Raw genomic sequence first — 56925 nt, 5'->3', positions numbered from 1 at the left:
AGGTACTGGCGGCGGCGCGTGCGCGCGACGTCGCCGTGCATGACGGCGGCTGCTATGGCGCCACCCAGGGGCCGCGCCTGGAAACCATCGCCGAGATCGCGCGCATGCGCCGCGACGGTTGCGACCTGGTCGGCATGACCGGCATGCCCGAGGCCGGGCTGGCGCGCGAACTGGGGCTGGAATATGCCTGCCTGGCGATCGTCGCCAACTGGGCGGCCGGCTGCGGCGACGCGGCCGAGATCACGATGGAGGAAGTGCTGGCGAACGTCGCCGCGGCGTCGGCGGGCCTGCCCGAGCTGGTGGGCGAATTGGCGCGGGGGTGATTGTCATTCCGGCGCGGGCTTTGCATACTCCGCCGGTACGCCTCATTCAGCGTGCATCAATCCATTCATCGAACAAGGTCTCGCATCACCATGCCGAACGGTACCGTCAAGTGGTTCAACGACGCCAAGGGATTTGGCTTCATCTCACCGGAGGACGGCAGCGCCGACGTCTTCGCGCACTTCTCCGCGATCAATTCCAAGGGCTTCCGCAGCCTGCAGGAAGGTCAGCGCGTCAGCTATGACGTGACCCAGGGCCCGAAGGGCGCCCAGGCTTCCAACATCACGCCGGCCGAGTGATCCATTCGACCAGGCAGAGAGAAAGACCCCGCCGCGGCGGGGTTTTTCTTTGTTGCCGCCATCCCTGGCGGCAACCCTTCGGGCCATCGACAAGCGATGTCGAAAATCGCTCCCGGCAGCAGCCCCGTAAGCGGGTAGGACGATGAACAAGCCAATGGACGTCGCCATCGTCGGTTACGGCACCGCCGGACAGGCGCTGGCGGTGCTGCTGACGCGCGATGGGCACCGCGTGCAGGTATTCGAGCAGGCCGCGCAACCGGGGCCGGTGGGGGCCGGCTTCCTGCTGCAGCCCAGCGGCCTGCAGGTGCTGTGGCAGATGGGGTTGCTGCCGCAGGTGTTGGCGCATGGCGCGGCAGTGCGCCGGCTGTACGGCGACACGCCGTGCGGCCGTGCGGTGATGGACATGCGCTACGCCGGGCTGGATGCACGCCTGCATGGCATTGGCATGCAGCGTGGTGCGTTGTTCGCGCTGCTCGACGCGGCGTGGCAGGCGCGCGATGCGCTGCACGTGGACAGCCGCATCGTCGCCATCGACGACGGCCTGCGGCGCGTGCGGGACCGGCATGGCCGCTGGCACGGGCCGTTCGACCTGGTGGTCGCCACCGATGGTTCCGCCTCCGGCCTGCGCGCGCAGGTGCGCGGTACGCGGCTTGACCGCCCGTACCCGTGGGGCGCGCTGTGGTGCCTGTTGCCGCATGGCGACTGGGCGTTCGGCGACGAACTGCGCCAGCGCTACGTCGCCGCGCGCAAGATGATCGGCCTGCTGCCGGTGGGCACCCGCCCCGGCGACGACGAACCGCGGCTGAGTTTCTTCTGGAGCCTGCCGCGCGACGGATTCGATGCGTGGGAACAGGCCGGGTTGGCGCCGTGGCTGCACGAAATCGAGCAGATGTGGCCGGAAGCGCGCCAACGCCTGCAGGGTGTCGGCATGCAGGCGCAACTGGCGCGCGCCAGCTACCGCGATGCGGTGCTGGACCGCTGGTATCGCGGCCGGCTGGTGCTGGCCGGCGACGCGGCCCATTCGATGAGCCCGCAGCTGGGGCAGGGGGTGAACATGGCCCTGCTCGACGCGATGGCACTGCGCGATGCGCTGCGCGGTGAGGCGGCCATCGATGCGGCGCTGGCGCGGTACCAGGCGCAGCGGCAGGCACACGTGCGGCTGTACCAGTTCTGGAGCCGCTGGCTGACGCCGGTATTCCAGTCCGAGCGCGACTGGATCGCCCGCGCGCGCGACCTGCTGTTCAAGCCGATGGGGCGCATGCCCGGCGGGCGCGGGCACATGCTGCGCGTGCTCAGCGGCACCCAGCACGGCCTGTTCGGCAAATTGCCGCTGGCAGCGGAATTCATCGAGGCGCTTGCCGGGCGTCCGTAGATGCGGGGCATGCCCCGCATCCACGTTCGGATCGTCGTTCGGGAAGGCCGCGCAATCACCGGCGCGATTGCGCGGCGGCACGCCTACCGCTTGGCTTCGTCGGCCCTGGCGCGGGCATCCTCGGCCGCGTCATGGGCATGGTCGGCCGCCTTCTGCGCCGCATCGGCGGCCGCGGCGCTGGCATCGGCCGCGGCATCGTTGGCGGCGGCCTTGGCGTCGTCCATCGCGTTGGCGGTGGCATCGGCGGCCTTGTCCATCGCCTGCTCGGATTTGTCCAGGGCTTCCTGGGTAGCGTCGGCAGCGCGATTGGCGGCGTCGCGGGTCGCGGCGGCTGCGGCATCGCCGGTTTCGCGGGCGGCTTCGGCGGCGTGGTCGGCCGCGGCGGCCGCATCGTCGCGGGCCTGTTCCATGTCGGGCTTGTTGCAGCCGGCCAACGCCAGCACCAGGCCGCCAACCAGCAACGGGGCAATGATCTTCATCGTGTTCTCCAGTTCAGGGGGACAACGCATGCAGGTTAGGGGGCGGTGGATTCAGATCATGTCAATAAGCCGGGTCAGGCACCGGAATGCTTCGGCAGACGGGCTGCCGGAGGATTGCAGCCACGAAGAAGCGGCAGGACAGCCGTTTTCCATGGCGAAGCCGCGCGAAGGGTGACGTACAAGCATGAAAAAAGCCGCTGGCGAACCAGCGGCTTTCCGAACTTGCGTCGAAGCAGAAGTTATTACTTCTTGGCTTCTTCGGCGGCGTCCTTGGCCTTGTCGGCCACGTCTTCGGCAGCCTGGGCAGCGTCGGCGGCGGCGTCGGCAGCAGCGTCGGTGGTGGCGGCAGCGGCGTCGGCAGCGGCTTCGCCGGCGGCGTCAGCAGCGGTGGCGGCGGTGTCGGCAGCAGCCTGGGCAGCGTCGGCGGTTTCGGCAGCGGCCTGGTCGGCGGCAACCTGGGCGTCGGTGGCGGCTTCGTTGGCGGCGGCAGCGGCGTCCTGGGCAGCTTCCTGCTTCGAGCAGGCGGCCAGGGCCAGGCCCAGGGTCATCGCGATCAGCAGCTTGTTGATGCTCATTTGTGAATCCTCGTCGTGGAATTTGGCTAACGCGCCATTGCGCGCCGGAAACATGATGGCGAGCAGATTTCGAGTGTCAAGCAACATCGCATTCATTTTTGTAAAAACGACATTAAGCCCAATCAAATCAATTCGATGGCGATGGCCGTCGCTTCGCCACCGCCGATGCAAAGGGAGGCGATGCCACGCTTGAGGCCGCGCGTGCGCAAGGCGTTTGCCAGCGTAACCACCAGCCGCGCACCGGAGGCGCCGATCGGATGGCCCAGTGCGCAGGCGCCGCCGTTGACGTTGACCTTCCCGTGCGGGATGCCCAGTTCGCGGATCGGCGCCATCGCCACCACGGCGAAGGCTTCATTGATTTCGAACAGGTCCACGTCGCCGGCCTGCCAGCCGGCCTTGTCCAGCACCCGCTCGATGGCGCCGATCGGGGCGGTGGTGAACCACTCCGGCTCCTGCGAGAAGGTGGCATGGGCGACGATGCGCGCCAGCGGCTGCACGCCGCGCCTGGCAGCCTCGTCGGCGGACAGCAGCACCACCGCGGCGGCGCCATCGGAAATGCTCGAAGAGCTGGCGGCGGTGACGCTGCCGTCCTTCTTGAACGCCGGCTTCAGCGTGGGGATCTTGGCGACGTCGGACTTGCCGGGCTGTTCGTCCTGCGCGTATTCGACCTCGCCCTTGCGGGTGGCGACCTTGACCGGGACGATCTCGCCGTCGAACGCGCCATCGGCCTGCGCGGCCTGAGCGCGCTTGACCGATTCGATGGCGTAGGCGTCCTGCTCCTCGCGGGTGAAGCCGAATTTGGCCACGGCGGCCTCGGCGAACACGCCCATCGACTGGCCGTCGTAGGGGTTGGTCAGGCCATCCCACGCCATGTGGTCCACCGCCTGGAAGCTGCCGTAGCGGTTGCCGGTACGCGAGTTGGGGATCATGTGCGGCGCATTGGACATGGATTCCATGCCGCCGGCGACGACAATGGCGGCCGAGCCGGCCTTGATCAGGTCGTGGCCGAGCATGATGGCCTTCATGCCGGAGCCGCACACCTTGTTGAGGGTGGTGCAGCCGGCGCTGGTCGGCAGGCCGGCGGCCAGCGCGGCCTGGCGGGCGGGCGCCTGGCCGAGGTTGGCCGGCAGCACGCAGCCCATGATGACTTCGGAAACGTCGGCGGCGGGGATGCCGGACTGCGCCACGGCCGCGCGGATGGCCGTGGCGCCGAGGGTGGGGGTGGGAACGCCGTTGAACTGGCCTAGGAAGGAGCCGATGGCGGTGCGTTTGGCGGCGGCGATGACGATGTCGGACATGATGCGGTCTCGGTTGTATCTTGTGGCGATTATCGAAAGCCGGCTGTGGCGTGCCCATTGGACCAACGGCACATCCCGGCGGACGGTAGCGTGTCCATGCAGTATAGAAGGTCGCCATCGCATGGCCCGTCCATCGCCATTCCGGCCGATGGCGGGCCCGGAATGCCGGGGGAAGGCAATGATCAGAGCATCGCGGGTTCGCACCCTGTTGGCCGCTTCGCTGTCGCTGGCCTTGGCCGCGTGTGGTGGCGGGGGCGGCAGCAAGTCCACGCCGCCGCCCGCCGCGCCGCCGCCGGCGACCCCGCCGCCCTCCGGTTCCACCACACCGCAGCCGGCGATGGACGCGCACCTGGCGCTGACCAACGCCAAGGCCGCGCAGGCGGCCGGCTTCACCGGCGCCGGCATCCGCATCGGCGTGGTCGATTCGGGGGTGATGCGCAACCACCCCGCGCTGGCCGGGCGGGTGCTGGCCAACTACAACTACATCGACCCGCGCAGCAACAACCTGGCCGTCGACGACGTGGTCGGCCACGGCACCACGGTGGCGCAGCTGGCGGCCGGTGCGGCGACCGGCACCTGGCCCGGCGGCATCGCTCCCGGCGCGCAGATCGTCTCGGCGCGCATCATCAACGACGAGCGGCCCGAGGACGACGGCTCCGGGCAGGGCAACGAGGTCACCGGCGCGCTCGGGCTGGCCCCGATCCACGACGACCTGATCCGCGCCGGCGTGCGCATCATGAACAACTCCTGGGGCGGCCTGTACTGGACGCGGGCGACGGCGACCGCGCCGATCGCCGCCGAATACCGGCCCTTCATCATCGACAACGACGGGCTGGTGGTGTTCGCCACCGGCAACGAATCGCGCGCCAATCCCAGCGACATGGCGGCATTGCCGAGCCAGCCGGGGCCGAACGGCACGCTGCCGGCGGCCGACCTGGAGCGCGGCTGGCTGGCGGTGGCGGCGCTGGACACCGCCAACCCCTCGCAGCTGGCGGACTACTCCAACGCCTGCGGCGTGGCGAAGGCCTACTGCCTGGTGGCGCCGGGGACGTCGGCCTTCCTCGGCCATGACGCCACCGCGTCCAACCTGTCCTATTACTACGGCAGCGGCACCTCCTATGCTGCGCCGCTGGTATCCGGCGCGGCGGCGCTGGTGTGGCAGGCCTTCCCCTATTTCGACAACGACCTGGTGCGGCAGACCCTGCTGGGCACGGCCACCGACCTGGGCGCGTCCGGTGTCGACGCGGTGTTCGGCTACGGCCTGCTCAACGTCGGCAAGGCGGTGAAGGGGCCGGCGAAATTCGATTGGGGCGACGTCACCGTCAACGTCAACCAGGGCGGGCTGGATTCGACCTGGAGCAATTCGATCAGCGGCGCGGGTGGCTTGATGAAGGAGGGTGCCGGCGCGCTGTCGCTGTCGGGTATCAATACCTATGCCGGCGCCACCCGCATCGAGCGCGGCACGCTGGCGCTGCGCGATGGCGGCTCGATCCGCTCGGACGTCACCATCGTGGGGCAGGCCGATCCCGCGCAGGCGGCGTTGCAGTTCATGGGCGCCGGCACCCGGGTGACGGGCAATGTCGACAACGGCGGCAGCATCGTGCTGCTGAGCAGCGGCGGCAGCGGCACCATCGACGGCGATTACGTGCAGCGCAGCGGCGCGCAGCTGCTGATCGCGCTGGGGGTCGATGCGCTGCAGGTCACCGGCACGGCGACGCTGCAAGGCGGCGGGGTGCTGATCAACGGCATGCTGGCCGGCTACGTGGCACAGGATGGCAAACGGCAGGAACTGATCCATGCCGCGGGTGGCGTCAGCGGCCAGTTCGACGTGGCCGCCAGTGCCAGCGCCGACGCCGGCATCGCCCTGCTGCAGGTCGACTACGACTACGACGCGCACAACGCCTGGCTGGAACTGCAGCAGGTCAGCGTCACCGGCGCGGCGCAGGCGGCCGGGCTCGGCACGCGGGCACTGTCGTCGGCGCAGCGGGTGGAACGCGCGTTCGAACTGCTCGACGGCGATGCGGACCTGCAGGCGGGCACGTTCGCCACCGGCGCTGCGGCCCTGCAACAGGGCGGCGGTGGCTTCGCCGGGTTGGCGGCCAGCCTGGACAGCCTGTCCGGCAAGGCGCATGCATTGGCAATGGCGATGACCTTCGACAGCATCGACATGAACCGCCGCGCGCTGTCGGCGCAGTTCGACCAGCACGATGCCATGCCGCTGCCGGGTGCGGCATGGATGCGCACGCTGGGCGCGGGCGGGCAGGGCGGGTATTCGGGCAGCGGTTACAGCATGGGCGGCTGGATGCTGGGCCGCGAGGCGGCATTGGGCGGCGACGGCGTGCTCGGTTTCGCCTTCGGTGAAACCCGGGCCAGCGCAGGCGCGGCGCTCGATCGCAGCCGCGACCGGCAGACGCAGGGCCAGCTGTATGCCGGCTGGCGGCAGGGCCGCGCCTACCTGCTGGGCAATGCCGGGTTCGGCCAGTACCAGCGCGAGCTGGATCGCGGCCTGCTGCTCGGCAACGCGCGGGCCGGCGTGCAGGCGCGCTACGGCGGACGCTTCCTTTCCGGCGGGGTCGAGGCCGGCTACCGCTTCGGTCGTGGCGCGCTGGCGCTGACACCGTACATGGGCGCCGACTACAGCCGCATCGACAACGATGCTTTCGCCGAGCAGGGCGGCTATGGCTTCGGCCTGAGCACCGGCGGCTGGCATGCCAGCCGCACCCGGGCATTGGCTGGCCTGCGCGGTGGCTACCAGTGGCGTGCGTTGGCGCTGGGCGGTTACGCCGAATGGCAGCAGGCGTTGTCCGACCGTGGGGCGGCGCTGGACGCACGCTTCGTCGGCATCGACGCATGGGCGCCGCTGGAGGGCTTGCAACCGGCACGCGCAGGCGGGCTGTTCGGCGTGTCGGCCGATGCGTGGCTGACGGGCAACGTGCGGTTGTCGCTGGGCTACGACCAGCGCTTCGGCTCGGGCGACGACAACCGGCAGGTATCGCTGCGCATGATGCGGGTTTTCTAGGGCGGCGACGGGCGTGGCTGCTTGCAGCTGCAACCTTTCCGTGCGCCCCACAGCCTGTTGCGCTGCGGCATACTAGGGTTTCATCCCTGCAGGTGTGACATGACGCGCGCATTCAATTTCAGTGCCGGCCCCGCGACGTTGCCGGAAGCAGTCCTGCGCCAGGCGCAGCAGGAAATGTTGGAATGGAACGGCGTCGGCGCGTCCATCGTCGAGATCAGCCACCGCAGCGCCGAGTTCATGGCGATGGCGGCCCAGGCCGAGGCCGGGCTGCGCCGCCTGGTCGGCATTCCCGACGATTACGCGGTGCTGTTCCTCGGTGGCGGCGCAACCACCCAGCAGGCGCTGATTCCACTGAATTTCGCGGCCCCCGGCCAGCGTGCGGACTACGTGGTCAGCGGCCACTGGGGCAAGACCGCGATCAAGCAGGCCATGCCCTACGTGGACGTGAACGTCGCCGCCAGCAGCGAGGCGGGCGGTTTCCGCGACATCCCCGCGCGCGCGCAATGGCAGCTGTCGCCGGATGCCGCCTACGTGCACGTCACCGCCAACGAAACCATCCACGGCGTCGAGTACCGCGACGTGCCGGACGTCGGCGACGTGCCGCTGGTGGCCGATTTCAGCTCGTCGATCGCCTCCGAGCGGATCGACGTGGCGCGCTACGGCGTGATCTATGCCGGCGCGCAGAAGAACCTCGGCCCGGTCGGCATCACCGTGGTCATCATCCGCCGCGACCTGCTCGAACGCAGCGGCCAGCCGCGCGCGGACATCTTCGACTACCGCTCGCACGCCGCGCGCGACTCCATGCTCAACACGCCGCCGACGTGGAACTGGTACCTGCTCGGGCTGACCGTGCAATGGATGCTGGAACAGGGCGGCGTGGACGCGTTCGCGAAGCTGAGCCGGGCCAAGTCGACGCTGCTGTACGACGCCATCGACGGCTCGGGTGGTTTCTATCGCAACGAGGTGGCGCCAGCGGTGCGCTCGCGGATGAACGTCCCGTTCTTCCTGCCCGACGCCGAGCTGGACGCGCGCTTCGTCGCCGAGGCCAAGGCCGCAGGGCTGCTGGCATTGAAGGGCCACAAGGCGGTCGGCGGCATCCGCGCGTCGCTGTACAACGCCATGCCGCTGCAGGGCGTGCAGGCGCTGGGCGCGTTCATGCGCGACTTCCAGCAGCGCAATGGTTGAAACACAACGCCTGTAGGAGCGACGTCAGTCGCGACCGGCATTACCGGCAAAGCCAAGGTCGCGACTGACGTCGCTCCTGCACAAAGCAGCAAGGCAATCGAAGGAAGGAACATGGCCGCAAAGCCGAACAAGCCCCCCGCCAAGCGCACCCGCGCCAAGGCTGCCGATGCCGCCGTGGCGCCGCCGGTCCTGTCCGACGTGCGCGCCAAGATCGACGACATCGACCGCACCATCCAGTCGCTGATCGCCGAGCGCGCGCGCTTCGCCCACCAGGTCGGCAAGGCCAAGGGCAAGCTGGCCGCCGCGGTCGACTACTACCGCCCCGAGCGCGAGGCACAGGTGCTGCGCATGGTGGTGGACCGTAACGAGGGCCCGCTCAGCGACGAGCTGCTGGTGCACGTGTTCCGCGAGATCATGTCCGCCTGCCTGGCGCAGCAGGAACCGCTGAAGATCGGCTACCTCGGCCCGGAGGGCACCTTCAGCCAGCAGGCCGTGCTCAAGCATTTCGGCCGCTCCGCGCTGGGCCTGCCGATGGCGACCATCGAGGAGGTGTTCCAGGAAGTGGAGGCCGGCAACGCCGACTTCGGCGTGGTGCCGGTGGAGAACTCCGGGCAGGGCACCATCCAGATCACGCTGGACATGTTCCTGACCTCCAACCTCAAGATCTGCGGCGAGGTCGAGCTGCGTGTGCAGCAGTACCTGATGTCGCGCAGCGGCCGCATCGAGGACATCGAGCGGGTATACGCGCACCCGCAGTCGTTCATGCAGACCTCGGCATGGCTGCGCGCCAACCTGCCCAATGCCGAGAAGATCCCGGTGACCAGCAACGCCGAGGGCGCGCGCCGCGCGCGCAACGCCGACGACGCGGCGGCCATCGGCGGCGAGAGCGCCGGCCACGTCTACGGCCTGAAGAAGGTGGTGACCAAGCCGATCCAGAACGATGCCGACAACACCACCCGCTTCCTCGTGGTCGGCCGCCGCTTCTTCCCGTCCTCCGGCCACGACCGTACCTCGGTGCTGGTATTCATCCACGACAAGCCGGGCGCGCTGTTCGACGTGCTGAGCCCGTTCGCGCGCCACGGTATCAGCATGAACCGCATCGAGTCGCGGCCCTCGCACCAGGCCAAGTGGGAGTACGGCTTCTTCATCGACCTGGCCGGCCACATCGAGGACGAAGCGATGCAGGCCGCGCTGGCCGAACTGGAAGCGCATTCGGCGCAGATCAAGGTGCTGGGCTCGTACCCGGTTGCCGTGCCGTGACTTGTTTGAAAGCCCCTCTCCCGTCGGGGTGAGAGGGGCAGTTTGCGAACCACTGGTTCGCTGCCCCACGAACGCCCTTGCGCCAGCGCAAGGGCCGGGGCGCGAAGCGGGGGTTGGGGAGAGGGCAGGGGCGAAGCCCCTCGCGAATCCGAACTCCCCGAGGCTTCGCCCCCAACCCTCATCCGCCCCTTCGGGGCACCTTCTCCCGGAGGGAGAAGGGAACGATCACGGAGACTCCGCATGACCTCCCAGCCCCACTGGATCGCAAGCAAAGGCCAACCGCTGCAAGGCACGCTCGACATTCCCGGCGACAAGTCGGTTTCGCACCGGGCGGTGATGTTCGCCGCGCTGGCCGATGGTGTCTCGCGCATCGACGGCTTCCTCGAAGGCGAGGACACCCGCGCCACCGCGGCGATCTTCGCGCGGATGGGCGTGCACTTCGAAACCCCGTCGCCATCGCGGCGGATCGTGCATGGCGTCGGCGTCGATGGCCTGAAAGCGCCGCAAGGCGAACTGGATTGCGGTAACGCCGGTACCGGCATGCGCCTGCTGGCCGGCCTGCTGGCCGCACAACCGTTCGACAGCGTGCTGGTGGGTGACGAGTCGCTGTCCAAGCGGCCGATGCGCCGCGTCACCGGCCCGCTGGCACAGATGGGCGCGCGCATCGACACGCAGGCCGACGGCACGCCGCCGCTGCACATCCACGGCGGCGCGCAGTTGCACGGCATCCACTACGAACTGCCGGTCGCCAGCGCGCAGGTGAAATCGGCGGTGCTGCTGGCCGGCCTGTACGCGCAGGGCGAAACCTCGGTGGTCGAACCGCACCCGACCCGCGACTACACCGAGCGCATGCTGCGCGCCTTCGGCGTGGAGATCGACTTCGAACCGGGCAGGGCGCGGCTGCGCGGCGGCCAGCGCCTGCGCGCCACCGACATCGCGGTACCGGCGGATTTCTCCTCGGCCGCGTTCTTCATCGTCGCCGCCAGCATCATCCCCGGCTCGCAATTGCGCCTGCGCTCGGTGGGCCTGAACCCGCGCCGCACCGGCCTGCTGGCTGCGCTGCGGCTGATGGGCGCGGACATCACCGAGGAAAACCACAGCGAGCACGGCGGGGAACCGGTCGCCGACCTGGTCGTGCGCCATGCACGGCTAAAGGGCGCGGAAATCCCGGTGGATGTGGTGCCGGACATGATCGACGAGTTCCCGGCGCTGTTCATCGCCGCCGCCGCGGCCGAAGGCCCGACCGTGGTACGCGGCGCGGCCGAACTGCGGGTCAAGGAATCGGACCGGCTGGCGGCGATGGCCACCGGCCTGCGCACGCTGGGCCTGCGCATCGACGAAACCGACGATGGCGCGACGATCCATCCGGGCGCGCTTGGCAGCGGCACCATCGAAAGCCACGGCGACCACCGCATCGCGATGGCCTTCGCCGTCGCCGGCCAGCTGAGCACCGGGCAGGTGCGGATCAACGACATCGCCAACGTGGCGACCTCGTTCCCCGGTTTCGACCGCTTGGCGACCGGGGCCGGGTTCGCGTTGGCCTGACCGGGACAAACGAACGGGCCGGAGGCAAGGCTGCCCCCGGCCCGTGCGCATGCCGCCGGATTATTGGTTGGCGCGGAAATCCACCGGCACCTGGACCACGCTGGCCACGCTGTGGCCGTCGCGCAGCGCCGGCTCGAACTTCCAGCCGCGCACGCTGTCCAGCACCGCACGGTCGAGGTCGCGGCTGCGCTGGCCGTGGCGCGAGACGATGCTGGCCGCGGTGACCTGGCCCTGCGCATCGATGTCCAGGCGCGCGACCACGCCGCCTTCGACGCCACTGCGCAGCGCCGCCGGCGGGTAGCTGGGCTTGGCGTTGCCGGCCAGCGGCCGCGCATCGCGGTTGCGCAGCGCCGGCACCGGCTTGCGCGCCGCGGTGTTGCCCGCGCTGGTACCGGGCTCGGCCGCCATCGGTGCCTGCGGCGTAATGGCCGGTGCCGCCTGCTCGCCGATGGCGGGTACCGTGGTTTCGCCGGGGCCGGCCGGGCGCAGCCACAGCAGCGTAGCGGCCAGCAAGGCCAATATCAGCGCCGCCCACAGCCACGGGGACGTGGAGGAACGGGGAGTTGCAGGGTCGCCATGCTCCAGCGGCTGCGAGGCGGGCATGTCATGGGTATGGATCGCACTCATCTCGGACTCCTGTCGGTTGGACGACGAACCGAGTCTTGCGCGCATCGGCGCGGCAGTTGTTGCGGCCACGTCAACGGCATGGCCGCTGGTGCCATGCAGTTCAGCTTGTGCCGCGGCCGGGGTTCAGCTTATTGCCCCGGCTTGAAGTCGAACGGAACCTCAAGGCTGCCGACCATCGGCTGGCCATTGCTCTGCGCCGGCTGGAAGCGCCAGCGGCGCACGGCTTCCAGCGCCGCGCGGTCGAGGTCGCGCGAGCCGCTGCGCTGGGTGATCTTCGCGTCCAGCGGGACGCCGCCGGCATCGACCTCGACCCGCACCACCACGGTGCCGCTCTCGCCGCGTCGCAATGCGGCTGGCGGATAGCGCGGTGGTGGGCTTTGCCCGGGCAGCGGCATCGGGCGGTCGGTCGGGGTAGCGGCAACGGGCGCTGGCGCGGCCGGTGCGGCGGCGGGCGCCGCTTCCGGCAGCGGTTGCGGTGGCGGGGTGGTTTCCACCAGTTGCGGTTTTTCTTCGGTGGGCTCGTCGTGCGCGTCGGGCATGTCGCTGGCGCCGGCGCTGGCCGGCAGCGGCGCGGGCAGCGGTGCGGCTTCGGCCACGTCGGTTTGCGGTTGCGCCGGGTCGGCACGGTAGAAGTCGTTGTGGCGCCGGGCGTTGAGCCAGACCACGAGGAACAGCAGCAGGCCGGCGCAGAAGGCGATGCCGGCGATCTTCAGGCTGCTGCGCGGCAACTGGAAGGTGATGTTCTGTTCGGAGCGGGGCATGGACGTGGCCGTGTGGAACGCCCGGATTCTGGCACAGGACGCAGAGCGGCGCGGTTCGGGCGATAATTGCATCCCTCCGTATCCGTTGACAGTGCCGTCCCATGCTCGATCCAGCCCTTCTTCGCCAGCAGCCCGCCGAATTGGCCGAACGCCTGCGCACCACGCGCGGCCATGAACTCGACGTGGCCGCGTTCGAAGCGCTGGAAGCCGACCGCAAGCGCATCCAGGTGCGTACCCAGGAATTGCAGAGCCTGCGCAACAGCCGTTCCAAGGCGATCGGGCAGGCCAAGGCCAAGGGCGAGGACGTGTCGGCGATCATGGCCGAGGTCGCCGGGTTCGCCGACGAGCTGAAGGCCTCGGAAGTGCAGCTGGACGAACTGCGCGAGAGGATCGAAGCCTTGTCGCTGGGCATCCCGAACCTGCCGTCCGAAGACGTGCCGGCCGGCAAGGACGAAAGCGAGAACGTCGAGCAGCTGCGCTGGGGCACGCCGCGCGCGTTCGATTTCGAGGTCAAGGACCACGTCGAGCTCGGCGCCCGCAACGGCTGGCTGGATGGCGAGACCGCGGCCAAGCTGTCCGGCGCGCGTTTCACCGTGCTGCGTGGCCAGCTGGCGCGGCTGCACCGCGCGCTGGGCCAGTTCATGCTCGACCTGCACACCAGCGAGCATGGCTACGAGGAAACCAACGTGCCGGTGCTGGTCAACGCCGATTCGCTGCGTGGCACCGGGCAGTTGCCGAAGTTCGAGGAAGACCTGTTCAAGACCGCGCTGGGCGATGCCACGCGCTACCTGATCCCGACTTCGGAAGTACCGTTGACCAATATCGTGCGCGACGAGATCGTCGAGGCCGAGCGCCTGCCGCTGCGCATGACCGCCCACTCGATGTGCTTCCGCTCCGAGGCCGGCAGCGGCGGCCGCGACGTGCGCGGCATGATCCGCCAGCACCAGTTCGAGAAGGTGGAACTGGTCAGCGTGTGCCGCCCGGAGGACAGCGAGGCCGAGCACCAGCGCATGACCGGCTGCGCCGAAACCGTGTTGCAGAAGCTGGGCCTGCCGTACCGCAAGGTGCTGCTGTGCACCGGCGACATGGGATTTTCCGCGGTCAAGACCTACGACCTGGAAGTGTGGCTGCCCTCGCAGCAGACCTACCGCGAGATTTCCTCGTGCTCGAACTGCGGTGATTTCCAGGCCCGGCGCATGCAGGCGCGCTGGCGCAACCCGGCCACCGGCAAGCCGGAACTGCTGCACACCCTCAATGGCTCGGGCGTGGCGGTGGGCCGGGCGATGATCGCGGTGATGGAGAACTACCAGAACGCCGACGGCTCGATCACCGTGCCGGAGGCGCTGCGCCCGTACATGGGCGGCGCCGAGCGGATCGGCTGAGGCCATCGCCACCTGCGGAAGGACGAAAGGCCCGCGTCATGCGGGCCTTTTGCCGTAGGTCGGGGCTATGCCCCCGACGTGCGGCAGTGCATGCGTCGGGGGCGTAGCCCGACCTGCGGCGTGGTGGCGCTCCTGCCGAGTTTGTCCATACAGGACCGTTTGCAGCCTGATTTGTAAAATCAGGACAAAGGTGGTTGAATCCTTGGATTCGTTCCAGTTCTGGGATCAATCCATGCAGGACCTCAACGACCTCTACTACTTTGCGATGGTGGTGGATCACGGTGGTTTCGCCGCCGCCGAGCGGGCACTGGGCATCCCCAAGTCGCGCCTGAGCCGGCGCATCAGCCAACTGGAAACCGATCTGGGCGTGCGCCTGCTGCAGCGCTCGACCCGCCGTTTCGCCGTCACCGACGTGGGCATGAGCGTGCACCGCCACGCCCAGACCATGCTGGCCGAGGCGCAGGCCGCGCGCGAGGTGGTGGACCGCCTCAGCGCCGAGCCGCGTGGGTTGGTGCGCGCCAGCGTGCCGGTGTCGCTGGCGCAGATGCAGCTGCCCAAGCTGCTGCCGAAATTCCTGGAGCAATACCCGAAGGTGCGGCTGCAATTGAACATCAGCAACCGCCGCGTGGACATCATCAACGAAGGCTACGACGTCGCGCTGCGCGTGCGCTCGCGGCTGGACGACGACGGCAGCCTGGTGATGCGCAGCTTCGGCCAGGTGCAGGAGCTGCTGGTCGCCAGCCCGAAATACCTCGACCGTGCCGGCCGCCCGAAGACCCCCGACGACCTGGCCAACCACGTCACCCTGAGCATCAGCGAGGACGAGGCGCGGCAGCGTTGGGAACTGCATGGCCCGGAGGGCGTGGTCAGCCGCGTGGACCTGCAGCCGCGGGTGGCCGGCTTCGACTTCCCGCTGCTGCAGAGCATGGTCAAGGACGGGTTCGGCATCACCATGCTGCCCGAGACGGTTTGCGCCGAGGCCGTGCGCCACGGCGAACTGGAGGTGGTGCTGCCGGACTGGTCGCTGCCGCAGGGCATCTGCCACGCGGTGTTCGCCTCGCGCCGTGGCCTGCTGCCGGCGGTGCGGGTGTTCATCGACTTCCTCGCCGAACACCTGCCGCCGCAGCTGGAAGCCTCGCGGCTGGATTGCGGCGGCGCCTGCGAGCGCGCCAAGGAGAAGATCCGCGCCTCGACGATGGGCGCATTGGCCATCGAGGCCGGTTGAGCAAGCCGCTTGAACAAACCCACGGGCGGCATGCGAGAATGCGCGCCCGTGGCCGATGCCAGCGCATCGGCGCACCACGGGCAGGTGGCCGAGCGGTTTAAGGCACCGGTCTTGAAAACCGGCGAAGGGTCAAACCTTCCGTGGGTTCGAATCCCACCCTGCCCGCCACTTCCACTGCGAGCGCCGCATCGCGCCACCGCCGGCAAGCATGACCACCGAGCCGCCCACCCGCGACGACGAGAAATGGATGCGCCACGCGCTGGCGCTGGCCGAGCGTGCGCAACGCGAATTCGACGAAATTCCGGTAGGTGCGGTGCTGGTCGGCGCCGATGGCGCGGTGTTGGGCGAAGGCTGGAACCTCAACATCGCCAACCATGACCCCAGCGCGCATGCCGAGATCGTGGCGATGCGCGCGGCCGGCGCGCGGCTGGGCAACCACCGGCTGGTCGGCTGCACCCTGTATGTGACGCTGGAACCCTGCGCGATGTGCGCGATGGCGCTGGTGCACGCGCGCATCGCACGGCTGGTCTATGCCGCCACCGACCCCAAGACCGGTGCCTGCGGCAGCGTGTTCGACCTGCTCGGCGACGCCCGCCACAACCACCGCGTGGACGTCACCGCCGGCGTGCTGGCGCAGGAAGCGAGCACGCGCCTGAGCAACTATTTCCGCGCCAAGCGGGGGCGGCCGTTGTTGCCGCTGGACAGGGACTGACGCCCTGCGTAATGGACGTTGAGCGCCAACGCGTCTACCGGATCGTCAACTCATTCCACATGTGGCATGCCATATCCGCCATCCATGCGCCTGCCTGGATTCCGGTGTAAAGTCCAGCCGGCGTTTCGAACCGCCATGCCGGAGAGCATGACTGCAGTGAATTCGGACCCGCCCTCGCATCGAAGCCGGCACCCTGCCGCGGTTTCAGGGGGAACATCATGGAGGACAAGGTTTGTTCGCACGGAAGCCCATCATTGCCATCGCCGCGGTACTGACGACGCTGCTTGCCGGCTTCGTATTGTCCGGATACCTCACTTTGCTGTTGCTGAGGCTGGACACGGACCTGCTCGGCTGGAACACGTATTACCAATACCTCGCCGTCATCGACCAACCGCAGGTCGCGCCGTTCGCTGGCCGCATCAAGTGGGCCGGCTACCTCGGCTTCGGCATGCCATTGCTGGCGCTGCTGGGTACGGGTTCATGGCTGCTCCTCAAGCCGGACAAGCGTTCGTTGCATGGCGATGCGCGCTTCGCCACTGCCGCCGATCTGTCCAGGCATGGGCTGTTCAAGAAGACCGGCAGCGGCATCGTGGTAGGCCGCCACAAGGGCAGGCTGGTGCGGTTGAACGGCCAGCAGTTCGCGATCCTGGCTGCGCCGACCCGTTCGGGCAAGGGCGTGGGCGTGGTGATTCCGAACCTGCTGGAATACGACGAGTCGCTGGTGGTGCTGGACATAAAACAGGAGAACTTCGACCTGACGAGTGGCTGGCGCGCCAGCCAGGGGCAGGAAATCTACCTGTTCAATCCTTTTGCGGAAGACCGGCGCACGCATCGCTGGAATCCATTGAGTTATGTCTCCGACGACCATGCGTTCCGCATTTCGGATCTCATGGGCATCGCCGTGATGTTGTACCCGGATGGTGCCGACGACCAGAAGTTCTGGGTCAGCCAGGCGCGCAATGCATTCATGGCCTTCACGCTGTACCTGTTCGAAAACCGCGATGACGAACGCAGGGATGGTTTCCCCGGTACACAGGGGGCGCCGACACTGGGTGCCGTCTACCGCTTGTCTTCCGGCGATGGAGGTGATCTGAAGAAATACCTCAAGAGCCTGTCCGAGCGCCCCTTTCTGAGTGGCAATGCGCGCACCGCATTCGCCAACCTGCTGTCGCAGGCGGAGGAGACCTTCGCCTCGATCATGGGTACCTTCAAGGAGCCGCTCAATCCGTGGATCAACCCCGTGCTGGACAAGGCCACCAGCGGCGACGACTTCCTGCTTACCGACGTGCGCAGGAAGAAGATGACCATCTACATCGGCATTCAGCCGAACAAGCTTGCCGAAAGCCGGCTGATCATCAACCTGTTCTTCAGCCAGTTGATCAACCTCAACACGCGCGAGTTGCCGAAGTCCAACCCCGAGCTGAAATACCAGTGCCTGCTGCTGATGGACGAATTCACCTCCATCGGCAAGGTGGACATCATCGCATCGGCGGTGTCCTACATGGCCGGCTACAACGTGCGCCTGCTGCCGATCATCCAGAGCATGGCCCAGCTCGATGCCACCTACGGCAAGGACATCTCGCGCACGATCATCACCAATCACGCGCTGCAGATTCTGTATGCGCCACGTGAGCAACAGGATGCCGCCGACTATTCCGAGATGCTCGGTTACACCACCGTGCGCAGGAAGAACGTGACCAGGGGAAGGGAAAAAACCCATAATTACAGCGATGAGCGGCGCGCGCTGATGCTGCCTCAAGAGTTGAAGGCAATGGGGACGGACAAGGAAGTGTTCCTTTACGAAGGCATTCCACATCCGGTGAAATGCGACAAGATCTGCTACTACAAGGATCGCTACTTCACTTCGCGGCTGTTGCGGAAGGTTGAGATTCCCACCCTTGATGTGTAGATGGGTGGTCAGGCGAAAAGGCCGGCCGTATGTATCACGGATACGCGACCAGGATCACTTTATGCGGAAATGGCATGTGGTTATTCTGTTTGGCACTGATGGATGAAGGACTTGTTCGTCGGGTTTCCGGATAGAGTTCACGGGATATTTCAGCCGCAGGAACAGGGAGGGTTTCGGTCTGGATGACACGCATGCGGGTGATGCGCCGGTTTTCCCCGGTAGCCCCATGCGTTGGCAGACGGGTTTCATGCAGCAGGGAAGCACGGATGGCGTTGCCGCAATGGCCGCCGGTTCATGTCCCCGCCTCGCATGTATCCGGACGGCCAGCAATCCGGATTGAAGCTGCTTCCCGGGTGCAATAAGGACATTCGCATGAAGCATGCTTTCTCGTTGGAAGTATTCGTCGTGGCCGCAGCATTGCTGGTGAGCGGTTGCGCCACGCATCCCGCACCTGATTTCGGTGGTCGTTGGCGGCCGGTCAATCGCTTTGCCAGTGCTCCCGCCGAAATTCCACTTTATTCCAGCTATGTGTACCAGGCGTCGCCAATGGACGGCACGCTGAAGACCATGCTCGAGCGCTGGTCAAGGGATTCCGGCCGGGCGCTGGATTACCGTCTCGCATCGGACTTCACCTTGTACGGTGCGGTCGCCCGGATCGACACCACCAACGCGCAACAGGCCGTTGTCGAACTCACGGCTGCCTATGCACCGCAGGGCATCTCCGTCTCCATCGACGGCAACACGATCATCGTGCAGAACGCCATCTCCGTGGCCGCTCCGGACGCTTCCGTCCCGCAGGGGGGAAGCTGACGCCGCCATGCATGCTGCGTGCGGCGCATGGAATCGACGCGCCGCGCCTTGATGTTCATCTCATCTGGAAGAGCTCATGTTGCGCAAGAAGGACCCCGGCAACACCCAACGGATGGAACAGGCTGTCGGCAAGGCCGTCAGCTACGAGTTGACCCTCGCCGACATGGCACGCCGCAGCGAGCGTCGTGCATGGAAGGTGGCGACCGCATCGTTGCTGATGTCATTGGCATTGGCCGGCGGCTACTACTACATGTTGCCGTTGAAGGAGAAAGTGCCTTTCCTGGTGATGGCCGATGCCTATACCGGCACCGCCACCGTCGCGCGCCTGACCGGAAATTTCCGCGACCAGTCGATCACCGCCAACGAGTCGATCAACCGCAGCAATGTCGCCCAGTACGTGCTGGCGCGTGAATCCTATGACTTCCAGGTCATGGGCCTGCGCGATTGGCGGCTGGTATTCCTGATGTCGGACAAGCCGGTAGGGCTGACCCAGGAGGCGCGCTACGCGAAGAACAATCCGCAGAACCCGATTGTCCTGTATGGCAAGGAAAAGGCGGTCAGGGTCAAGATCCTGAGCATCACCCCGCTGGGCGCGCAACCCGATGGCGGTTTCCGCGGCGCATCGGTGCGGATCCAGCGCAGCCTGCTGGACAAGCGGACCGGCGTGACCACCTATCTGGACAACCAGATTGTCACCATGCGCTTCGAGTATCGCGGCAACCTCGGTTTGACCGAGGACGAGCGCGTACTCAATCCGCTTGGTTTCTGGGTCACCGAATACCGCGTGGACAGTGATTACGCCCGGGGCGTGCCGGTGCCGGATGACAGCGCGTTGCAGGCCCAGGCCGAGCAGGCCGCGGCACAGGCCCGCACGGATGCGCGCGTATCCGATCCCGATGCGGCGACCGTAGTCGATCCGGCCACGGGAGAGTCTTTCATTCCTTCCGGGCAACCCGCGCCGGGCGTGCAGGTACCGCCGCAGCCTGTCCTGCCGGGGCAGGAGGCACCGCCGCCGAACCAGATTTCCACCGGAACTGCTGATGGAGCAAGCAACCGATGAGTAGCCGCATGAACCGGACGGGCGCATGGGCGCTGCTGTCGATGCTGTTGTTTTCCACAGCGGCCGCCGCGCAGGCGGTGGACCAATATGCCTACGAGAAAGACCGCATCTATCCGGTGCGTACCGGCCTGGGCCTGACGACCCAGATCGAGTTGAGCCCGAACGAGAAGATCCTCGACTACAGCACCGGCTTCAGCAGTGGCTGGGAACTGACCCGTCGCGAGAACGTGTTCTACCTCAAGCCGAAGAACGTCGACGTGGACACCAACATGATGGTGCGCACCGAAACGCATTCCTACATTTTCGAGTTGAAGGTGGTGGCCACCGACTGGCGCCAGCTGGAGCAGGCGCGTCGTGCGGGCGTGCAGTACAAGATCGCCTTCACCTATCCCAGTGATGCCGTTTTCGGTATCGCCCAGGAAGCGGTGGAAGAAGAAGCCCGGCCGCTGCTGAGCACCGAGTTGGCCAAGGACCGCCAGTACAACTTCGACTATTCCTACTCGACCCGGCGTGTCAGGAAAATGGGCTGGTTGGTGCCGGTGAATGCCTATGACGATGGCCGTTTCACCTATCTCAGGCTGCCTGCCTCACCCGAATACAAGACCGGCATTTTCCCGGCCGTTTTCGGCCGCGAGAGCGAGTACGGCGAGGATTTCGTGGTGAACACCACGGTCGAAGGCAACACCCTGATCGTGCACGGGACCTACCCCTATCTGGTCATCCGCCACGGCAAGAACGTCGTCGGCCTGCGAAGGAACGTCAAGAAATGAACCAGCAGAACATTCCGGGCAACGATCCGAACCAGCTCCCCGATGGCGCCGGCACAGGTGACCAGGCGCCACCGGTCAACCCGTATTACGGCAAGGTCGGGCATGAAACGACACCGGACCTCGATGCCGGTGCGCCGCACCTGCGCTCGGTCGATGAGCAGCGATTGAACCGCAAGGCGCTGCTCTTCCTGGGCGGCATCCTGGTGCTGGTGCTGGCGATGGGCTTTCTGCTGGTGCGCAAGGGCGGTGGCGATGTCGAGGTGCCAAAACCGCAAAAGACCGAGCGGGTGAGTACACCGGAATTGCCGAATATTGCGCCAGCCGCACTATCGTCGTCACGACAGACGACCGAAGCGATCCCGCTGCTGCCGCCCGCGCCCGTACAGGATACGGAGCTAGTACCGATGACCCAGCTCAGCGCACCGCAACGCCATGAACCATCACTGCTGGAGCGGCGCATTGCCGCCAGCGACGATGCCGCAGTGATCGGCCAGACGCAGGCGCGCCCGGCGGTCGACGAGGTCACCCGTGCCGCACTGCTGGCTCAATTCAATGGTGGCCAGAGCCAGCAGCCGCAACAGATACGCCGCGGCCCCGACGTGGAAAACGTATCCAGCGCCGGCTTCATCCGCAGCCCGGACGCGCTGCTGGTGCGTGGCACATACCTGCGTTGCGTGCTGGAGACCCGGATCGTCACCGACATTGCCGGCTATACCTCCTGCCTGGTCACGGAGCCGGTGTATTCGATCAATGGCCGCAATCTCCTGCTGCCCAAGGGATCGAAGATCTATGGCAGCTATGGCGGCGGCCCGATCGGCGAACGCGTGGAGGTGATATGGGATCGCATCACCACGCCGAATGGCATCGACGTGGCCATGTCCAGCCCGGGCGTGGACCAGCTCGGCGGGGCGGGACATCCCGGCCAGTACAGCGCGCATTGGGGGCAACGCATTGCGTCGGCGTTGATGATCAGCCTGCTTTCCGATGCCTTCAAGTATGCCGCGGCCGAGCATGGACCGGAGTCCACAACCATCACCAGCAGCGGCCTGGCCGTCCAGTCGCCTTATGAAAGCGCCACTGCGCGCACGATGGAGCGGCTGGCCAACGAGGCCCTGAGCCAGCGCCGGTCGCCGACGGTGACCATCAACCAGGGCACGATCGTGAATGTCTACGTCGCCAAGGACGTGGATTTCACCAGCGTGCTGAATCCGCGCCATTGATTGGCGAATGAGCATGGACGCCGAAGCATCTCCGCTCGCACTGGTTTCCAGCGACTTCCTGCGCTACCAGTACGAAGTGCTGGGCATTGCCGAGTACATGGAGTCGCAGGCGGTGACGGAGATCTGCATCAACCGCCCCGGCGAGCTGTATCTGGAAGCGGCCGATGGCTGGCAGCGGGTGGAGGTGCCGGGCCTGAGCTTCGAGCGCGCACGACAGTTCTGCACGGCGGTGGTCAACGAGAGCAATACCGGCCAGCGCATCACCGATGCCGATCCGGTGGTGTCGTTGACATTCCCGACCGGCCAGCGTGCCCAGTTCGTGATCCCTCCGGCCTGCGACGCCGGCAAGGTGTCGATCACCATACGCCTGCCATCCAGGCACACCAGGACCCTGGCGCAGTACCAGCAGGACGGCTTCTTCGACCAGATACTCGAGCAGGACGGTGGCATCGGCGAGCAGGACCGGGAACTGCTGGAGCTGCGCCATGCACGCGACTATGCCGGCTTCTTTCGGCATGCGGTGATGTATCGCAAGAACATCGTGGTCTCCGGCGCCACCGGCAGCGGCAAGACCACCTTCATGAAGTCGCTGGTCAACCACATTCCCGACGACGAGCGGCTGGTCACCATCGAGGATGCGCGCGAGTTGTTCATCACGCAGCCCAACGTGGTGCACCTGCTGTATTCCAAGGGCGGGCAGAGCACCAGCAACGTCACCGCCAAGAGCTGCATGGAAGCCTGCCTGCGAATGAAGCCGGACCGGATCATCCTCGCGGAATTGCGTGGCGACGAAGCGTTCTACTTCATTCGCAATTGCGCCTCGGGTCATCCCGGTTCCATCACCAGTTGCCATGCGGGCAGCCCCGAGCAGACCTGGGACCAGTTGGCGCTGATGGTCAAGGCTTCGGCCGAAGGGGCAGGCCTGGAATTCCCCGTCATCAAGCGGCTGCTGATGATGACCATCGACATCGTGGTGCACATCAAGGCGCACGCCGGCTCGCGCTACATCACCGGCATCGATTTCAACCCGGGGCGTACCCAGGGGCAGGAGCATTGAATGATGGCGTCACGGACAGCCGGTGCGTTGCGGCGGCAACCGGGGAGGGCAGGCTGATGCTACCCGGACTTGAAGCGCTTGCATGCCCGGAAATGGCGGTGCCGATGGAGGTGATGCAACACGTCATCGACGTCGAATCCTCGCGCAATCCTTTCGCCATCGGCGTGGTCGGTGGGGCGCTCGTGCGCCAGCCACGGCGTCTGGACGAAGCACTGGCCACCGTGCGGATGCTCGAGGAGAAGGGCTACAACTTTTCCGTCGGCCTGGCCCAGGTCAATCGTTACAACCTGGCCAAGTACGGTTTGGATTCCTACGAAAAGGCATTCCAGCAATGTCCGAACCTGCAGGCGGGCTCGCGCATCCTGGCCGACTGCTACAAGCGCTCGGGTGGGGATTGGGGAAAGGCGTTCAGCTGCTACTACTCGGGTGATTTCACCACCGGGTTCCGGCACGGCTACGTGCAGAAAATGTACGACTCGATCAGGCGCAGCCAGCCGCTTGCCGTCACGGGGGACGCCGCACCGATTGCAGTGGCCGATCGTGGCGAACGCAGGCAGATCGAGGTCGAACATCACCCGCAGCTGTCCCCGGCTGCACAGGCACGCATCGTCGTGCAGAGCGGTGCCCCGGCATACCTTCCTGACGATCCGGCGCGGGCTTATGTGGTTTACCCCTCTACTGGTGCAATGGTGCGCGATGGTTTGCTTCGTATGGGCGACCACGCGCTGTCGCGCGTGGTGTCGGGGCGGCTGGAACGGGCCGTGCAACCGGTCGCGGCACCGGCTCCCATGTATTCCGTGGAGCAGGCCGGGCCTGGAAATGGCGCAGCACTGCCAGTGCCTGGCGGTCGGGCTGATGATGGCCCGGTGATGCTGCGGCCGTGGAGCGAACGCAACACGCCGATGCCCACGCCGGCCCAGTCGGGCACGGGTACGGTGCAACAGGTTCAACAGGTTCAACAGGTTCCCGCTGGGGATGCGGCCTTCGTTTTCTGACGAAGTCGTGGTGCGGCCAGCTTTCCGGCTGGTCATGTGAGTCCATTGGTTCATCTGCTCAATCAACAAGGAAATCCATTCATGAAGCAATCCAATCTCGATCTCGTCCAGGCCCGGCGCACGCTGAAGAGCATGCTGCTGGCCATTGCCTTTGCCGGCGTCGTGTTTGCCCCGCAGGTACTGGCCCAGGACTTCGGCGGTACCGACACCAAGGTCTGCGGTTTCTTCGACAACATCAGTGGGCTGCTCAACATGGTCTCGATCGCGGTGGTGACCATCGCGGTGATCTTTGCCGGCTACCAGATCGCCTTCGCCCACAAGCGCATCGGTGACGTGGCCCCGATCCTGATCGGCGGCGTGTTGATCGGTGCGGCCGGGCAGATCGCGCGCATGCTGCTTGGCAACGAGGCGGGCTCGTGCAGTGGCTCCGCGGGCGCGGCCGTGTACCAGGCATTGCAGTACTACGGTGCATAAGGACGTCGTGTTCCGGGGCTGTACCCGCCCGGCCATGTTCCTGGGCGTGCCATACGTGCCGTTCTTTTTCGTGGCGGGCGGGTTGCTGCTCCTGAGCATGTACACCAATTTCTGGCTGCTGCTGACCATCCCGGTGGCCATTTTCATCATGCGGATGATGGCCAAGCGCGACGAGATGGTGTTCCGGCTGCTGGGCTTGCGCCTGCAGTTCAAACTGCGTGTCCGGAATGTGCACGAGCATGACGGCATGTGGGTGTTCAGCCCCAACCACTATCGCGACAGGCCACCGCCGGACGCATGACCGGCATCACCGGGCAGACGGTCCTTGCCGCTTGCCCGGTGCCACGCAGCATCCCCGCAGGATTCCAATCGGTAGTCCCATGTTCAGTCCAGACACCTCCATCAGCGAATTCATTCCCCTGTCGTCGCATGTCTCCACCAACGTGGTGAAGACCACGGGCGGCGACTACCTGATGACCTGGCATCTGGAGGGGCTGCCATTCGTGGGCCGCGAGGAATGGGAGCTGGAACACAAGCACAACACCTTCAACCGCCTGCTGCAGACGCTGCGTGCACCGGATTTCGTCAACGTCGCGTTCTGGGTGCACGACATCCGTCGCCGCCGCCGGTTGAAGGGGCGCAGCGAGTTCGCGCAGGGCTTCAACCAGGATGTGTCCGACCAGTACTTCGGCATGCTCTCCTCGCAGAGGATCATGCAGAACGAGCTGTACCTGACCATGATCTACCGCCCCGTGGTAGCCGGGAAACGCTTCGTCGAACGTTCCACCGATATCGACAAGCTGCGCGCGGAGCAGGAACAGGCCGTGGAAAAGCTGCTGGAACTGGCCGGCAATGTCGAGGCGGTGATCCGCGACTACGCGCCTTACCGGCTGGGCATGTATGAAGCGGGCAACGGCGTGGTGTTCTCCGAGACGCTGGAATTCTTCGGCTGGCTGATCAACCGCATCGACGAGCCGGTGCCGGTGTTGCCGGCACCAGTCAAGGACTACCTGCCGGTCAGCCGCCACATGTTCTCGGCCAAGACCGGCGACTTCGTCATCAATACCCCGAACGGCGCCAATCACTTCGGTGCGATCCTCAACATCAAGGAATATGCCGAAGGCACCTGGCCGGGCATTCTCAATGGCCTGAAGTACCTCGATTTCGAGTATGTCATGACCCATTCGTTCAGCCCGATGGGCCGCCAGGACGCGCTCAAGGTCCTCGACCGCACCAAGGGCATGATGATTTCCTCGGGCGACAAGGCGGTCAGCCAGATCATCGAGCTCGACCAGGCGATGGACCAGTTGTCGTCGGGCAACTTCGTGCTGGGCGAATACCACTTCATCATCGGCGTGTATGCCGACAACCAGGCCAGGCTTGCCCAGAACGTGGCCGCCACCCGCGCCGAACTGTCCAATGCCGGCTTTGTCTCGGCCAAGGAGGACCTTGCCATCACCTCCTCGTTCTACTCGCAGCTGCCGGGCAACTGGCGCTACCGCACCCGCCTGGCCAACGTCAGTTCGCTGAACTTCCTCGGCTTGTCGCCACTGCACAACTTTGCCACCGGCAAGCTGCAGAACAACCCGTGGGGCGATTGCGTGACCACATTGCAGACCACCAACGGCCAGCCGTACTACTTCAACTTCCATGCCACCCATCCCTCGGAGAATTCCCTAGGCGAGAAAGCCATCGCCAACACGATGGTCATCGGCAAGTCCGGCACCGGCAAGACCGCGCTGATCAACTTCCTGCTCAGCCAGGTGCAGAAGTACGACCCGGCGCCCACCATCTTCTTCTTCGACAAGGACCGTGGCGCGGAAATCTTCGTGCGCGCCTGTGGCGGCAACTACCTGGCGTTGGAAAACGGCCAGCCGACCGGCTTTAACCCGTTCCAGTGCGAGCGCACCGAAGCCAACGTGCAGTTCCTGGCGGACTTGGTGAAGGTGCTGGCGGGCAAGCGCGAGTACAGCGCACGCGAGGAAGAGGACATCTTCCGTGCCGTCGAGAACATCCTCGATACGCCGCCACGCCTGCGCAGCATGACCAACTTCCAGAAGAGCCTGCCCAACATGGGCGACGATGGCCTGTACGCACGCATGCGGCGCTGGACCGCCGGCAACTCGCTGGGCTGGGTGTTCGACAACCCGGTCGACACCATCGACCTGGAAAGGGCCAACATCATCGGCTTCGACTACACCGACATCATCGACAACCCGGAAGTGCGCGTGCCGGTCATCAATTACCTGCTGCACCGGCTGGAGTCGCTGATCGACGGTCGCCGCCTGATCTACGTGATGGACGAATTCTGGAAGATCCTCGATGGCGAGGGTGGGCTGAAGGAATTCGCCAAGAACAAGCAGAAGACCATCCGCAAGCAGAATGGCCTGGGCATCTTCGCCACGCAAAGTCCGGAAGACGCGCTCAAGAGCGACATTTCGGCTGCCTTGATCGAGCAGACCGCCACCTTGATCCTGCTGCCCAATCCCAATGCCAACAAGGCCGATTACATCGATGGCCTCAAGTTGACCGAGGCCGAGTTCAAGGTGGTGACCGCGCTGGACGAACGCTCGCGCTGCTTCCTGGTCAAGCAGGGGCATGCCTCCAGCGTCTGCCAGCTCAACCTGCGCGGCATGGACGACATCCTGTCGGTGATTTCGGCCTCCACCGACAACATCGAGGTCATGCACCGCGTGCTGCACGAGGTTGCGATGCGCGAGAAGGTACCCGAGGCCGATCTCACGCCTGAACAGTGGTTGGCCGACTTCTACCGGAAACGCAAGGGTTCGGGAAAGCCAGCCAGCAGGGAACAGGCCGCCTGAGTGCGGGATCATTTGCCAGGAGATGGATATGGAAAACAACACCGCTGCCAATCCGCGCCGCCACGCCATGCCGCTGGCCGCCGCGCTGACATTGGGTATCTCGATGGTGATCGCGGCGCCGCCGGCCAGGGCGGCCGGGCCGGTGGTCGAGGTCGGCCCCAACCTGTTGCAGAGCATCCTCAACCAGATCAATACGTTGACCTCGCAGATCGAGGCCGCGGGCGAGTATGCGCAGAATGCCACGCGCTGGATAGCCACTTTGAACGAATGGCGTGACCGCCTGGCCCAGTACCAGCAGATCGTCGCCTCGCCGTTGATGCCCACCAGCGTCAACCTCACGGTGATTCCCGAGGACTGGAACGTGGCCGAGCGCTGTGGCGTGAGTGGGCTCAGCCTGGGCGGGATCATGAGTGCGCTGAACCTGAATCTGGCCGGCGACATCGGCGAGCAGCAGAAGAACATCTGCATGGCCATCCAGTTGCTGGAAAACCGCAAGTACAACGAGACGGTCACTGTGGTGCGCGACACCATGCCGCAGGTGCAGGGCATCCTGGACAAGATCAAGCAAATCCGCCTGGCGTCCCGGAAGGCCGGCACCATGCCCGAATCGTCGAACAACACGCTGCAATCCTTTGCCGCGATGGACAAGAGTTTCAAGGCATGGGAAAGCCAGATCCGGACCTACGACCTGCAGATCGGCACGCTCAGGAACATGCAGCAGATCCTGGCCGGGCGCGCCCTCAAGGGCGAGCGGAACCCGATAGGGACCCTGGTCAAGACCGCCACGCTGAAGGCTGCACTGGAACTGTGATTCTCTCCGCAACGACCCGGCAGGCCCGGGCAACCGGCAGGTGAAGTGATGAGTCTAGGGATGATGGACGGCACGTGGACACAAGGAGCGCTGCAGTGGCTGCACAGCCCGCTGGCGACGTCCTCGGTGGGGGATTTCTTCTTCTTCCGGTTGATCCTGGATTACCTGCACGAGCAGATCAGCGCCTTCGGCGTGGAACTGCTCGCGCGGGTCATGCGCTGGGTGGGGGCCATGGCCCTGACCCTGATGACGTTGTGGGTGCTGATCCAGGGCTTCCGCATTGTCACCGGCCGCAGCCGCGACTCGATGATGGTGCTGGTCACCAACATGGCGCGCGCGGCGCTGATCGTCGGCGTGGCCACGAGCATGGCGATGTTCGGTCGTGACCTGCACGGCTTCCTGATCAACGACGTCAAGAACGAGATATCCCATGTCGTGACCGGCAAGAAGGACCGGCCGGAAGACTTGATCGACAAGAACCTCGGCTACATGCAGGTGGCGCTGTCGGCGGTGGACATGCTGGACGTGGCGGGCGACGAGACACTGGACTCGGCCAAGACCCGGGCGATGTGGTTCATCGGCCTTGGCACCGGTGGGCCTGCGGTGACGGCCGGCTCGATGCTGTTGCTGTACGAGGTGGCTTTGGCCTTGTTCATCGGGTTGGGGCCGTTGTTCATCCTGTGCCTGCTGTTCGAGCAGACCAAGTCGCTGTTCCAGCGTTGGTTGCTTTACGGCATCGGCACGATGTTCTCGATGGCGGTACTGGCGGCGATGGTCTCGATCGCGATGGAAATGGTGGCGCGGGTGGCCGGTGCCTTCTGGGGCAGCGCCCTGTTGGGCAAGCTGTTGGGCTCGAACTTCACCGACGGCATGTCGAGCATGGCCCTGCAGCAGGGCGGCATAGGTCTGATTCTCACCACGCTGATCCTGACCGCCCCACCGATGGCGGCGATGTTCTTCCAAGGGACGTTGGGCGGATTTACGCCGTTCTCGCAGATTGGTGGATCGCCAGGCATGGCAAGGCCTGGGCCGCAGGGGCAGCCGGTGGGGAGTTATGCGCCGCCGGCGCCAAATGCTAATAATGATTATCCCGAAAATAATTCTCGAGGATCAATGCCAAGATTAAGTGGCTTGGATTCCGAAAATTCATCGCCTACTGGTATTCGTGGTAATGCCAGTGCCAGTCCAAAATTTTGAAGGTGATTGGGATGGGTAAGGTGGTTGCAATTTTCGGGATTGTTGCTTCTTTTATTATTCCATTCGAAGCCCGATTGGAAGGGATATGTCCGCCGGGACAGTATCCGATTGGTGATAGTCGTGCTCCTGGTTGCGCCCCCATTCCTGGGTATGGAAACCAAGGGGGGCAGGTTGCTCCGGTTCCAAGTGGCAGATGGTTGACGACGTGGGGGGCGATTGCGGAGTCCCCATCCACCGATCTAATCGGTGTTTCAGTGGGTGAGGGCTCTAAGGAGCAAGCAGAGGAGGTCGCATTGGGGGAGTGTGCCGCAGAAGGTGATCGTAATTGTTCTATATCAATTACGTATCACAACCAATGTGTTGCATTTGCGATTCCGTCATCTGGGAAAGGAGTGGGACACATGGCCGGGGCACCTGCCGAGTCGGAGGCGGTAGATATCTCAATTGCTGGCTGTAGTGACACGGGCGGCGGGCAATGCGTTCGTTTCTATTCGGCTTGCTCTGAGCCTGTCTTTATAAATTATTAAATGGTGTGAAGAGCTCTGTTTTGCACTTTTTACTTTCCCCAATCGGAGGTCGATATTGCACATGAAATTCACCCAATGCCTTGCTTTGCTCCTTCTGACCGCCTGTAACCCGGAGATAGCCATGAATCAGGAACATGCCGCCGCTGAAGCCGATGTTGCCAATGGAGGGCGTGGGCTGGCAAAGCTCAATCCAGCTCCGCGCAAGGCGTATGAATTGACCTTGCAACTGAAGGATGCACCTGGTCCGTTCGCCGTGGTCAGTGGTGTGGCGCAATATGATGTGGTCAATGAAGATCAGTGCGGTCATATCGAGCCTGCTACCGGCACTGCCAGCCGTATCACGAGTCAGGAGGACGTGGTCCTGCACAAGGTATCGGATACCGAATATCGGGGCATGGTCTATCTGGATCTTATGCAGGATGAGGACTACTACGGCCGGGGGATGTGTCGCTGGGAGTTCACGGGTGCCGGGGTGATGCTCAAAGCTACCGGCGCCGAGGGAGAAACTCGGTTCCTGTCGTTCATCGAGGCTGACAGGTTCATGAAGGGAGATGTTCTGACGCGGTATTACGTTCCTCGTCATTACCCGCGCTCTGAAAAGCTGCCTGATTTTGGTGCGAGCGGTACGGAAGATCCGTCCAAGTATCGTCCCGAGCTGCAGGGGGATTTGTTCACGGCCTCACTCTCTGGTAGCGAGGTGCAGCCATGACCGTCAGCAGCAAGGACTATGCAGCACTTTCCGATGATGCTTACAAGGATCGCATCGTCGGCCGTCGGAAACCGGGGGGAGAGGAGCTCGTTGTTCTTGATGGTCACCAATACAAGGTGCTTGAGCACGTCAACAATCACGCCAACGGCTACCAAGGAACGATTTACCAGCGCATTGACACGGATGAAATCATAGTTGCCCATCGTGGTACCGAGCAGATCATCCGTGATGCGGTGCTGACGGATGGTGGCATGGTGCTGGCACGAGTTAATGCACAAGCATCCGATGCGATTGAAATTACTCGGAGGGCCACGATTTACGCTGAAAATTCCGACTTTGGTCATGTGCCGCAGGTCACCGTTACTGGCCATTCGTTGGGTGGCACCCTGGCCCAGATCAGCGCCCATCACTTCAATCTCAAGGGCGAAACCTTCAACGCCTATGGTGCCGCCAGCCTCGGGTATCGGATTCCCGAAGGAGGTTCCACCATGCTCAATCACGTGATGGCGGCCGATTCGGTCAGCGCGGCCTCTTCGCATTTTGGTCAGGTGCGGGTGTATGCCACGCAGGAGGAGATCAGGACTCTCGGCAACTGCGGTTTCAGCAACAGTGCCTTCCGTGCGTTGATCCCGGACAGCACGCTCGTTGCTGCGGCCCACTCGATCGGCTCGCACAAGCTGGGAAATTTTCTCGGCAACGAATCCGTGCTTGGTAAGCCGGAAGCGCAGGCACTTGCCCGTGACAACGAGAAAATGATCGAGGAATACCGCGGCAAGCTGGAAGCGCTGCGCGGGAGTGTCACCACGCTCTCCCGCGGCGGGCCGGGGGCGGTCATGGACCTGTACGACCGCATCCGTGGTCCGTTGGATCCGGGTGAACCGGCGCGCAGGGAAGTGGAGAAGCCGCACGAGCGCAGCGGCATCCTGCGCATGGATGATTCGATTCATCCCGGCCATTCGCTGTTCATTGATGCGCAGCGCGGTGTCCATGCGCAAGACGCCCGCGTGGGTCGTACACCTGACCACACGAGCAACCAGCTTGCCGGTGCTTTGGCGGCGGAGATGCTTGTCGCCGGCGGCAGGCGCATCGACGCGGTGGTGATGAACAACGATGCCAGCCGAACTTTCGCGGTACAGGGAGACGTGCATGATCCGGCGCACCTGCGCGTGTCGGTGGAGACGCTGCAGGCCATGAACACGTCACTCGAACAAAGTACCCGGCACATGGAACATCGGTCCGCCGGACAGCGACTCGTACAGGAACACGAGCAGCAGATCGGGCAGGTCCAGGCCGCTACCCACGGCATGCATGCCTGAGGATGGCATGCTCTCCCGACTCCCTTGGCGATGCGCTGTATCGACTCGTGGGGTTCGGCAGAGGACAGCCACGATATCCGTGATGTGGCTTGGTACCCGGGGCGTATCATGTGGATCCGATATTCCGCACGGCACAATCGCCGACGACCCCGCAGAGGCAATGCATGACGGACCACAGCAACGACCGCTTGATCTGGATCGACCTGGAAATGACCGGGTTGGATACCGACAACGATTCGATCATCGAGATCGCCACCGTGGTGACCGACGCGCAGCTCAACGTGCTGGCCGAGGGCCCGGAGTTCGCCATCGCGCATCCGCTGGCAACGCTGGAGGCGATGGACGAGTGGAACCGCAACCAGCACCGCCACTCGGGGCTGTGGCGGCGCGTGATCGAGAGCGAGGTCACGATGGGGCAGGCCGAGGCGCGCACCATCGCCTTCCTGCAGGATTGGATCAAGGCCGGCGCTTCGCCGATGTGCGGCAACTCCATCTGCCAGGACCGCCGCTTCCTGCACCGGCAGATGCCGCGGCTGGAGCGCTATTTCCACTACCGCAACCTCGACGTCTCCACGATCAAGGAATTGGCCCGGCGCTGGGCGCCGCAGGTGTCGGCGGCGGTGAGCAAGACCTCCAGCCATACCGCGCTGAGCGACGTACACGATTCGATCGCCGAGCTGCGCCACTACCGGCAGTTCATGGGCACGCTGGCCGGGTTGCCGGGCTTGCCGGAGACGGCCTGAGCGCGATGGGTGAGCTGGCGGTGCCATTGCAGGATTGCCCGCAGGACATGGCCGACCTGCAACGCGCGGTGGCCTTGCTGGAGGCGCCGACGCTGACCGCGCGCATGGCCAACCTGGTCGGCTCGCCGCTGGAGTTCACGGTACGCAAGCTGCCGGCCGGGGTTTCCAGACGCATCCAGGGCATGGCCGAGGCCGCGCTCTACAAGGCCGCGCAGGCCGCGCTGTGGAGCATGGACACCCAACAGCCCGGCAAGCCGGCATCGCCGCGGCTGCACAAGCTGGCGGCGGCCGCATCCGGTGCGTTGGGCGGGGCCGGCGGCCTGCCGGCGCTGGCGATCGAACTGCCGCTGTCCACCACCATCATCATGCGCGCGGTGGCCGACATCGCCCGCAGCGAAGGCTTCGACCTGCACGATCACGCCACCCGCCAGGCCTGCCTTGAAGTATTCGCGCTGGGCGGCAGCTCCGGCGCCGACGATGCCAGCGAAACCGGTTATTACCTCGCGCGCGGCTTCACCACCGAACTGGTGCGGCACCTGTCGGCGGAACTGGCCGGTACCACGCTGGGCGGCGGCCACGGCCTGCTGCTGGGGCTGGGGCCGAAGGAAGCGGGCAAGTGGCTGGCGCGGATCGTGGAGAAGGTCGCCGCGCGCTTCGGCGTGGTGGTGTCGGAGAAATTCGTCGCGCAGGCGGTACCGGTGATCGGCGCGGTGGCCGGCGCCACCTTGAACACCTTGTTCATCGGCTATTACCAGGACATGGCGCGCGGGCATTTCATCGTGCGCCGGCTGGAGCGCAAACATGGATTCGAGGCCGTGCGCCTGGCCTACGGTGCGACCAGCGGGCGCATGCCGGCCTGAACTGCCGGGCCGGTGGTAGCGTGGCAGGCCGGAAACACGGGAATCCTGCGATGAGCATTTTCGACCTGCGCGTGGAAACCGAGCGGTTGCTGCTGCGCCCGCCCGCGGCGGAGGACTTCGACGCCTTTGCCGCGTTCTGCGCCGACCCGGTGGCGATGCAGCACCTGGGCGGCATACAGGCGCCATCGGTGGCCTGGCGCAGCCTTGCCGCATTGACCGGCAGCTGGCAGTTGCTGGGCTATTCGATGTTCTCGGTGATCGAGAAGGACAGCGGGCGCTGGGTTGGCCGGGTCGGGCCGTGGCAGCCGCATGGCTGGCCGGGGCCGGAGGTGGGCTGGAGCATCGTCCCGGCCTGCTGGGGGCGTGGCTACGCGCCAGAGGCCGCGCGCGCGGCCATCGACTGGGCATTCGGCGCATTGGATTGGCCGGAGGTGATCCACACCATCGCGCCGGACAACCGCAACTCGCAGGCGGTGGCGCGCAAGCTCGGCTCGCAGGTGCTGCGCACCGCAGTGTTGCCGCCGCCGCACGAGGTCGAAGTCGAGGTCTGGGGACAATCGCGACGGGCCTGGCTGGCCGGGCGCTGAGCCGGCGGTTTTCCGCTGGACGACGGCTGCATGCGTGGCATGGAATGACCGCGCACGGTAGCGGTGGTGCAGGACACGCATGAGCCGGCCACGTCTCCGCGCACGCACCGGCTTTTTGCTGCGGTCGCAGCTTTACCGGGCAGCCCCGGTTCCGGTGTGATGGCGCGATTCCAACCCGTCGTGTCGTGGAGCCGCATTCGAATGTTCGCCCGTGTCCCCAACCCCATCCCGGCCCGCATGAAGGGCCTGAACCGTGCCGAGATCTGCGACGCCAATTTCATCGAGTTCGTGAAGGGGCTGGGGCCGGGGCCAGGCAACGCGCCGCAGGAACAGGCGCCGGTGTTGCCGGGCAGTGCGCTGGATGCGAAGGGGTTCCGCGAGTTGTTCGAGTCGCAGCTGATCAGCCGCCACCTCGACCTGATGGCGCGGGTGCTGCGCGTGCAGAACAAGGTCTTCTATACCATCGGTTCGTCCGGCCACGAGGGCAATGCGATGGTGGCGCGCGCCACCCGGCATACCGATCCGGCGTTCCTGCACTACCGCTCCGGCGGATTCATGGCCGAGCGCTTCCGCAAGCTGCCGGGGACCGATGGCAAGAAGCTCGATCCGGTGATGGATTCGGCGCTGTCCTTCGCCGCCAGCGCCGAGGACCCGGCCAGCGGCGGCCGCCACAAGGTGTGGGGCAGCAAGCCGCTGTGGGTGTTGCCGCAGACCTCCACGATTGCTTCGCACCTGCCCAAGGCCCTTGGCACGGCGATGGCGATCGAGGCCGGCAAGCGGCTGGGGCTGCAACTGCCGGTGCCGGAGGACAGCATCGCCATCTGCTCGTTCGGCGATGCCTCGGCCAACCACGCCACCGCGCAGACCGCGTTCAACGCCGCCTCGTGGACCGCCTACCAGAAGCTGCCGGCGCCGGTGCTGTACGTGTGCGAGGACAACGGCATCGGCATCTCGGTGAAGACGCCCGGCGGCTGGATCGCCGAGAGCTTCCGCAACCGCCCGGACCTGGACTATTTCTTCGCCGACGGCCTGGACCTGGCCGCCGGCTATGCCGACGTGCAGCGTGCGGTCGAGCATTGCCGTCGCACCCGTCGCCCGACCTTCCTGCACCTGCGCACCACCCGGTTGATGGGCCATGCCGGTACCGATTTCGAGATCGAGTGGCGCGCGCTGGAGGAACTGTGCGCGGTGGAGGCCAGTGACCCGCTGCTGCGCTCGGCGCAGATCGCGGTCGAATCCGGGGCGATGGGCGCCGACGAGGTACTGGCGCTGTACGAGCGCACCCGCGCGCGCTGCTTCGCCGCTGCCGAGGACGCGGACACGCGCCCGCGGCTGACCACGTTGAAGGACGTGGTCGCGCCACTGGCGCCATACACGCCCGGCAAGGTGCGCGCCGAAGCCACGCGCGCCGACTACGGTGAGCGCCGCCTGCAGGTGTTCGGCGGCGAGGCCGCGTTGCCGGAGAACCTGCCGCCGCGGCATTTGGCGATCCAGATCAACAACGCATTGCACGACCTGTTCTGCAAGTATCCGGAGACGCTGCTGTTCGGCGAGGACGTGGCGCAGAAGGGCGGCGTCTACACGGTGACCAAGGGCCTGCACAAGGCCTTCGGCCCGCGCCGGGTGTTCAACACCCTGCTCGACGAAACCACCATCCTCGGCATGGCCCAGGGCTTCGCCAACATGGGCATGCTGCCGGTGCCGGAAATCCAGTACCTGGCCTACCTGCACAACGCCATCGACCAGCTGCGCGGCGAGGCCTGCTCGCTGCAGTTCTTCTCCAACGACCAGTACCGCAACCCGATGCTGGTGCGCATCGCCGGGCTGGGCTACCAGAAGGGCTTCGGCGGCCATTTCCACAACGACAACTCGATCGCCGCGATCCGCGACATCCCCGGGCTGGTGGTTGGCTGCCCCTCGCGCGGCGACGACGCGGCGATGATGCTGCGCACGCTGGCCGCGCTGTCGAAGGTGGATGGGCGCGTGTGCGTGTTCCTCGAACCGATCGCGCTGTACATGGCCAAGGACCTGCACGAGGCCGGCGACGGCCAGTGGCTGTTCCCGTACCCGGCGCCGGAGCAGGCGCTGGAACCCGGGCAGGGCCGTGTCTACGGCGAGGGCAACGACGACCTGCTGGTCATCACCTACGGCAACGGCGTGCCGATGGCCCTGCGCGCGGCCAGGGCCATCGAGGCGGCACAGGGCTGGAAGGTACGAGTGGTGGACCTGCGCTGGCTGGTGCCGCTCGATACCGCCTACGTCGCCGGACAGGCACGCGGTGCGAAACGCATCATCGTGCTAGACGAGGGCCGGTACAGCGCCGGCGTTGGCGAGGGCGTGGTCACCGCGCTGGTCGAGGCCGGCTTCGGCGCCGTGCCGCTGCGCCGGGTGACCGGCGCCGATACCTACACGCCGCTGGCCGGCGCCGCCCTGCTGGTGCTGCCGGGCGTCGACGACGTGGTGGCTGCCGCCGCCGAACTGGCCGGGGCGTGACGGCGCGCAGGCGGGGGCGGGCAGGCATTTCGCAGGTGCCGGGCGCGGTGCCTGCGGCCGCGCCGCTCTTCACCGGCCGCGAAGGAAGCGGGGGCTAGGCTGGGGCCTCCCTTCCGACCGAGACCGTCATGGAACCGTATCGCATCGCCGTATTCGTCGGCAGCCTGCGCAAGGAATCCTTCAACCGCCGCCTCGCCCTGGCGCTGGAAAAACTGGCCGGCGGGCGGGCGCATTTCGAATACCTGAACATCGGCGACATCCCGCTCTACAACCAGGACCACGACACGGACTTCCCGGTGCAGGGCACGCGCCTGAAGGACCGCATCCGCCAGGCCGACGCGGTGCTGTTCGTCACCGCCGAATACAACCGCTCCATCCCCGGGGTGCTCAAGAACGCCATCGACACCGCATCGCGGCCCTATGGCGACAACGCCTTCGACGGCAAGCCGGCGGCGGTGATCGGCACCTCGCCGGGCGCAGCCGGCACGGCGATGGCGCAGCAGCACCTGCGCAACGTGCTGGTGTTCGTGAACCTGGCGGTGATGGCGCAGCCGGAAGCCTTCCTGCAGTACAAGGAAGGGCTGATCGACGCCGATGGCGGCATCGGCAACGACGGCACCCGCAAGTTCCTGCAGGGCTATGTCGATCGCTTCATGGACTGGACCGCGGCGCACCGGCAGCACTGAACGGGGCGCCCGCAGGCGATGAACGCAACCGGTGCCTGGGGACGCCGGTTGCCGCCGCACCGGCCGCGATCCCTTGCGCTGCCTGCCTTGCGCCCACATCCACCGGCTGCGGACAACTTGTCCACAGAACTATCCCCACATCGACGGCCGGCATCCGCCTACCATTGGGCGCCCGGCTTTTCCGCAGCAGCAGGTTTCCATGTCCGCCCGTCCCGGTTTCCGTTCCGACCGCCCCGACCGCGCCGAGCAGCGCATCGACAGCCTGCGCGTGCCGCCGCACTCGGTGGAGGCCGAACAGGCCGTGCTCGGTGGCCTGATGCTGGCGCCGGAGGCGTTCGACCGGGTCAACGAGGCGCTGACCGAGAAGGATTTCTACCGCCGCGACCACCAGCTGATCTACCGCGCCATCCGCGAGCTGTCCGAGCGCGACCGCCCGTTCGACGCAGTGACGCTGGGCGAATGGTTCGAGTCGCAGGGCAAGCTGGAGCAGGTCGGCGATGGCGCCTACCTGATCGAACTGGCCAGCACCACGCCGTCGGCGGCCAACATCGGCGCCTATGCCGAGATCGTGCGCGACAAGGCGGTGCTGCGGCAGCTGATCCAGGTCGGCACCGACATCGTCAACGACGGCTTCCAGCCGGAGGGCCGCGAAAGCACCGAGTTGCTGGCAGCGGCGGAAAAGTCGGTGTTCGCCATCGCCGAACAGGGCGCGCGCGGCCGCACCGACTTCGTGGCCATGCCCGGCGCGCTGAAGGATGCGTTCGAGGAACTGCGCAACCGCTTCGAGAACGGCGGCAACATCACCGGCCTGCCGACCGGCTACAACGAATTCGACCAGATGACCGCCGGCCTGCAGCCGACCGACCTGATCATCCTGGCCGCGCGCCCGGCGATGGGCAAGACCACCTTCGCGCTGAACATCGCCGAGTACGCGGCGATCAAGTCGAAGAAGGGCGTGGCGGTGTTCTCGATGGAAATGTCGGCCTCGCAGCTGGCGATGCGCCTGATTTCCTCCAACGGCCGCATCAACGCCACGCGCCTGCGCACCGGCCAGCTGGAGGACGAGGACTGGAGCCGCGTCACTGGCGCCATCCGCATGCTCAAGGAAACCAAGATCTTCATCGACGACACGCCGGGCGTGTCGCCGGAGGTACTGCGTTCCAAGTGCCGCCGGCTCAAGCGCGAGCACGACCTCGGGCTGGTGGTGATCGACTACCTGCAGCTGATGAGCGTGCCCGGCAACAGCGAGAACCGCGCCACCGAGATTTCCGAGATCAGCCGTTCGCTGAAGGGGCTGGCGAAGGAACTGAACGTGCCGGTGATCGCGCTGTCCCAGCTCAACCGTTCGCTGGAAACGCGCACCGACAAGCGCCCGGTGATGGCCGACCTGCGCGAATCGGGCGCCATCGAGCAGGACGCGGACATGATCGTGTTCATCTACCGCGACGAGTACTACAACAAGGAAAACTCGCCGGACAAGGGCCTGGCCGAGATCATCATCGGCAAGCACCGCGGCGGCCCGACCGGCTCGTGCAAGCTCAAGTTCTTCGGCGAATACACCCGCTTCGACAACCTCAGCCACGACAGCATCGGCGCGTTCGAATAGCACCTTGTCGGCGTGGCCGGTACTGTTCCCGAAGACCGAGCCGCTCCGGCCCGAAGCAGAGGACAGACACCATGACGATCAAAGCCTGGGGCGCACACGCGGGCGACCAGCCCCTCCAGCCCCTCGACATCCCCCGGCGCGCGCCGGGCGCGCATGACGTGCGCATCGACATCGCCTATTGCGGGGTCTGCCATTCGGACATCCACCAGGTGCGTTCGGAGTGGGCCGGCACCCTGTACCCCTGCGTGCCGGGCCACGAGATCGTCGGCCGGGTGGCGGCGGTGGGAGCACAGGTGACGGATTTCCGGGTCGGCGACCTGGTCGGCGTCGGCTGCATCGTCGACAGCTGCAGGAAGTGCGCCGACTGCGGGGAAGGGCTGGAAAACTATTGCGACCACATGGTCGGCACCTACAACGGCCCGACCGCGGATGCGCCCGGCCACACGCTGGGCGGCTACTCGCAGCAGATCGTCGTGCACGAACGCTACGTGCTGCGCATCCGCCATCCCGAGGCGCAGCTGGCGGCGGTGGCGCCGCTGCTGTGCGCCGGCATCACCACGTGGTCGCCACTGCGCCACTGGCAGGTGGGGCCGGGGCACACGGTGGGCGTGGTCGGCATCGGCGGGCTCGGCCACATGGGCATCAAGCTGGCGCATGCGCTGGGCGCGCACGTGGTGGCCTTCACCACGTCCGAATCCAAGCGCGGGGCGGCCCGGGCGCTGGGCGCGGACGACGTGGTCGTCTCGCGCAATGCCGAGGAAATGAAGGCGCAGCGCAGGCGCTTCGACTTCATCCTCAACACGGTGGCTGCGCCGCACGATCTGGACGCCTTGCTGGCGCTGCTCAAGCGCGACGGCACGATGGCGCTGGTCGGTGCGCCGGCCACGCCGCACCCGTCGCCCAACGTGTTCAACCTGATCATGAAGCGCCGCGCCATCGCCGGCTCGATGATCGGCGGCATCCCCGAGACGCAGGAAATGCTGGATTTCTGCGCCGGACACGGCATCGTCGCCGACATCGAGCTGATCCGCGCCGACGAGATCAACACGGCCTACGAGCGCATGTTGAAGGGTGACGTGAAGTATCGCTTCGTTATTGATAACGCGAGCATGGAAGCCTGAAAACCGTAGTAGGTGCGGGGCTTGCTTGGCACTTCCTTCTCCCTCCGGGAGAAGGTGCCCGAAGGGCGGATGAGGGGCGAACGCAGTCCATGATGGTGAACCATCGTGACTTCGTTGCCCCTCACCCCAACCCCTCTCCCGGAGGGAGAGGGGCTTTGTTGCATCAGGCCACCTTCCTCGCCGCCAACTGCCGCAACACATACTGCAACAGGCCGCCGTTGCGGAAGTACTCCACTTCCTTCGGCGTCAGCAGCAACACATGGGCCTGGAAGCTGTTGCGGGTGCCATCGGCGCGGGTGGCGGTGACAGTGGCGAGCTTGGCCTTGCCATCGTCCAGCCCGGTGACGTCGAAGCTTTCGGTGCCGTCCAGCCCCAGCGTCTGCGCGTTCTCGCCGGCCTGGAACTGCAGCGGCAGCACGCCCATGCCGACCAGGTTGGAGCGGTGGATGCGCTCGAAGCTCTCGGCGATCACCGCCTTCACCCCGAGCAGGTTGGTGCCCTTGGCCGCCCAGTCGCGGCTGGAGCCGGTGCCGTATTCCTTGCCGGCGATGACCACCAGCGGCACGCCGTCGGCCTTGTACTTCATCGCCGCGTCGTAGATGGACATCTTCTGCGGCGGCTGCGTGCCGAAGTACAGCGTGTTGCCGCCTTCCTCGCCGCCGAAGAACAGGTTCTTGATGCGGATGTTGGCGAAGGTGCCGCGCACCATCACGTCATCGTTGCCGCGCCGTGAGCCGTAGCTGTTGAAGTCGGCCGGCTGCACGCCGCGCGACTGCAGGAAGCGGCCGGCCGGCGAGTCCTTCTTGATGTTGCCGGCCGGGGAGATGTGGTCGGTGGTGATCGAGTCGCCGAACAGGCCCAGCACGCGCGCGCCGAAGACGTCACCGATGCTGCCCACCTGCATGGTCATGCCGTCGAAGTAGGGCGGGTTCTTGATGTAGGTCGAGTCCGCGTTCCACTGGTAGGCCTGGCCTTCGGGCGATTCGATCCGCGCCCAGCGGCTGTCGCCCTTGAACACGTCGGCATAGTTCTGCTTGAACATCTCCGGGCCGATGGTGGCGGCGATGACGTCGCCGATCTCCTTGCTGCTCGGCCAGATGTCGCGCAGGTACACCGGCTGGCCGTCGCTGCCGGTGCCCAGCGGCTCGCGGGTCAGGTCGATGTCGGTGGTGCCGGCCAGCGCATAGGCCACCACCAGCGGCGGGCTGGCCAGATAATTCATCTTCACTTCGGGGTGGATGCGGCCCTCGAAGTTGCGGTTGCCCGACAACACCGAGGTCACCACCAGGTCGCCGGCGGCGATGCCGGCGCTGACCTCCAGCGGCAGCGGGCCGGAGTTGCCGATGCAGGTGGTGCAGCCGTAGCCGACCACGTAGAAACCGATCTTCTCCAGCTCGTCCAGCAGCCCGGCCTTGGCCAGGTAGTCGGTGACCACGCGCGAGCCCGGCCCGAGCGAGGTCTTTACCCACGGCTGGCGCTTCAGCCCGCGCGCGGCGGCGTTGCGCGCCAGCAGCCCGGCGCCGACCATCACCGCCGGGTTGGAGGTGTTGGTGCAGGAGGTGATGGCGGCGATCACCACCGCACCGTCCTTGAGCTTGATCGGCTGGCCGTCGATCTCGATGTGGGCCACGCCCTTGCTCAGGCCGTCGTTGCCCACCGCCGCGGTGCCGCCCTCGGCGATGAAGTCGGCCACCTCCGGGCTGCGCCTGTCGCGTGCGGCCGCCAGCGGGGCCACCGCCTGGCGGTAGGCCTGCTTCATGTCGCCCAGCAGCACCCGGTCCTGCGGGCGCTTGGGGCCGGCCAGCGAAGGCTGCACCTCGCCCATGTCCAGCTCCAGCGTGGCGCTGTACTGCGCGTGGGGGCTGTCGGGCGTGTGCCACAGGCCCTGCGCCCGGGCATAGGCCTCCACCAGCGCGATCTGCTCCTCGCTGCGGCCGGACAGGCGCAGGTAGTTCAGCGATTCGGCGTCGATCGGGAAGATGCCGCAGGTGGCGCCGTACTCCGGCGCCATGTTGCCGATGGTGGCGCGGTCGGCCAGCGGCAGGTGCTGCAGGCCGTCGCCGTAGAACTCGACGAACTTGCCGACCACGCCCAGCTCGCGCAGCATCTGGGTGACGGTGAGCACCAGGTCGGTGGCGGTGGCGCCTTCGGGCAGCCTGCCGGTCAGCTTGAAGCCGACCACCTGCGGGATCAGCATCGACGAGGGCTGGCCGAGCATCGCCGCCTCGGCCTCGATGCCGCCCACGCCCCAGCCGAGCACGCCGATGCCGTTGATCATGGTGGTGTGCGAGTCGGTGCCGAACACGGTGTCCGGGAACGCCCACAGCGTGCCGTCAACCTCGCGCTCCATCACCACGCGGGCGAGGTTCTCCAGGTTCACCTGGTGCACGATGCCGGTGTTCGGCGGCACCACCTTGAAGTTGCCGAACGCCTTCTGGCCCCAGCGCAGGAAGCTGTAGCGCTCGCGGTTGCGCTCGAATTCGATTTTGCCGTTGAGGTCCAGCGCGTCGGCGCGGCCGAACACGTCCACCTGCACCGAGTGGTCGATAACCAGTTCGGAGGGGATCAGCGGGTTGATCTGCTCGGCGTCGCCGCCGAGCTTGACCACCGCGTCGCGCATCGCCGCCAGGTCCACCACGCAGGGCACGCCGGTGAAATCCTGCAACACCACGCGCGCCGGCATGAAGGCGATCTCGGTGTCCGGCTCGGCGGCGGGGTTCCAGCGCGCCACCGCCTCGATGTGCTCCGGCCCGACGGTGATGCCGCCGTCCTCGTGCCGGAGCAGGTTCTCCAGCAGGATCTTCATCGACCAGGGCAGGTGGGAGATGTCGAAGCGTTCGCCCAGCTTGGGCAGGCTGGCATAGGCGTAGGTCTTGCCGTTGACGTGCAACTGGCTGCGGGTGGAGAACGTGTCGCTCATGGCGGGCTCCTTGTCGTGGGTGGCTTGCGGCGGCCGTTGCGGCCGCTGACGCTGGCAACGGGGCGCGGGCCCCGTCCATCAACCGGTGGTTCGAGTATGGACGAATCCACCGGCGTGGCGCGCATCGCGCTGGCGCCAGCTTATGCACCGGTATGTTGCAGGAGCGTCATGGGGGAGGGGTTGTGGAGCCCCGCTCCCCTCGGGGCGAGGGTCGCACGGTTTGCGCGCCACTGGCGCGCGTGCGGTCGAGCGCCCACGCCGCTGGCGTGGGCCAAGGCGCGGAGCGGGGGGGGGGGAAGAGGGTTGGAGCGAAGCCCCAATGATGGTTGGCGACACGAGGCCTCGCCCGCACCCTCATCCGGCGCTGCGCGCCACCTTCTCCCGGAGGGAGAAGGGCAAAGCGGCGGGTCGGCGCGCTTACCTGCCGCGCCCGAACAGCATGCCGATGCCGACCACGACCAGCAGCGCCGGCCACCAGGTGGCCAGCATCGCGCCGATGTTGCCGTTGATCCAGCCCAGGTTCTTGGCCAGGAAGAACAGGCCGACGATGATCAGGATCAGTGCGGCAATCAGGTTGGAGCGCATCGGCGTGCAGGTCCGTGGTTGGAGTGGCGGCTATCGTAGCCGCTGCCGCCAGATTTCGACACGCTCGGCCAGCACGCCGGAGTCCAGGCGCTGCGCCGGGCCGCTGCCCCATACCGGGCCGGGCCAGGCGGCGTCGCCCTCGTGGCGGCCGACCAGGTGCACGTGCAGCTGCCGCACGATGTTGCCGAGCGCGCCGATGTTGAGCTTGGTGACGTTCGGCTTCTGCTTCAGGTGCCGGGAAATCTGGTCGATCTCGGCCAGCAGCAGGCGTTGCTGGCCGCCGTCCAGGTCGATCCACTCGCTGGCCCCGGCCACGCGTGGCACCAGCACGATCCACGGGAAGCGGCCGTCGTTCATCAGCCGGATCTGGGACAGCGGGCCGTCGGCGACCAACACGCTGTCGGCGGCAAGGCGGGTATCAAGCTCGAAATCGGACGTCACGGCTTCGGTCATCGCAGGTTCTCTTCGAGGAAGGCCAGGGTGCGTTCGCGCGCCAGGTCGGCGCTCGGGGCGTGGTAGTGCGAGCCGACCTCGCGGTTGAAGGCGTGGTCGGCCGGATAGACATATACCGGCATTGCCGGTTGCTTTTCACGATGCGCTGCAACGGCGGCTGCCGGGATGGAGGGGTCGAGCTCGCCGAAATGGAAGATGGCCGGGGCCTTGAACGGGGTATCGAGGAAGGGCACGTTGCGCGCGCCGTAGTAGCTGGCCGAGGGCAGGCCCAGCCGCTGCGCGGCGAGCAGGGCGATGGTGCCGCCCCAGCAATAGCCCACGGTGCCGACCTTGCCGTACCCGGCCAGCGCGCGGGCGGCGGCGTCCACGATGTCCACCGCGCGGTCCACGCCGAGTTCGTCCACCAGCGCCTTGCCGCGGGCGGTGCCGGCGGCGTCGTAATCCAGTTCCAGCCCCGGTGCGAGTGGGTCGAAGAACGCCGGCGCCAGCACCGCGTAGCCGGCGGCGGCGTATTGCCCGGCGACATGGCGGATGTGGGCGTTGGCGCCGAAGATTTCCTGTATCACCACCAGCCCGGCGCGGGGCGTGGCGTCGGGCAGGGCCTGCCAGGCGCGGACCGGGCCGTGTGGGGTGTCGAGGGTGATCCACTGGGACATGGCGGTTTCCTTGCGAAGTGGTGAGGGCTCGAGCCTACCTGTAGAAGCAGCCGCAGGAGCGAGGTGAGTCGCGACTGAAGTTTTCCCGGTAAAGCCCGGTCGCGACTGACGTCGCTCCTGCAAGGCGTTTTCGGGCAGGTTCGGGCAGGCGTCGGGAGCGTTCAGGCGCATGCGGCCGGCCCGGTATAATCGCCGCGCTTCCGGCCCCAGGTCATTCCGATCCCCGGCCCCCAGAACCGCAGAACCCATGTCCCAGCTGAACCCCAAAGTCGGCTTCGTCAGCCTTGGCTGCCCGAAAGCCCTGGTCGATTCCGAACGCATCCTTACCCAGTTGCGGGTGGAGGGCTACGACATCGTGCCGTCCTACGACGCGGCCGACGTGGTGGTGGTCAACACCTGCGGCTTCATCGACTCGGCGGTGGCCGAATCGCTGGACGCCATCGGCGAGGCGATGAACGAGAACGGCAAGGTCATCGTCACCGGCTGCCTGGGCAAGAAGGGGGACATGATCCGCGCGCATTACCCGGACGTGCTGTCCGTCTCCGGCCCGCAGGACTACACGACGGTGATGGAGGCGGTGCATGCGGCACTGCCGCCGAAGCACGACCCGTTCGTGGACATCGTCCCCGATTACGGCATCAAGCTGACCCCGCGCCATTACGCCTACCTGAAGATTTCCGAAGGCTGCAACCACCGTTGCAGCTTCTGCATCATCCCGTCGATGCGCGGCGACCTCGTCTCGCGCCCGGTCGATGACGTGCTGCGCGAGGCCGAGCGGCTGGTCAAAGGTGGCGTGCGCGAGCTGCTGGTGGTGTCGCAGGACACCTCGGCCTACGGCGTGGACCGCAAATACGCGCCGGGTACATGGCGCGGCAAGGAATACGCCACGCGCATGAAGGCGCTGTGCGAAGGGCTGGGCGAGCTGGATGCGTGGACGCGCCTGCATTACGTCTACCCTTACCCGCACGTCGATGACGTCGTGCCGCTGATGGCCGAAGGCAGGGTGCTGCCGTACCTGGACATCCCGTTCCAGCACGCCAGCCCGCGCATCCTCAAGCTGATGAAACGCCCGGGCGCGGTCGACAAGACGCTGGAGCGGGTGCTGCGCTGGCGCGAGACCTGCCCGGACATCACCGTGCGCTCCACCTTCATCGTCGGCTTCCCCGGCGAGACCGAGGACGAGTTCGAGCAACTGCTCGACTTCCTCGACGCCGCCCAGCTCGACCGCGTCGGCGCGTTCGCCTATTCGCCGGTCGAAGGCGCCACCGCCAACGACCTGCCCGACCCGGTGCCGGAGGAAGTGAAGCAGGAGCGCCTTGCCCGCTTCATGGAAAAGCAGGCGGCCATTTCCGCGGCGAAGCTGGAAGCGAAGATCGGCAGCGTGCAGCAGTGCCTGGTCGACGTGATCGAGGACGGCATCGCGGTGGCGCGCTCCAAGGCCGATGCACCGGAGATCGACGGGCTGGTGCATATCCAGAACGCCGCCGAAACCGGGCTGCGCGTCGGCGATTTCGTCGATGTGGAAATCACCGACAGCGACGAGCACGACCTGTTCGGCGACGCCATCGCCAAACCGGCGCCGAAGACGTTCGACCTCAAGGTGCTGTGAGCGAAACCGGAGTGGCCGGGGCGCGGCGCAGGTTCGTCGCTCCGCCGCGCGGGCAGGCGGCACCGGCCTGTTTCGCGCACCCGCTGTTTGCCGGTTTCGATGCTTGCGGGGACCTGATGGACGCGCCCGATTGGCCGGCCATCGACGCGCTCAACATGCGGCTGCCGCTGCCGGACAAGCGTTTCGTCGCGCAGGACGCAGCGCTGCTGGCCGATGGCCTGCATTACGAGGTGCGCATCGGCGAGCGCGGCCGCATCGCCACGCGTGCGGAAAACTGGCACGACCTGTTCAACGCGCTGGTATGGATGCGCCACCCGGCCATCAAGCTGGCGCTCAATGCGAGGCAATGCCGACACATCGCGACGATGGGGCCACACCGGCGCAACCGCGCGCAGGCGGCGTTGACCCAGTTCGACGAAACCGGGCTGGTGGTGCGGGTGCGCGACGCCGGCCTGCTGGCGGCATGGGACCGGCATGACTGGCGCGCGCTGTTCGTGGATGGCGCAGCGCAATGGCGCAGCGGCGGCATCGCCGTTGCCGCGGTGGTCGGCCATGCGCTGCTGGAGCAGGCGCTGCTGCCCGGCCGCCTGCTGGTCGGCAAGTGCGTGGTGGTGCTTGGCGATGACGATGCCGCCGGCGTGGCGCGCGTGGCCGAAGCCATTGTGCAGGGCGACGTGCTGGACGACCCGCTGCAGCTACGCCCTTTGCCGTTGGCCGGTATCCCCGGCTGGCATGCGCAGCAGGATGCGGCGTTTTACGTGCAAACCGATTATTTCAGGCCATTGCGCGAGGGGCGGGTGTATCCGCCTGGCCTGTAGTGCCTGTAATGGTGGCGCCCGACCGTTGGTCGGGCGGCAGGGCATCGGGACGCCGTGGATGCGGGGCTTGCCCCGCATGGGGCGTTGCCGGGGAAGCCCGTTGATTCACCGTCCGATTGCGCCGACCCACGGCCGGCACCCACCACAGGTGGACGGTAATGCCGGCCAGCGGCCGTCACTACTCAAAAATGATCCCGCTGCGTTTCCCCGGCAAACGCCAATGTCAGCCCACCGGGGCCGATGTTCATCATCCCGGTGATGCTCATCGACAGCACGTGCAGGCGCACGCCTTCTGCCTCGCAGGTGCGGCGCAGGCGCGCGAGTGCCTCGACCCGCAGCACGTCCTCCACCGGGCCGGCGTAGGAAATTATCAGGTGCGGCGCATACAGGCCGCGTCGTACCTGCGCCTCGGCATGGGCGAACAGGCGGTTCCAGGCCTCGTCGCGGCCGCGGAACTTGCCGACCGGCTGGGTGTCGCCCTGGCGGCCGAGGATGATCGGCTTGATGTTCAGCGCGCTGCCCAGCAGCACGCTGAACAGCTTGATGCTGCGGTCGCCGCGCACGCGCGAGCGGGTGCGGGCATAGCCCAGGTTGTCGGGCGCGTAATAGGTGTGGGTGGCGTCGATGATGCGTTGCAGTGAGTCGCGGATGTCCTTGGGTGGCACCTGCGCCTGCAGCATGTCCATAAGCGCCATCGCCGGGATGCCGGAGCCGGCGAACATGTTGCGGGTGTCGATGACCCGGAACTGGAACGGCCGGGTGATGCCGGAGGCCTGCCGGGCAGTGCGGATGGCGTTCATCGCCAGCGTGCTGCCGTGGCGGGCGGCATCGTGGATGGGGCTGCGGCTGGCGGTGATGGTCAGGCAGAACACCGAGTCGTAGTCCAGCGCGAAGCGTTCGAGGAAGAAGGCGCTCATCTGCGCCGCGTCCAGCGGTATCGACTGCCCGGTCACGCCCTCGCCGTTGGCGTTCTCGCGCATGTAGCGGCTGGTGGCGTCGGCGTCGTGCTGGTCGACGTAGGTGGCCGTGCCGATGCGGATCGGGATGGGGATCACCGCCACATCCGGGTGGGCGATGAAATCCGGCGCCACGTCGCAGGAGGCGTCGATGACGAGGCCGGTGCGCGCCGGCCGGCGGTGGCTGGTGGCGTCCTGTTCGGTGGCCGGGTCCGTCGGGGTGATCGCGTGCATGTTCCTTCCGTGTCGACATGGGCAATCGGGAAGCAATACACAGGCAGGTGAATGCGCGTCAACTGCGGGTGGGCAGGGCTGGGTGGCAGTGTCCTAGCTGCTTGATTTCAGGGTGTTGGCCGGCAATCTGCGTGCGCTGGCGTATGTGTCGGGTGCGCAAGCTTTCAGGGGAAATCATTGCCTTCGCCGAAGGCTTCATCGCGCACCAAGGTGCGCTCCTACCGGGTTTCGGCGTAGTCGATGCCGATGATCGCAAAGCCCTGCCGCCCGCCGGGCAGTTCCACCTCGAATTCGTCGTCGATGCGCTTCTTCAGCAGCGCGCGCGCCAGCGGCGAATCGATGCTGATCCAGCCGGCGCCGGCATCGGTTTCGTCCGGGCCGACGATGCGGTAGCGGTGGCATTGGCCGCTGTCCACGTTCTCCAGTTCCACCGTGGCGCCGAAGAACACCGCGTCCGGGTCGCTGGGGCGGGCATCGACCACGCGCAGCGCTTCCAGCCGCTTGCTCAGGTAGCGCACGCGGCGGTCGATCTCGCCCAGCTGTTTCTTGCGATAGGTGTACTCGGCGTTTTCCGAACGGTCGCCCTCGGCGGCGGCCGCCGCCAGCGCCTTGACCACCTCGGGCCGGCGCTGCCGCCACAGTTCGTCCAGCTCGGCCTTCAGCCGCGCATGGCCCTGCGCGGTGATCAGTGCGGTGCTCTTTTCCGCGGGGGGACGCCAGCGCGACATGCTTCAGCGCCTGCCGAAGATGCCGCCGAGGATGCCGCGCACGATCTGGTTGCCGATCTGGCCGCCGTACTTCTTGCCGGTCTTGCCCATCACCGATTCGCCGATGGAGCTGCCGACGCTGCGCCCGATCGAGCCGCCGACGTTGCGCGTGGTCTGCTTGGCCACCGACTCGACCACGCCCTGGCGGCGGCCGTTGCCGAACAGGAACTCGTTGATCTTCCGGCCGATGCCGCCGCCCTGTTCCCCGCTTGGCACCTTGGGCGCCTGCGCCTGCTCGGCAGCCTGCTGCGCGCGCCGGGCCAGCAGTTCGGAGGCCGATTCGCGGTTGATGGCGGTGTCGTAACGGCTGCCCACCGGGCTGCCGGCGCGCACCTGCATGCGTTCGGCCTCGCTGATCGCGCCCATGCGGCAGCGCGGTGGCGCCACCAGCGTCTTCTGTACCGGCGAAGGAATGCCCTTGTCCTGCAGCGTGGACACCAGCGCTTCGCCGGTGCCCAGCTGCGACAGCGTGGCGACCACGTCGAGCTTCGGGTTCGGCACGAAGGTCTGCGCGGCGGTCTTCACCGCCTTCTGGTCGCGCGGGGTGAAGGCGCGCAGCGCATGCTGCACGCGGTTGCCGAGCTGGCCGAGGATGTTGCCCGGCACGTCGTCGGGGAACTGCGAGCAGAAATACACGCCCACGCCCTTGGAACGGATCAGCCGCACCACCTGCTCGATGCGCTGCACCAGCGCCGCCGGCGCGCCGTCGAACAGCAGGTGCGCCTCGTCGAAGATGAACACCAGCTTCGGCTTTTCCAGGTCGCCCACTTCCGGCAACTGCTCGAACAATTCGGACAGCAGCCACAGCAGGAAGGTGGAATACAGCCGCGGCTTGAGGATCAGCTGCGCCGCGGCAAGGATGCCGATCACGCCGCGGCCATCGTGGTTGACGCGCATGATGTCGGCCAGTTCCAGCGCCGGCTCGCCGAAGAACTGCTCGCCGCCGTCCTGCGCCAGCCGCAGCAGCGCGCGCTGGATCGCGGCGATGCTCGGCGCGCTGACCAGCCCGTATTCGGTGGAAACGTCCTTGCGCTCGGCGGCCACCAGGTTCAGCAGCGCGCGCAGGTCGTCCAGGTCGAGCAGCAGCAGGCCGCGGTCGTCGGCCAGCTTGAACACGATGTCGAGCACGCCGGCCTGCGTATCGTTGAGTTCGAGGATGCGGGCGAGCAGGGTCGGCCCCATCTCGCTGACCGTGGTGCGCACCGGGTGGCCCTGCTGGCCGTACAGGTCCCAGAAGATGGTGGGGCTGGCCTGCGCGGTGTAGCCGTCCACGCCGATCTCGGCCGCGCGCGCGGCCAGCTTTTCGTTGATCTCGCCCGGCACCGCCAGCCCGGCCACGTCGCCCTTCACGTCGGCCAGGAACACCGGCACGCCGATCCGGCTGAAGCCCTCGGCCAGCGTCATCAGCGTCACCGTCTTGCCGGTGCCGGTGGCGCCGGCCACCAGCCCGTGGCGGTTGCCGAAGCGCGGCAGCAGGGTGACGGCGACGTCGTCGGTGGTGCCTTTGCCGATCAGGATGGGGTCCATGTACGTGCTCTTGCGGTGGCGGGGAAAGGATTCTAACGGCCGACTGTATCGCGGCGCCGGGCCGGTTGCCGCCGGGCGAGGGCGGCGGCTACCCTGCCTGCCTTTCCGCTCGTGCCGCTGCTGATGCCTGTTTTTTTCGCCTCGACCGCTCCACCCGCCCGCCGCCGCGTCCTGCTGGTTGCCGCCACGCTGCTGCTCGCTGTCCCCGCCGCCCAGGCCCAGCGCGTGTCCGCCCGCGACAAGGCCAAGGTGGACGTGATCGAGCAGCGCATGGCCGCCGCGGAGAAACGCTACACCGACGCGCTGGTGCTGGTCGCCAACGCCGACCCGAAGGGCAGCGCCGAGGGCGACGCGGCGCTGGAGGACATGGAGGACGTCATCGATGCCTGCATCGGCCAGAAGGGCTGCCAGGTGGGCACCTTGCTGTCCACCTACAAGCGCCTGCTGAAGCGGCAGGCCGACGCCAGCGGCGAGGATGTCGCCGACGAGGCCGGCGACACCCTCGAAGCCGATCCCGACCACGTCGGCCCGCTGGTCGCCGACGTGCCCGAGGCCGCGCGCGCGGCGGCATTGCTCAACGACCACCGCCATGCCTTCGACGACATGGTCGAATACAACCCGGCCATCCAGGCCGGCATCCGCCGCTGGCTCACCGACATGCGCCCGGCGCTGCTGACCAGCTACGAGAACTACATGAACCTGCGCGCGGTGATGTGGCCGGAGTGGGAGAAGCGCGGCCTGCCCGAGGCGCTGCTGTTCGGCATCATGGCCAAGGAATCCAACGGCCGCGTGCATGCCTCCTCGCGCGTCGGCGCGGCCGGGCTGATGCAGTTCATGCCCGCCACCGGCCGCCGCTTCGGGCTGGGCCCCGATGGTACCGGCTTCGACACGCGCTTTGATCCGCGCAGTGCCGCCGAGGCCAGCGCCGCCTACATGAACGAGCGCATGGGCCAGCTCAACCGCAACATCGAGCTGGCGCTGGCCGCCTACAACGGCGGCGAGGGCCGTGCGCTGCGGGTGTTCAACCAGAGCGCGGGGCAGGGCTTCTGGACCGACTCGGTCTACAGCCAGTTCCCCGGCGAAACCAAGGACTACGTGCCGATGGTGATCGCCGCGGCGTGGATCTTCCTGCACCCGCAGCAGTACGGCGTCGAGTTCCCCAAGGTCAACGCACAGCCGGCGACGATCCGGCTCGCCAAGTCCACCACCATCTACGAGTTGACCATCTGCCTGGGCAGCGCCGGTACCCGCGACGGCTACATGCGCGCGCTGCGCAACCTCAACCCGCGCTACGAGGCCGACGGCTGGATTCCCGCCGGCACCACCCTCAACGCCACCACCCGCATCGCCGGGCTGTACAACCGCCACTGCGTCAACGGCCCGCGCGCCGACCTGGCCCGCGCCCTGATCACCGCCGACCTCAATGCCGCGATCAAGCGCCCCGGTGCCGCCTACAGCGGCAGCGTCGCCGTGGGCGACGTGCAGGCGATGCAGGCGGCCGCCGCGGCCGCGCCGCCGCGGCCGGTGCAGCGCCCGGCCACGCGCACCCACAAGGTCGTCAAGGGCGATACGCTGGGCCGCATTTCCACCCGCTTCCAGTGCCAGCTGCCGACGCTGGCCCGCGCCAACGGCCTGCGCGCCCCGGCCTATGCCATCCGCCCGGGGCAGGTGCTGAAATTGGAAGGCTGCCGCCGCTGAGAACCGCCATGTCCACCGTTCCCGACGACCTCGAACTGGACCGCCTCGCCGCCCGCCTCGGCGAGCGCCTGCGCGACGCCCACGACCGCGTGGTCACCGCCGAAAGCTGCACCGGGGGCTGGATCGCCAAGGCGATGACCGGCGTGTCCGGTTCGTCGGACTGGTTCGACAGCGGCATGGTCGCCTACAGCTACGAAGCCAAGCAGGCACTGCTCGGCGTGCGCCCGCAGACGCTGGAAAGCGAGGGCGCGGTGAGTCGCGAGACGGTGATCGAGATGGTGTCCGGCGCCCTGGTGCATTCCGGCGCCAGCGTCGCCGTGGCGGTCACCGGCATCGCCGGTCCCGGTGGCGGCAGCACCGACAAGCCGGTCGGCACCGTGTGGATCGGCTGGAAGCGGCGCGGTGGCTACACCCGTGCCGAGCTGTTCCATTTCGACGGCGACCGCGATGCGGTGCGCCGGCAGACCGTGGCCGCCGCCCTGCGCGGGCTGGAGACGCTGTGACCGTTTGACGGAACGGATTGTTAGTAGTAATACTACTAACCATGAACCTGACCGATACCCAGCAGGCCATCCTCGACCTGATCGCCGAGCGCATCGCGGCCGAGGGCGTGCCGCCTTCGCAGACCGAAATCGCCCGTGCCTTCGGCTTCAAGGGCGTGCGCTCGGCCCAGTACCACCTCGACGCCCTCGAAGCGGCCGGCGCCATCGAGCGCGTACCGGGGCGGGCCCGCGGCATCCGGCTGGTGCATGCCGATGACGCCGGCGGCGCGCCGGCCCCGGCCGCCAACGACGACAATGTGCTGCGTCTGCCGATACTGGGCCGCGTCGCAGCCGGGCTGCCGATCGGCGCCGACATCCGCTCGGACGATTTCGTGGTGCTGGACAAGGTGTTCTTCTCGCCGGCGCCGGACTACCTGCTGAAGGTGCAGGGCGATTCGATGATCGACGAGGGCATCTTCGACGGCGACCTGATCGGCGTGCACCGCACCCGCGATGCCCGTTCCGGGCAGATCGTGGTCGCGCGCATCGACGACGAGATCACCGTCAAGCTGCTGAAGGTCGGCAAGGACCGCATCCGCCTGCTGCCGCGCAACCCGGACTACTCGCCGATCGAAGTGCTGCCCGACCAGGACTTCGCCATCGAGGGGCTGTATTGCGGCCTGCTGCGTCCGAACCGGTGAGGCGTCCCCCTTCCGCAGCCGCCGATGCGTGCTTTCCCCATGCCCGGCCGCGGCAGCCACGGCTGCCGGCGGGCAGGCCCGGAAAATAAATTCAACGGTATCGCCGCCAGTCTCAACCTTTGCGATACCACCCCCCTACAGTGAGCCCCATGACGAAATCCAAATCACCCGCGAGGAACGACCTGATGGACGAGAACAAGAAGCGCGCGCTTGCCGCCGCCCTGAGCCAGATCGAGAAGCAGTTCGGCAAGGGCTCGGTGATGCGCATGGGCGACCGCGTGGTCGAGCCCGTCGAGGCCATTCCCACCGGCTCGCTGATGCTGGACATCGCCCTGGGCATCGGCGGCCTGCCCAAGGGCCGCGTGGTCGAGATCTACGGCCCGGAGTCTTCCGGCAAGACCACCCTGACCCTGCAGGCGATCGCCGAGTGCCAGAAAATGGGCGGCACCGCTGCCTTCATCGATGCCGAGCACGCGCTGGACCCGATCTATGCCGCCAAGCTGGGCGTGAACGTCGACGACCTGCTGCTGTCGCAGCCGGACACCGGTGAGCAGGCGCTGGAAATCGCCGACATGCTGGTGCGCTCCAGCTCGGTGGATATCGTGGTCATCGACTCGGTCGCGGCGCTGACCCCCAAGGCCGAGATCGAGGGCGAGATGGGCGACCAGCTGCCGGGCCTGCAGGCCCGCCTGATGAGCCAGGCGCTGCGCAAGCTGACCGGCAACATCAAGCGTTCCAACACGCTGGTGGTGTTCATCAACCAGCTGCGCATGAAGATCGGCGTGATGATGCCCGGGCAGAGCCCGGAAACCACCACCGGCGGCAACGCGCTGAAGTTCTACGCCTCGGTGCGCCTGGACATCCGCCGCATCGGCGCGATCAAGAAGGGCGACGAGATCATCGGCAACCAGACCAAGATCAAGGTGGTCAAGAACAAGCTGGCGCCCCCGTTCAAGCAGGTCATCACCGAAATTCTGTACGGCGAGGGCATCAGCCGCGAAGGCGAGCTGATCGACATGGGCGTGGACGCCAAGCTCGTGGACAAGGCCGGTGCTTGGTACAGCTACGGCGACGAGCGCATCGGCCAGGGCAAGGACAACGCCCGCGGCTACCTGCGCGACAACCCGCAGGTGGCGGCCAAGCTCGAAGCCGAGCTACGCGAGAAGTTCCAGCCGACCGAGGCCAGCCGCGAGGAAGGCGACGAGGATTGATTGCCCGCGGGAGCGGGGCGGCGCATCGTCAGTGACGTCGTCCCGCTCCCGCGGTTTTATGGACACGGGCACCAGCCCACGTAGGTGCGGGGCTTGCCCCGCGCATGCGGGATGGCAGGCGACGCGATGAACGACAGCGAAGACCGGCAACCATCCTCCCGCCGCGGCCGGCGGCCGCGCGAGCAGACGCCCTTGCAGCGCGCGCTCGGGCTGCTGGTACGGCGCGAGCATTCGCGCAAGGAGCTGGGGCGCAAGCTCCGCGCCAAGGGCATCGACGCCGACGAGGCCGCCGCGGCGGTCGCACGATTGGCCGAGGAAGGCTGGCAGGACGACGCCCGCTTCGCCGAGGCGCTGGTACGCAACCGCTCCAATGCCGGCTACGGCCCGCTGCACATCCGTGCCGAACTGGGCACGCATGGCCTGGACGGCGAGCAGATCGAGGCGGCGATGGCCACCTTCGAGGGCGACTGGGCCGAAAACGCCCGCGACTTGGTCTGCCGGCGTTTCGGCGAGGGTGGGCCGCAGGACCTGGCGCAGCGGCGCAAGGCCGCGGACCTGCTGGCCCGGCGCGGCTTCGACGCCGGCTGCATCCGCAGCGCCACCCGCTACGACCCGGAGGACTGAACGGGCCGGGCCTGATACCCTTTCAGGGTTTCGTCCGCTCAGGATACCCGTGCGTCCCGCACGGGCGTCGGCGGCCGCCAGCCCGCTCATCGCCAGTCCAAATGAACACACCCGCCAAAGTCACCACCTCCCAGATCCGCGCCGACTTCCTCGCATTCTTCAAGGGCAAGGGCCACACCATCGTGCCGTCCGCGCCGCTGGTGCCGGGCAACGACCCGACCCTGCTGTTCACCAACTCCGGCATGGTGCAGTTCAAGGACGTGTTTCTCGGCGCGGAAAAGCGCAGCTACGTGCGCGCGGCCGACGTCCAGCGCTGCCTGCGTGCCGGCGGCAAGCACAACGACCTCGATTCGGTCGGCTACACCGCCCGCCACCACACCTTCTTCGAGATGCTGGGCAACTGGTCGTTCGGCGACTATTTCAAGAGGGACGCCATCGCGTGGGCGTGGGAATTGCTGACCGGCGTGTGGAAGCTGCCGGCCGAGCGCCTGCTGGTCACCGTCTACCACAACGACGACGAGGCCTATGCACTGTGGCGCGACATGGTCGGCGTGCCGGAAGAACGCATCGTGCGCATCGGCGACAACAAGGGCGCGCCGTATGCCTCGGACAACTTCTGGCAGATGGCCGACACCGGTCCCTGCGGCCCCTGCACCGAGATCTTCTACGACCACGGCGAGCACATCGCCGGCGGCCCGCCGGGCTCGCCGGACGAGGATGGCGACCGCTTCATCGAGATATGGAACCTGGTGTTCATGCAGTTCGACCGCCAGCCCGACGGCACCCTGGTGCCGCTGCCGGCACCGTGCGTGGATACCGGCATGGGCCTGGAACGCCTGGCCGCGATCCTGCAGCACGTCCACACCAACTATGAAATCGACCTGTTCCAGACCCTGATCGGCAAGGCCGCCGCACTCACTGGTACCGCCGATCTGGAAAACAAGTCGCTGCGCGTGATCGCCGACCACATCCGCGCCTGCGCGTTCCTGATCGTCGATGGCGTGCTGCCGTCCAACGAAGGCCGCGGCTATGTGCTGCGCCGGATCATCCGCCGCGCCCTGCGCCACGGCTGGATGCTGGGCGTGCGCCAGCCGTTCTTCAGCGCGATGGTGCCGACGCTGGTCGAACTGATGGGCGAGGCCTACCCGGAACTGCCGGCCGCCGCCGCGACCGTGGAGAAGGCGCTATTGGCCGAAGAGGAACGCTTCGCCGAGACGCTGGACGCCGGCATGAAGATCTTCGACGACGTCGCGGCCAAGGTCGGCGACGGCATCATCCCCGGCGCCGAGGCGTTCCGCCTGTACGACACCTATGGTTTCCCGGTCGACCTGACCGCCGACATCGCCCGCGAGCGCGGCATGACCGTGGACATGGCCGGCTTCGACAGCGCGATGGAGCACCAGCGCGAGATGGCGCGTGCCGCCGGCAAGTTCGGCGGCGGCGTGCAGTTGCCGGCCGAGCTGGTCGCCACGCTGTCGCCGACCGTGTTCCTCGGCTACGAACAGTTGCAGGCCGATGGCCTGAAAGTGGTTGCGCTGCTCAAGGATGGCCGCCCGGTCGACACCGTGCAGGCCGGTGATGCGGTGATCGTGTTCACCGCGCAGACGCCGTTCTATGCCGAGTCCGGCGGCCAGGTGGGTGACCACGGCGTGTTGTCCGCCAATGGCGCGGAAATCACCGTCAGCGACACGCAGAAGTTCGCCGGCCAGTTCCACGGCCACGTCGGCACCGTGAAGCAGGGCACGATCAAGCTGGGCGACGTGCTGTCCGGCGCGATCGACACCGCCCGCCGCGGCGCCACCATCCTCAACCACTCGGCCACCCACCTGCTGCACGCCGCGCTGCGCGAGG

51 protein-coding genes and 1 tRNA gene (2 of these 52 cut by a window edge) are annotated in these 56925 nt (G+C 66.8%); 40 read left to right on the top strand and 12 right to left on the bottom strand.

Translation table 11 applies throughout. The features are described 5' to 3' along the window. From MIC98_RS11905 to MIC98_RS11895, 3 genes are all read left to right on the top strand, one after another. Positions 1–323, top strand: partial view of an S-methyl-5'-thioinosine phosphorylase gene (locus tag MIC98_RS11905; RefSeq protein ID WP_239737322.1) — the 3' portion only. The gene continues 424 nt to the left of window position 1, outside the view; only the last 323 of its 747 coding nucleotides appear in the window; the start codon falls outside the window, past its left edge; the stop codon is at positions 321–323. A gap of 90 nt (positions 324–413) precedes the next feature. Then, positions 414–620 (top strand): cold-shock protein, encoded by a 207-nt coding sequence (locus MIC98_RS11900; RefSeq protein WP_057506519.1) that lies wholly within the window; start codon positions 414–416, stop codon positions 618–620. 142 nt (positions 621–762) lie between these two features. Further along, positions 763–1992 (top strand): NAD(P)/FAD-dependent oxidoreductase, encoded by a 1230-nt coding sequence (locus tag MIC98_RS11895; protein ID WP_211258198.1) that lies wholly within the window; start codon positions 763–765, stop codon positions 1990–1992. Between the two features lie 83 nt (positions 1993–2075). Here MIC98_RS11895 and MIC98_RS11890 read toward each other — a convergent pair whose 3' ends face one another. The 3 genes from MIC98_RS11890 to MIC98_RS11880 all read right to left on the bottom strand — a co-directional run bounded on the left by MIC98_RS11890 (position 2076) and on the right by MIC98_RS11880 (position 4344). Continuing rightward, positions 2076–2471 carry a hypothetical protein gene (locus MIC98_RS11890; protein WP_239737321.1) on the bottom strand — a complete coding sequence of 132 codons (396 nt, stop codon included), beginning with the start codon at positions 2469–2471 and terminating at the stop codon, positions 2076–2078. A gap of 242 nt (positions 2472–2713) precedes the next feature. Further along, positions 2714–3046, bottom strand: a complete 333-nt coding sequence (locus MIC98_RS11885) for a hypothetical protein (protein ID WP_057641404.1) — start codon at positions 3044–3046, stop codon at positions 2714–2716. A 122-nt stretch (positions 3047–3168) separates the two neighbouring features. Further along, positions 3169–4344 carry a thiolase family protein gene (locus MIC98_RS11880; protein WP_239737320.1) on the bottom strand — a complete coding sequence of 392 codons (1176 nt, stop codon included), beginning with the start codon at positions 4342–4344 and terminating at the stop codon, positions 3169–3171. A 178-nt stretch (positions 4345–4522) separates the two neighbouring features. Here MIC98_RS11880 and MIC98_RS11875 point away from each other — a divergent pair, with 178 nt between their 5' ends. From MIC98_RS11875 to aroA, 4 genes are all read left to right on the top strand, one after another. Continuing rightward, positions 4523–7363 (top strand): autotransporter serine protease, encoded by a 2841-nt coding sequence (locus MIC98_RS11875; protein ID WP_239737319.1) that lies wholly within the window; start codon positions 4523–4525, stop codon positions 7361–7363. 99 nt (positions 7364–7462) lie between these two features. Continuing rightward, positions 7463–8548 (top strand): 3-phosphoserine/phosphohydroxythreonine transaminase, encoded by a 1086-nt coding sequence (serC, locus tag MIC98_RS11870; protein WP_239737318.1) that lies wholly within the window; start codon positions 7463–7465, stop codon positions 8546–8548. A gap of 111 nt (positions 8549–8659) precedes the next feature. Then, positions 8660–9808, top strand: coding sequence for a prephenate dehydratase (pheA, locus tag MIC98_RS11865; protein WP_239737317.1), 1149 nt, complete (start codon positions 8660–8662; stop codon positions 9806–9808). A 240-nt stretch (positions 9809–10048) separates the two neighbouring features. Beyond that, positions 10049–11353, top strand: a complete 1305-nt coding sequence (aroA, locus tag MIC98_RS11860) for a 3-phosphoshikimate 1-carboxyvinyltransferase (RefSeq protein ID WP_239737316.1) — start codon at positions 10049–10051, stop codon at positions 11351–11353. A gap of 60 nt (positions 11354–11413) precedes the next feature. Here the strand turns inward: aroA and MIC98_RS11855 are convergent, their stop codons facing one another. Next, positions 11414–11980, bottom strand: coding sequence for an energy transducer TonB (locus tag MIC98_RS11855; RefSeq protein ID WP_239737315.1), 567 nt, complete (start codon positions 11978–11980; stop codon positions 11414–11416). A gap of 128 nt (positions 11981–12108) precedes the next feature. Further along, positions 12109–12741: an energy transducer TonB gene (locus MIC98_RS11850; protein ID WP_239737314.1), complete on the bottom strand. Its 633-nt coding sequence runs from the start codon at positions 12739–12741 to the stop codon at positions 12109–12111. 101 nt (positions 12742–12842) lie between these two features. Between MIC98_RS11850 and serS the strand changes: the two genes are divergently transcribed. The 25 genes from serS to MIC98_RS11725 all read left to right on the top strand — a co-directional run bounded on the left by serS (position 12843) and on the right by MIC98_RS11725 (position 39833). Further along, positions 12843–14123 (top strand): serine--tRNA ligase, encoded by a 1281-nt coding sequence (gene serS / locus MIC98_RS11845; RefSeq protein WP_239737313.1) that lies wholly within the window; start codon positions 12843–12845, stop codon positions 14121–14123. A gap of 232 nt (positions 14124–14355) precedes the next feature. Continuing rightward, positions 14356–15348, top strand: coding sequence for a LysR family transcriptional regulator (locus MIC98_RS11840; RefSeq protein WP_057640494.1), 993 nt, complete (start codon positions 14356–14358; stop codon positions 15346–15348). A gap of 78 nt (positions 15349–15426) precedes the next feature. Next, positions 15427–15516 (top strand) — tRNA-Ser (locus MIC98_RS11835). Between the two features lie 40 nt (positions 15517–15556). Further along, positions 15557–16060 (top strand): tRNA adenosine(34) deaminase TadA, encoded by a 504-nt coding sequence (tadA, locus tag MIC98_RS11830; RefSeq protein WP_239737312.1) that lies wholly within the window; start codon positions 15557–15559, stop codon positions 16058–16060. 250 nt (positions 16061–16310) lie between these two features. Beyond that, entirely contained in the window at positions 16311–17969 is a 1659-nt protein-coding gene (locus MIC98_RS11825; RefSeq protein WP_239738163.1) for a type IV secretory system conjugative DNA transfer family protein, read from the top strand. A 372-nt stretch (positions 17970–18341) separates the two neighbouring features. Continuing rightward, positions 18342–18779 (top strand): hypothetical protein, encoded by a 438-nt coding sequence (locus MIC98_RS11820; protein WP_057640496.1) that lies wholly within the window; start codon positions 18342–18344, stop codon positions 18777–18779. A gap of 76 nt (positions 18780–18855) precedes the next feature. Then, entirely contained in the window at positions 18856–19839 is a 984-nt protein-coding gene (locus MIC98_RS11815) for a VirB8/TrbF family protein (RefSeq protein WP_239737311.1), read from the top strand. Beyond that, positions 19836–20609, top strand: a complete 774-nt coding sequence (locus tag MIC98_RS11810; protein WP_057640498.1) for a TrbG/VirB9 family P-type conjugative transfer protein — start codon at positions 19836–19838, stop codon at positions 20607–20609. Before MIC98_RS11815 ends, MIC98_RS11810 begins: the two co-directional genes overlap by 4 nt. Then, positions 20606–21829, top strand: coding sequence for a TrbI/VirB10 family protein (locus MIC98_RS11805; RefSeq protein ID WP_239737310.1), 1224 nt, complete (start codon positions 20606–20608; stop codon positions 21827–21829). Before MIC98_RS11810 ends, MIC98_RS11805 begins: the two co-directional genes overlap by 4 nt. Positions 21830–21842: 13 nt before the next feature. Then, positions 21843–22886 (top strand): P-type DNA transfer ATPase VirB11, encoded by a 1044-nt coding sequence (gene virB11, locus MIC98_RS11800; protein ID WP_057640569.1) that lies wholly within the window; start codon positions 21843–21845, stop codon positions 22884–22886. A gap of 56 nt (positions 22887–22942) precedes the next feature. After that, positions 22943–23881 (top strand): lytic transglycosylase domain-containing protein, encoded by a 939-nt coding sequence (locus tag MIC98_RS11795; protein WP_239738161.1) that lies wholly within the window; start codon positions 22943–22945, stop codon positions 23879–23881. Positions 23882–23962: 81 nt separating this feature from the next. Then, entirely contained in the window at positions 23963–24355 is a 393-nt protein-coding gene (locus tag MIC98_RS11790) for a TrbC/VirB2 family protein (RefSeq protein ID WP_057640500.1), read from the top strand. Beyond that, positions 24348–24656: a VirB3 family type IV secretion system protein gene (locus MIC98_RS11785; protein WP_083490098.1), complete on the top strand. Its 309-nt coding sequence runs from the start codon at positions 24348–24350 to the stop codon at positions 24654–24656. Before MIC98_RS11790 ends, MIC98_RS11785 begins: the two co-directional genes overlap by 8 nt. A 79-nt stretch (positions 24657–24735) precedes the next feature. Further along, entirely contained in the window at positions 24736–27177 is a 2442-nt protein-coding gene (locus tag MIC98_RS11780) for a VirB4 family type IV secretion/conjugal transfer ATPase (RefSeq protein WP_239737309.1), read from the top strand. A 28-nt stretch (positions 27178–27205) separates the two neighbouring features. Further along, entirely contained in the window at positions 27206–27988 is a 783-nt protein-coding gene (locus tag MIC98_RS11775) for a hypothetical protein (RefSeq protein ID WP_057640503.1), read from the top strand. 63 nt (positions 27989–28051) lie between these two features. Then, positions 28052–29185 (top strand): type IV secretion system protein, encoded by a 1134-nt coding sequence (locus MIC98_RS11770; protein WP_239738159.1) that lies wholly within the window; start codon positions 28052–28054, stop codon positions 29183–29185. Between the two features lie 588 nt (positions 29186–29773). Continuing rightward, positions 29774–30421, top strand: coding sequence for a hypothetical protein (locus MIC98_RS11765; RefSeq protein WP_239737308.1), 648 nt, complete (start codon positions 29774–29776; stop codon positions 30419–30421). Continuing rightward, on the top strand, positions 30418–31737 hold the full coding sequence (locus tag MIC98_RS11760) for an XVIPCD domain-containing protein (RefSeq protein ID WP_239737307.1): 1320 nt from the start codon (positions 30418–30420) through the stop codon (positions 31735–31737). The genes MIC98_RS11765 and MIC98_RS11760 overlap by 4 nt, the downstream gene beginning before the upstream one ends. Positions 31738–31901: 164 nt before the next feature. After that, complete coding sequence (orn, locus tag MIC98_RS11755; protein ID WP_239737306.1) at positions 31902–32480, top strand: oligoribonuclease; 579 nt, start codon at positions 31902–31904, stop codon at positions 32478–32480. Positions 32481–32485: 5 nt separating this feature from the next. Next, positions 32486–33340, top strand: coding sequence for an EcsC family protein (locus MIC98_RS11750; RefSeq protein WP_239737305.1), 855 nt, complete (start codon positions 32486–32488; stop codon positions 33338–33340). Between the two features lie 50 nt (positions 33341–33390). Next, complete coding sequence (locus MIC98_RS11745) at positions 33391–33927, top strand: GNAT family N-acetyltransferase (protein WP_057640510.1); 537 nt, start codon at positions 33391–33393, stop codon at positions 33925–33927. Positions 33928–34128: 201 nt separating this feature from the next. Further along, positions 34129–36420, top strand: coding sequence for a thiamine pyrophosphate-dependent enzyme (locus tag MIC98_RS11740; protein ID WP_239737304.1), 2292 nt, complete (start codon positions 34129–34131; stop codon positions 36418–36420). Between the two features lie 128 nt (positions 36421–36548). Then, positions 36549–37106, top strand: a complete 558-nt coding sequence (locus tag MIC98_RS11735) for an NADPH-dependent FMN reductase (protein WP_239737303.1) — start codon at positions 36549–36551, stop codon at positions 37104–37106. A 199-nt stretch (positions 37107–37305) separates the two neighbouring features. After that, the gene (locus MIC98_RS11730; protein ID WP_239737302.1) at positions 37306–38712 is read left to right on the top strand and encodes a replicative DNA helicase; all 1407 of its coding nucleotides are present in this window, start codon (positions 37306–37308) and stop codon (positions 38710–38712) included. Positions 38713–38783: 71 nt separating this feature from the next. After that, the gene (locus MIC98_RS11725; protein ID WP_239737301.1) at positions 38784–39833 is read left to right on the top strand and encodes an NAD(P)-dependent alcohol dehydrogenase; all 1050 of its coding nucleotides are present in this window, start codon (positions 38784–38786) and stop codon (positions 39831–39833) included. Between the two features lie 163 nt (positions 39834–39996). Here the strand turns inward: MIC98_RS11725 and acnA are convergent, their stop codons facing one another. The 4 genes from acnA to MIC98_RS11705 all read right to left on the bottom strand — a co-directional run bounded on the left by acnA (position 39997) and on the right by MIC98_RS11705 (position 44447). Continuing rightward, positions 39997–42753: an aconitate hydratase AcnA gene (acnA, locus tag MIC98_RS11720; protein WP_239737300.1), complete on the bottom strand. Its 2757-nt coding sequence runs from the start codon at positions 42751–42753 to the stop codon at positions 39997–39999. 417 nt (positions 42754–43170) lie between these two features. Continuing rightward, positions 43171–43338: a DUF5668 domain-containing protein gene (locus MIC98_RS11715; RefSeq protein ID WP_169788707.1), complete on the bottom strand. Its 168-nt coding sequence runs from the start codon at positions 43336–43338 to the stop codon at positions 43171–43173. A gap of 30 nt (positions 43339–43368) precedes the next feature. Continuing rightward, positions 43369–43791, bottom strand: coding sequence for an HIT family protein (locus tag MIC98_RS11710; RefSeq protein ID WP_239737299.1), 423 nt, complete (start codon positions 43789–43791; stop codon positions 43369–43371). Beyond that, entirely contained in the window at positions 43788–44447 is a 660-nt protein-coding gene (locus MIC98_RS11705) for a dienelactone hydrolase family protein (protein ID WP_239737298.1), read from the bottom strand. The genes MIC98_RS11710 and MIC98_RS11705 overlap by 4 nt, the downstream gene beginning before the upstream one ends. 247 nt (positions 44448–44694) lie before the next feature. On the opposite strand from MIC98_RS11705, the gene rimO reads away from it, so the two are divergent. Both rimO and MIC98_RS11695 read left to right on the top strand, forming a co-directional pair. Further along, positions 44695–46056 carry a 30S ribosomal protein S12 methylthiotransferase RimO gene (rimO, locus tag MIC98_RS11700; protein WP_239737297.1) on the top strand — a complete coding sequence of 454 codons (1362 nt, stop codon included), beginning with the start codon at positions 44695–44697 and terminating at the stop codon, positions 46054–46056. 116 nt (positions 46057–46172) lie between these two features. Further along, positions 46173–46874: a DUF3025 domain-containing protein gene (locus tag MIC98_RS11695; protein WP_239737296.1), complete on the top strand. Its 702-nt coding sequence runs from the start codon at positions 46173–46175 to the stop codon at positions 46872–46874. Between the two features lie 182 nt (positions 46875–47056). On the opposite strand, the gene MIC98_RS11690 is transcribed toward MIC98_RS11695, so the two are convergent. The 3 genes from MIC98_RS11690 to MIC98_RS11680 all read right to left on the bottom strand — a co-directional run bounded on the left by MIC98_RS11690 (position 47057) and on the right by MIC98_RS11680 (position 50358). Further along, on the bottom strand, positions 47057–48064 hold the full coding sequence (locus MIC98_RS11690) for a DegV family protein (RefSeq protein WP_239737295.1): 1008 nt from the start codon (positions 48062–48064) through the stop codon (positions 47057–47059). A gap of 218 nt (positions 48065–48282) precedes the next feature. Next, on the bottom strand, positions 48283–48792 hold the full coding sequence (greB, locus tag MIC98_RS11685) for a transcription elongation factor GreB (RefSeq protein ID WP_239737294.1): 510 nt from the start codon (positions 48790–48792) through the stop codon (positions 48283–48285). Between the two features lie 3 nt (positions 48793–48795). Next, entirely contained in the window at positions 48796–50358 is a 1563-nt protein-coding gene (locus MIC98_RS11680) for a helicase HerA-like domain-containing protein (RefSeq protein ID WP_239737293.1), read from the bottom strand. A gap of 123 nt (positions 50359–50481) precedes the next feature. Between MIC98_RS11680 and MIC98_RS11675 the strand changes: the two genes are divergently transcribed. The 6 genes from MIC98_RS11675 to alaS form a co-directional block, all read left to right on the top strand. Continuing rightward, on the top strand, positions 50482–52056 hold the full coding sequence (locus MIC98_RS11675) for a transglycosylase SLT domain-containing protein (protein ID WP_239737292.1): 1575 nt from the start codon (positions 50482–50484) through the stop codon (positions 52054–52056). A gap of 8 nt (positions 52057–52064) precedes the next feature. Further along, entirely contained in the window at positions 52065–52559 is a 495-nt protein-coding gene (locus tag MIC98_RS11670; protein ID WP_239737291.1) for a CinA family protein, read from the top strand. A gap of 41 nt (positions 52560–52600) precedes the next feature. After that, a complete protein-coding gene (lexA, locus tag MIC98_RS11665) occupies positions 52601–53239 on the top strand; it encodes a transcriptional repressor LexA (RefSeq protein ID WP_239737290.1) in 639 nt (212 codons plus the stop codon). Positions 53240–53424: 185 nt separating this feature from the next. After that, entirely contained in the window at positions 53425–54450 is a 1026-nt protein-coding gene (gene recA, locus MIC98_RS11660; RefSeq protein ID WP_239737289.1) for a recombinase RecA, read from the top strand. 126 nt (positions 54451–54576) lie between these two features. After that, positions 54577–55074 (top strand): recombination regulator RecX, encoded by a 498-nt coding sequence (recX, locus tag MIC98_RS11655; protein ID WP_239737288.1) that lies wholly within the window; start codon positions 54577–54579, stop codon positions 55072–55074. 101 nt (positions 55075–55175) lie between these two features. Then, positions 55176–56925, top strand: the 5' portion of a protein-coding gene (gene alaS, locus MIC98_RS11650; protein WP_239737287.1) for an alanine--tRNA ligase. It continues 902 nt past the right edge of the window; 1750 of the gene's 2652 nt are visible here — the first part of the coding sequence; its start codon is at positions 55176–55178; its stop codon lies beyond the right edge, outside the window.

This window comes from Stenotrophomonas sp. NLF4-10 (assembly GCF_022359915.1).
Lineage (GTDB): Bacteria > Pseudomonadota > Gammaproteobacteria > Xanthomonadales > Xanthomonadaceae > Stenotrophomonas > Stenotrophomonas daejeonensis.
Note: the sequence above shows the minus strand (reverse complement) of the source record. Positions and strands in the feature narration are given on the sequence as shown.

Bases quoted from the DNA above. Each gene is read 5' to 3' on its own strand.
- MIC98_RS11900 (WP_057506519.1), top strand. From the start codon at position 414: ATGCCGAACGGTACCGTCAAGTGGTTCAACGACGCCAAGGGATTTGGC.
- MIC98_RS11895 (WP_211258198.1), top strand. From the start codon at position 763: ATGAACAAGCCAATGGACGTCGCCATCGTCGGTTACGGCACCGCCGGA.
- MIC98_RS11890 (WP_239737321.1), bottom strand. From the start codon at position 2,471: ATGAAGATCATTGCCCCGTTGCTGGTTGGCGGCCTGGTGCTGGCGTTG.
- MIC98_RS11885 (WP_057641404.1), bottom strand. From the start codon at position 3,046: ATGAGCATCAACAAGCTGCTGATCGCGATGACCCTGGGCCTGGCCCTG.
- MIC98_RS11880 (WP_239737320.1), bottom strand. From the start codon at position 4,344: ATGTCCGACATCGTCATCGCCGCCGCCAAACGCACCGCCATCGGCTCC.
- MIC98_RS11875 (WP_239737319.1), top strand. From the start codon at position 4,523: ATGATCAGAGCATCGCGGGTTCGCACCCTGTTGGCCGCTTCGCTGTCG.
- serC (WP_239737318.1), top strand. From the start codon at position 7,463: ATGACGCGCGCATTCAATTTCAGTGCCGGCCCCGCGACGTTGCCGGAA.
- pheA (WP_239737317.1), top strand. From the start codon at position 8,660: ATGGCCGCAAAGCCGAACAAGCCCCCCGCCAAGCGCACCCGCGCCAAG.
- aroA (WP_239737316.1), top strand. From the start codon at position 10,049: ATGACCTCCCAGCCCCACTGGATCGCAAGCAAAGGCCAACCGCTGCAA.
- MIC98_RS11855 (WP_239737315.1), bottom strand. From the start codon at position 11,980: ATGAGTGCGATCCATACCCATGACATGCCCGCCTCGCAGCCGCTGGAG.
- MIC98_RS11850 (WP_239737314.1), bottom strand. From the start codon at position 12,741: ATGCCCCGCTCCGAACAGAACATCACCTTCCAGTTGCCGCGCAGCAGC.
- serS (WP_239737313.1), top strand. From the start codon at position 12,843: ATGCTCGATCCAGCCCTTCTTCGCCAGCAGCCCGCCGAATTGGCCGAA.
- MIC98_RS11840 (WP_057640494.1), top strand. From the start codon at position 14,356: ATGCAGGACCTCAACGACCTCTACTACTTTGCGATGGTGGTGGATCAC.
- tadA (WP_239737312.1), top strand. From the start codon at position 15,557: ATGACCACCGAGCCGCCCACCCGCGACGACGAGAAATGGATGCGCCAC.
- MIC98_RS11820 (WP_057640496.1), top strand. From the start codon at position 18,342: ATGAAGCATGCTTTCTCGTTGGAAGTATTCGTCGTGGCCGCAGCATTG.
- MIC98_RS11815 (WP_239737311.1), top strand. From the start codon at position 18,856: ATGTTGCGCAAGAAGGACCCCGGCAACACCCAACGGATGGAACAGGCT.
- MIC98_RS11810 (WP_057640498.1), top strand. From the start codon at position 19,836: ATGAGTAGCCGCATGAACCGGACGGGCGCATGGGCGCTGCTGTCGATG.
- MIC98_RS11805 (WP_239737310.1), top strand. From the start codon at position 20,606: ATGAACCAGCAGAACATTCCGGGCAACGATCCGAACCAGCTCCCCGAT.
- virB11 (WP_057640569.1), top strand. From the start codon at position 21,843: ATGGACGCCGAAGCATCTCCGCTCGCACTGGTTTCCAGCGACTTCCTG.
- MIC98_RS11795 (WP_239738161.1), top strand. From the start codon at position 22,943: ATGCTACCCGGACTTGAAGCGCTTGCATGCCCGGAAATGGCGGTGCCG.
- MIC98_RS11790 (WP_057640500.1), top strand. From the start codon at position 23,963: ATGAAGCAATCCAATCTCGATCTCGTCCAGGCCCGGCGCACGCTGAAG.
- MIC98_RS11780 (WP_239737309.1), top strand. From the start codon at position 24,736: ATGTTCAGTCCAGACACCTCCATCAGCGAATTCATTCCCCTGTCGTCG.
- MIC98_RS11775 (WP_057640503.1), top strand. From the start codon at position 27,206: ATGGAAAACAACACCGCTGCCAATCCGCGCCGCCACGCCATGCCGCTG.
- MIC98_RS11770 (WP_239738159.1), top strand. From the start codon at position 28,052: ATGGACGGCACGTGGACACAAGGAGCGCTGCAGTGGCTGCACAGCCCG.
- MIC98_RS11765 (WP_239737308.1), top strand. From the start codon at position 29,774: ATGAAATTCACCCAATGCCTTGCTTTGCTCCTTCTGACCGCCTGTAAC.
- MIC98_RS11760 (WP_239737307.1), top strand. From the start codon at position 30,418: ATGACCGTCAGCAGCAAGGACTATGCAGCACTTTCCGATGATGCTTAC.
- orn (WP_239737306.1), top strand. From the start codon at position 31,902: ATGACGGACCACAGCAACGACCGCTTGATCTGGATCGACCTGGAAATG.
- MIC98_RS11750 (WP_239737305.1), top strand. From the start codon at position 32,486: ATGGGTGAGCTGGCGGTGCCATTGCAGGATTGCCCGCAGGACATGGCC.
- MIC98_RS11745 (WP_057640510.1), top strand. From the start codon at position 33,391: ATGAGCATTTTCGACCTGCGCGTGGAAACCGAGCGGTTGCTGCTGCGC.
- MIC98_RS11740 (WP_239737304.1), top strand. From the start codon at position 34,129: ATGTTCGCCCGTGTCCCCAACCCCATCCCGGCCCGCATGAAGGGCCTG.
- MIC98_RS11735 (WP_239737303.1), top strand. From the start codon at position 36,549: ATGGAACCGTATCGCATCGCCGTATTCGTCGGCAGCCTGCGCAAGGAA.
- MIC98_RS11730 (WP_239737302.1), top strand. From the start codon at position 37,306: ATGTCCGCCCGTCCCGGTTTCCGTTCCGACCGCCCCGACCGCGCCGAG.
- MIC98_RS11725 (WP_239737301.1), top strand. From the start codon at position 38,784: ATGACGATCAAAGCCTGGGGCGCACACGCGGGCGACCAGCCCCTCCAG.
- acnA (WP_239737300.1), bottom strand. From the start codon at position 42,753: ATGAGCGACACGTTCTCCACCCGCAGCCAGTTGCACGTCAACGGCAAG.
- MIC98_RS11715 (WP_169788707.1), bottom strand. From the start codon at position 43,338: ATGCGCTCCAACCTGATTGCCGCACTGATCCTGATCATCGTCGGCCTG.
- MIC98_RS11710 (WP_239737299.1), bottom strand. From the start codon at position 43,791: ATGACCGAAGCCGTGACGTCCGATTTCGAGCTTGATACCCGCCTTGCC.
- MIC98_RS11705 (WP_239737298.1), bottom strand. From the start codon at position 44,447: ATGTCCCAGTGGATCACCCTCGACACCCCACACGGCCCGGTCCGCGCC.
- rimO (WP_239737297.1), top strand. From the start codon at position 44,695: ATGTCCCAGCTGAACCCCAAAGTCGGCTTCGTCAGCCTTGGCTGCCCG.
- MIC98_RS11695 (WP_239737296.1), top strand. From the start codon at position 46,173: ATGGACGCGCCCGATTGGCCGGCCATCGACGCGCTCAACATGCGGCTG.
- MIC98_RS11690 (WP_239737295.1), bottom strand. From the start codon at position 48,064: ATGCACGCGATCACCCCGACGGACCCGGCCACCGAACAGGACGCCACC.
- greB (WP_239737294.1), bottom strand. From the start codon at position 48,792: ATGTCGCGCTGGCGTCCCCCCGCGGAAAAGAGCACCGCACTGATCACC.
- MIC98_RS11680 (WP_239737293.1), bottom strand. From the start codon at position 50,358: ATGGACCCCATCCTGATCGGCAAAGGCACCACCGACGACGTCGCCGTC.
- MIC98_RS11675 (WP_239737292.1), top strand. From the start codon at position 50,482: ATGCCTGTTTTTTTCGCCTCGACCGCTCCACCCGCCCGCCGCCGCGTC.
- MIC98_RS11670 (WP_239737291.1), top strand. From the start codon at position 52,065: ATGTCCACCGTTCCCGACGACCTCGAACTGGACCGCCTCGCCGCCCGC.
- lexA (WP_239737290.1), top strand. From the start codon at position 52,601: ATGAACCTGACCGATACCCAGCAGGCCATCCTCGACCTGATCGCCGAG.
- recA (WP_239737289.1), top strand. From the start codon at position 53,425: ATGGACGAGAACAAGAAGCGCGCGCTTGCCGCCGCCCTGAGCCAGATC.
- recX (WP_239737288.1), top strand. From the start codon at position 54,577: ATGAACGACAGCGAAGACCGGCAACCATCCTCCCGCCGCGGCCGGCGG.